A 57,671-nucleotide genomic window follows, 5' to 3' on the forward strand; every position below is an offset into this window, starting at 1 on the left:
TGACGCTATTGCAGTACATCAATTGGCAAAACGATGAACCCATTAATCGCATTAAACATGCATTGGCTGCTTAAGGTTAACCCCTAAACGCGTTATATAAGGTTTGTGAGCGTGATGTTCTGGCGTTTAGCCTGCAAGAGAACTTTGCAAAACATTCGAACACCGTTCGGAGGGAGTTGTACTCCCGCTTTATGTGCTATACAAGATCGGTGGTACAACCACCTCCCAACCAAGCATCAGGTTCTGCAAAGACCTCAGCAAGGCATTTTTCCCAGGGTAGCCTGAAATCGTTCGGTTCTCTTCCTTTCAAGGCAAATCGCCTGGCAAAGCCGAAGAGGTATAAGAAACATGGAATTTTGCTTGAAAAACACAATCGGCAATCTGACTTTTTTATCATTCCCGTATCATCTATATTTTATGCACATTTACATTGGTGAGATTTGACTATTGTCAAGATAAGATGTTTATTCAGGCTGTTTAGTATCTTATCAAACCAATCCAGATTTTTACAACAAAATATGAATACAGTCAGCAAATTTTTGGTTTTTGGTCCGGCCGGTACGTTGCACCGCATGCCTGAACAGCTTTTTAGGGAAATTGAGCCAAAATATTTGTATAAGTATGAATCTTCCGATCATGACGATGTGGTTCATGTGGCGGTTTATGAAGAATACGAAAAGCAAATCAATGCAAGTGTCACCCTCACTTGTGTTATCGAGTGCACAGGCAAGGAAAATCGGTTTGAATTAAAAAAGACCGGCGGGCGCATGGGCTTTCGCGGAAGCTCCCTGGATGAAGAAAAGCGCACTATTGACGATGAAGTGACCGATTTTATATTGGATTTCTCCAAGCGATTTGGACTCACCGTGCAAGAGGTAAAAGAGACCAAATCTGAAGAAGAATCTTAATCCACCTCTTCTATGAGTAACCCGCCCCGGGACTGGACGGTCCTTTCGATGCTTGAATGGGGCACCGACTACTTCAAGAGCAAAAGGATTCCCGATCCACGGCACAGCATTGAATGGCTGCTGGCCGAAGTACTCGATGTTAAACGGCTGGACCTGTACCTCAAATTTGACCGCCCCCTTTCGGACGGCGAACTCGATGAGTTGCGCCCCCTGGTCAAACGGCGGGCCCGGCACGAACCCCTGCAGTATATTATCGGGTATACCGACTTTATGAATGCCCGCATCAAGGTAAACCCGGAGGTCTTGATCCCCCGCATTGAAACCGAACAGCTGGTAGAAATAATACTGGATGACCAGCCTGATACCGGGGACAACAAAAAGGTCCTCGATATCGGTACCGGTTCCGGTTGCATCCCCGTTGCCCTAAAACAGGAGCGGCCCGGCTGGGAACTGTTTGCCATCGACATATCGGAGGGGGCGCTCGCGGTTGCCCGGGAGAATGCACGCGAGCAGAATGCAGATATCACCTTCTCGCAGGGCAATATCGAAGACTGGGAAGCCCTTGACCTGGCCGACCAATTCGACATTATTGTCTCCAACCCCCCGTACGTGCTCCCCGAAGAGAAAGAAGCGCTGGAAAAGCAGGTGGTGGAACATGAACCGGCGGTTGCGCTGTTCACCGATAATATGAGCCGGATCTACAACAGCATCATCCGGTATGCCGGGCAGACTCTCCCCCCGTGCGGGCACCTCTACCTTGAACTGCACGAGCTGCATGCCGAAGAGATCAAGTCGCTTTTCCCCCCCGTGCAATGGGAGGTCACTGTTGAGAGCGACTATGAAAAAAAAGCTCGTTTTATCAAGGCCAAATATACCGGCAGCTAACGGTTTCAGCCGTAATCCCTCCTGCAAAAGTGTGCAAAATTTTCATTGTTAACTTTATGTGGATAACTTGTTGAAAAGTTTTTGATCGGGTGATTCCCAGTGTTAGGTTAACGTAAAATCTGTGTTAGCGGATTATTATGAGGTGTCAAGGTTTTTTTTACAAAATCATTGGAAAAACACTAAATATATGCCTCCCAATAATTTACACTGTTTAGTTAATTGTGGATAACTTTTGGATAACACGCCTTATTTTTTTTGACATCTGTCCCTGAAATTATCATTTTCGTCTCAGTATTACAGAAGCATTTGCCCCTATTTGTGTGGATAACTGTCTTGGTAAGCTATAGTGTAGAACTCTAATTCTTTATTTCTAAGGAGGTCAAGGGAATTGAATATTAATTCCGCTGATACGGCATGGGAGAAGTGTCTTGATATTATTCAGGACAACATCAGCTATCAGAAATATACGTCGTGGTTTGAACCCATTAAACCTGTCAAGCTCGAGGATAACACCTTAACCATACAAGTTCCCAGCCAGTTCTGGTACGAGTGGCTAGAAGAACATTATTACGGGATGTTGCGCTCTACCCTGGCCAAAGTACTGGGCGATGACGGGAAACTTGAATATTCGGTGGTACTCGAAAAGTCTGAGGATGACACCGGAACACGCTCGGTACGGCTCCCCCAGCGACCGATGCCCCCCAGCAAGCAGCAACAGGATGTCGACGGATATGCTGAGTACAATCCGGGGAAAATTGAGAATCCTTTTGTAATCCCCGGAATACGGAAAACATCGATTGATCCGAACCTTAACACGAACTATGTATTTGAACGCTTTATAGAAGGAGACTGCAACCGCCTGGCTCGCTCGGCGGCCATCGCTATTTCTGAGAATCCCGGCAGCAACTCGTTTAATCCGTTTTTTGTATACGGTGGAACCGGGCTCGGCAAAACGCACCTGATCCAGAGTATCGGCAACAAGATCAAGCACGATTTCGGCAACGAGAAATCGGTTGTCTACGTATCTTCCGAAAGTTTCACCAATGAATTTGTGCAGTCGATCAGGAACAACCGCGCCAGCGAGTTTTCGATGTTCTACCGGCAGATCGAGGTGCTCATTATCGACGACATCCAGTTCTTCAGCGGCAAGGAGAAGACCCAGGAGGAGTTCTTTCATATTTTCAACGCCCTCCACCAGGATGGCAAGCAGATTATACTGAGCAGCGACCGCGCCCCGCGCGAGATCCCGGATATTGAAGAGCGGCTGATCTCCCGTTTCAGCTGGGGACTGAGTGCCGACCTGCAGATCCCGGAATATGAAACGCGCTACGCCATACTTGAAAAAAAGGCACTCGACAACGGTATTGAGCTCTCTCACGACATCCTGGAGTTCATCGCCCACAATTTCAAATCGAACGTGCGCGACCTGGAGGGGGCCATCATCAAGCTGTTGGCCCACGCTTCGCTGCAGCACGAGGACGACCTGGATCTGGCCATAGCCAAGCGGGTGCTAAAAGACATGGTAAAGGAATCGAACACACAAATCTCGATCGAGCAGATCCAGACCTATGTGTGCGAATACTTCGGCATAGATACCAACAAGGTGCGCGAAAAGACGCGAAAACAGGAGATCGTGGAAGCGCGCCAGATTGCCATGTACCTGGCCAAGCAGTTTACCGACTCCAGCCTGAAAACCATCGGACTTCACTTTGGCGGGCGCGACCATTCCACCGTTATCCACGCCATCCAGACCGTGGAGGAACGGATGCAAACCAGTCCCAAGCACAAGCGCATTGTAGAGGAGCTGCACCAGAAGATAGAGGTTGCCAGCCTGTAGGAAGTAAAATTGGACCTCAGGTATTAAGAATTGACAGGATGGGCGGCATCTCTAAGCGGGTTCCGTCCGGCGCTGAATGCTTTTGATATATTGCGACTCATGACTCACGACCCAAGACTATCCTCTTATGACAATTTGATCCTTAATTCTCTGAAGTACCGTGGCAATCACGGCTTCTACGAGAAGGAACGCCGGGAGGGCAACGACTTTGAGGTGGACCTGGCGTTCAAGCTTGACCTGAAAACGGCGGCGCGGAATGATGACCTCTCCAAAACATTGAATTACGAGGAGGCGGAAGCGGTGGTCCGCGAAGTGATGGAGGGACCTTCCCAAAAATTGATCGAAACGCTAACCCTGAATATCGGGGAAATTCTCTTTGGTCGGTTTCCCGAAGTTCAACATCTTAAGGTAAGTGTTCGAAAACTCGATCCCCCGTTGCAGGCGAAAACGAACTATTCAGAAGTAACAATGACATGGCAAAGGCAATCGTAGGCATCGGTTCCAATGTAGGGGACCGGCGCCGGCATCTCTCAAAAGCCAAATCTTTTCTTGCAGGCATTTCGGAATCTGCTGTCGCGGCCTCCTCGGTTTATGTAAGCGAGCCGGTCGGTCCCTCCGAGCGCAACTTCCTGAACGCCGTGGTGGCACTGCAAACCCGCCTCTCCCCCAAAGATTTTATCCGCCGGCTGAAGGAGTATGAAGCCGAGCACGGCCGCCCGGCCAACCATCCGCGCTGGTCGCCCCGCACCATCGATCTCGACATTATTGCGTATGACGACCTGGTGCTGAGGGAGGAATCGCTCGTCATACCGCACCCCGAGTACCGCGACCGCCTGTTTGTGCTGCTGCCGCTCAGGGAGCTGAATCCCGGGTGGATTGATCCCGAAACCAGTCAGCCCATCGACGAGCTGGTGGGAACAGCGGATTCACTCATTATCCACAAAACCGAATTATGCTGGTAACATAATGGAAAACGAGTTTGAGTTTATCGCCGTTGAAGGAGTCATCGGGGCAGGCAAGACCTCGCTGGCCAAGCTGCTCTCGGAACGCCACAACGCGCGGCTGATGCTGGAGCAGTTTGAACAGAATCCCTTTCTACCCAAATTTTACGATGATCGCGACCGCTATGCTTTTCCCACCCAGATGTCGTTCCTGGCCAGTCGATTTAAACAGCAGCAGCAGATGACCAGCAAGGACCTGTTCCACGAGCTCACCATCTCTGACTACCTGTTTGAAAAAGACCGTATTTTTGCCCGGCTGAACCTGAACGATGATGAGCTATCGCTCTACGATTCCATCTATCATATCATGACCGGCATCTCCGCCAAGCCCGACCTGGTGATCTACCTGCAGGCCTCCGTTGACCGCCTGATGGAAAATATCAGGGAGCGCGACCGCGACTACGAACGCCAGATCACCCGCGATTACCTGCAGGAACTCTGTGATGCTTATAACCATTTCTTCTATCACTACAATAAATCACCGCTCATAATCATTAATACCAGTGATATCGATTTTGTAAGTAATGAAAAACATTTAGATTATATAGACGAGCAGGTGTTCAACCAGCCGATTCGCGGCAACACTCACATTCATATTGTACCCAGCTAGCATGCTTCTACGCACGATTATTTTCTTTGTAGTCATTTACTTCCTGATTAAAATTGTCAGCCGACTATTTTTGCCCTCCTCCCAATCGCAGTCACGCCCCCGCGGGCGAACCTCGTCCGGGGCCGATTTTTTTCATTCGGTATTCAACCAGATGAATCAACAGTCCCGGCAGCAGAACCAGGGGCAGTCCGGCAACGGCAGCGTTAAACAGCGGATAGACCAGATTGAAGAGGCCGAGTATGAGGAGATCGAGGAGGAAGAAGAGGAACAAAGTACGGGCCACAAATAGCCTGCCCGCATCACTGGCCGAACCCATTCCTGCCCCCCGGCGCACAGCAACAGAAGTCAAACCACCATTCTGGCTGGTACCGGGTGGCTGCAAATTGTCATTTCCTTTTATGTGATTTAGCTGTCGAACCCTTATCTTTAGATCATTGTAAGTACAACTCCTAACAAACAGATAGTATGAGTTTCGAAGAAACACTGGAAGAAGGATTAGCATCACTGCGTGAAGGCGATTTTGACGAAGCGCTTGATATAGCCCACAGCCTGCAAAAGATGGAGCCGGAAGCGGCTGACGGATTCCACCTGGAGGCGATGACATTTCAAAAGCTGAACCAGTGGGAACCCAGTGTGGAAGCGCTTGACAAGGCGATAGCCCTGGAGCCGGAAAAGAGCGGATACTACAATCTTCGCGGGTTCGCCCAGCTGCAGATGGAACAGCTCAGCGATGCGGAAAAGGATTTCAAAAAAGCGATCGACCTTGACGACTCTCCCGCGGCGCACCGAAACCTGGTGCTCTACAAGATTATGAACGACCAGGGAAACGAGGCGATCTCCTACCTGCTGGACCGCATCCGCAACGACCCGAAGGATGTGGAAAACTGGATCCTGATGGGCGACCTCATGCAGCGGGCCGGACAGGCCGAAAAGGCGCGCTCGTACTACGAGCAGGCCAAAAAGATGGACCCGGAGAACGAGTATGTACAGGGGCAGCTGGATGAGCTCTAGAGACCAACCCTGCAATTCAAATGGCCGGAACTCAAATGCCCGCGTTTGCAGCATGTGCGGGCACGGGAGTAGCTTTTGATTCATTTGTGTATTCGTCAGGTGGGATATTGAGAATTTGGGCTTCACGCTCGATATTCTCTATCTAAAATCTAACAGCTGTTAGTCTGAGAACAGAGTGGAAGAATCACCAACAGGAGCCTGTTTTAGATTTTAATTTGGTGCTTGTCATTTGAATTGCAAAACCCCTATATTTGAAGCCTTTAAAATTTGATATACCCTCTCAGCCCTGGTGGCGGAATTGGTAGACGCGCTGTCTTGAGGGGGCAGTTCCCTTCGGGGAGTGCTGGTTCGACTCCAGTCCAGGGCACATTTAAAAACCCAATAATCGCCGTAAAATGTTGAGTAACAAAAACTTATCATTTTACGGCTTTTTTATTGGTACAACATTGGTAAAAAAACTTGCTGAATATTATGGTTTATATGCCGTGTTCAGTATTTTTTTCCTTTGTATTCAGAAATTTATCCGTTTGGTCCAATTACACAGCTATTACCTGTATTGATCCATTTCCTTTCTTCAGGATAGAGTTTCTTTAAATCGTACTTATCCATGATATCGTCCTATTGTTTACCACCTATGGAAAATATTACAATAGGAAATCAGCTCCGATTTTTTCATTATGCTCTTGTTCTTCTAATAATTTGAATGGGGTGAGTACATGAAAATGCATTTTTATGTTGCAATACTGCTGCTTGCCTTATCGCTTTCTATAGTGACAATTGCATCGGCCCAGGAGACGGAGGGGGTCCTCGACGAGCAGCTTGGCCGAGTTTCATTCGTTAATTCATGCACACCTGCCGTACAGGTAACCTTCGAACGTGCTGTTGCCCTTTTGCACTCATTCTGGTGGCAGGAAAGCGAAAAAACATTTCGAGAGATACTTGAGCGCGACCCAAATTGTGCCATCGCAACCTGGGGCATCGCGACCACTCTCATAGGGAATCCCTTTGCTACCGGTCCCACTACAACGCAGGCACAGCAGGCAAAGGAGGCGATTGGACACGGTCTCACTATCGGTGCGAAGACTGAGCGTGAACGCCTTTTCATTGAGGCGGTTGCGCAATACTATGAGAACTTTACCGAGCGCTCGCACGGTGCAAGAATCAAATCACTCTCGGATGCATTCGAGAATGTAGCAAGACGCTTCCCCGAAGACGATGAATCGCAAATCTTTTCAGCGATCTATTTGAGGGCCATGCAGGACCCGGCCGAGAAGACGTTTGCATCTGCCCTAAAGGCCGCCGCCATTCTTGAAATCCAGTTTAAGAAATATCCGGATCATCCCGGCGTCGCCCACTATCTCATCCACAGCTACGACTATCCTCCAATCGCGGGTAAAGGACTCAATGCAGCGAAGCGCTACTCCGAAATTGCACCATCAGCGCCTCATGCACTGCACATGCCTTCTCACATTTTTACACGTGTTGGTTCATGGGAGGAGTCAATTGCAAGTAATCTGCGATCTGAATCTGTCGCCAAAGCTGAAAAGGAGTTCACCGATCAGTTGCACGCCATGGATTACCTGGTGTACGCCTATTTGCAGCTCGCACGCGACAAAGATGCGCAACGCGTGGTCGGGGGTGCACCTGGGGTGCGAGGTAACGAAAAGGTTCAGATCACACCCTACGCACTCGCTGCTATACCTGCACGCTATGCAATCGAACGCAACGAATGGAAAGAAGCTGCGCAGCTTCGGGTTCAGGAGACACGCTTCCCATACACCGCCGCATTGACGCACTTTGCACGTGCCCTGGGTGCTGCGCGTAGCGGCGATGCGGTTGCAGCAGAACGTGATGTACAGGAACTTGCACGCATCGTTGAGGCGATGAAGTTAACCAATGACACATACTGGGCTGTTGAAGTGGAAGTACAGCGATTGGGTGGTGCAGCGTGGGTTGCCTTTGCACAAGGAAACCGCGAGCAGTCACTAACCCTTATGCGCGCCGCCGCCGACCTGGAAGATACAAGTGAGAAGGCTGCCGTTAGTCCCGGAAGACTTGTGCCTGCACGGGAACTCCTCGGTGACATGCTGTTCGAGAGCGACCGGCCGGGTGAGGCACTCGTTGAATACGAGCAATCACAAAGGCACGATCCCAACCGCTACCGTACCCTATACGGTGCAGGTCAGGCTGCCGCGTTGACCGGCGACCGCGTTAAGGCACGGCATTACTTTTCCAGCTTGATGGAAATGGTGAACTCAGGCGATTCCCGCCCTGAGATCGAGAAGATTCGACGCTATCTTATGGAAAATTGATATATCGTCGTAATGACACATAATCCTTCTATGTCAATCAAACGTTGTTTATTAGTGTAGCACCATGTGAAAAAGATAAGTTTGCGGCATAACATCTATAAAAAAACATTTTTTACTCCGCCGGGCGGGCATCGCACAACAGATTGATATTAACGGCATCATCTCTCGCGAGCAGTTTTTGCGTTATCTTCTCGAACTCTTTGGCCGTCTCGATCCGACTGGTCCCCAGCAGGGAGCGGTATTCGTCTTCGATGATGGTGATAGAAAAATGTTCGAGCAGAAGCCTCACCAGTTTTTCCCTGCTCAGCCCGGTCTCCCTCAAAAATGCCGGGCAGTATTCAAGGACAACAGATCCCACCTTTTGGCGGTCAATCATCCTGTCCATCCCCTCCAGGACAAAAAGCTCAGCACCCTCCACATCAATTTTTACCAGGTCTATATAAGTCTCGTCAAGGTAGAGCGACCAAAATTTATCCAATGTGATGCTGGGACACACCCATTGATCGCCGTTTAAATAGTTGTCGGTTTCGACGAGGCTGTGGCAGGAAGAGTGCGAACTCTGGTGGAACTCCGTAAAGCCGTTCTCACTGGAAACAGCTAAATTCATCGTAACAATATTATCCAGCCCGATCATATTGTTATTCAGCGCGTTGTAATTGGCATAGTCGGCCTCAAAAGCATATACCTTGCCCGAACTGTTGACCTTCCGGGCGGCCATTCGAGTAAAATAGCCCACATTGGCCCCTATATCTATGAATACAGATCCATCCTGTAAATGCTGCTCAATAATGTCGGATACTTCAGCCTCATAGGTCCCCTTCGCCATCTTTGCACCGGATGTATGGGCCATGCTCGGCGGAAATGTCCAGTTATTTTTTATCCTGAAGTAGTGAAAATCAAATGTATTCTTTGCCTTTTCCAACAGCCTCTTGTGATACATGTTGTTCTATCCCGGCTAGTGTAGTTCTCGATTAATGGGCCTCGTCGTTATTTATGCGGAACCACGTATTATTTTTCGCATTCATGCCCTGTTATGCCGCTTTTTCAGCTAAATGCATGCCGCTTGTGCCACAGGATTTAATTGGCAACATCACAAAGTTTTCTTTTGAATGATGGTTGAGTACCCATCCTGTTTCCCCCGTTCACCTGTATTATACAAATAATGGCGCCACATGATTTCCTTTTGGCGTATAACGGCAGGGAATTACGTAATTTCACGGTCACCGCGGCAGATTTCCATAAATAGGGATGAGCTACTCCAAAAGATATTGTATCTTTGCGATCTGAATTTCAGATAAATTATTGAACCGTGATACAGCGAATACAAACTCTTTTTCTGTTTCTGGCTTTTCTATTTAATGGAACCGTATTTTTCAACCCGCTCTATTCCCACGCCATGCAAGACCCCAAGCCATGGATCGGGACGGGGTTTGCCGTGGTACTGACGGTGGCGGCGCTCATGTCGCTTGGCTGCATTTTCCTCTATAAAAACCGGCCGGCCCAGATGACGTGGGTAAAACGAACCATGCTCATCCAGATTGCCAGCCTGGGCTGGGGCGCCGGCATCCTGTTTTCCCTGGGCGGATTTGGCCTGTTTTTATGGGATGAGCTGCTCGGGGTGGCGTTGCTGCTGCTGGGGCTTATCGCAGAAATTCTGGCTCTTCGCAATATCAAAAAAGATGAGGAACTGGTTCGTTCAATGGACCGGATCCGGTAGTTAGCCTGCATACTGAACCCCACATCTTGATCCCCATGCCCGACTCGTACCCGCGCCTAAAGGTCTTGACCGCACTGGGAGCCGGTTTGGTAGCGTTCGGATTTTCGCCGATCTTTGTCCGCTTCACCCCCGAAACCCCGCCCCTCGTGCTGGCTGCCTACCGCACTGTCATCGCCTCGCTCCTGCTTTTGCCTTACTGGTATATGACGCGGGACCGGGCCGTCACGCCCACAAAAGACAAGTTTTATGTATTCCTGGCGGGACTCTGCCTGGGCATTCATTTTATCTGCTGGATCGCCTCGCTCCACTATACCTCGGTGGCTTCTGCCTCCGTCCTTGTTACGATCCACCCGATCATGCTTATCCTCATAGAGCGCCTCTGGTTCAAGCGCAGCTTTGCGATCACCTCGTGGATCGGGGTCGGCATGGCCTTTTCCGGCTCGGTGCTGCTCGGAATCTCCGACAGCCAGATAGAAACCGACTTCTCCGATCCGCTGTTTGGAAATTTCCTGGCAGCCAGTGCTGCGGCCATTTTTGTGGTCTACCTGCTGATCGGACAGAAAATCCGGCAGAAACGGGAGTGGGTGGATTATGTATTCCCGGTCTACTTTTTTGCCGGTGCAACCTGTGTGATCACCGCCCTGGCCCTGGGCAACAACCTGCTGGAGATAAGCCTGATCGGGGCGGCCTCGGCTACCGGCATGGCGGTATTTCCCCAGATTATCGGTCACGGATCCATGAATTACGCGGTCAAGTATGTGTCTCCCACGCTCATCTCCACGCTCATTCTCACGGAACCCATTTTCGCTACATTCCTGGCCTATGTCCTCTTTGACGAGCTGCCGCCGATCACCTCCTTCATTGCCATGCTGATCATTATCATCGGTGTGGGCCTGACATGGAGGCGCAAGGCACGCAACAAGTAATAGTCCCCTCTTTATAGCATGATCATAGTATTTATACAAATGTACGCTCATTATACCTTCATTCGGATTTCCAATAATATCAGAATGAACGCACCCATGAAGAAGCTGTTACCAATCGCAGTCCTGCCGCTGCTGTTACTTCCCGGACTACTGCGGGGCCAACAGGTCCAGGTGGTGGATGAGAACACCCTGCAACCTGTCAACAATGTTTATCTTTACAACCAGGACCAGGATAAAACTGCCATGACCAATATGGAGGGAAAAGCCGACCTTTCAGGCTTTGACCCGGGCGACTATATCACCTTTCAGCATGCCTCCTACAAAAACCTGGTACTCTCCCTTGAACAGATCAGGGAGCTGAACTACCGGGTAACGCTGGCCGAACGGTCGGTTAATATGGAAGAAGTCTTTATCTCCGCCAGCAAGTGGGAGCAGAAACAGTCCGAAATCCCACAGAAAATCATCCAGATCAGCACCGAAGAGATCAGCTTCAGCAACCCGCAGACGACCGCTGACCTGCTTCAGCAGTCGGGGAAGGTGTTTGTGCAAAAAAGTCAGCTCGGGGGCGGAAGTCCGATGATACGGGGATTCGCCGCCAATTCGGTGCTTATTGCCGTTGACGGCATCCGTATGAACAACGCTATTTTCAGGAGTGGAAACCTCCAAAATGTGATTTCACTTGACGCCAACGCGCTCGATCAAACCGAAGTCATCTTTGGTCCCGGTTCCATCATCTACGGGAGCGATGCACTGGGCGGGGTCATGAACTTCCAGACCAAAGATCCGCAGCTCTCCTTTTCGGAGAAATCCATCACCAGTGCGGGTTCAATGGTTCGGTACTCATCGGCCAATAACGAGCGCACGATTCACGGCGATCTCAACCTGGGATACCAGCACTGGGGACTTCTGACTAGTATAACCTATAGCCATTACGACGACCTGCGTTCAGGGGGCGACTTTTATGACCGCTACCCCGATTTTGGCAAGCGAAAGCAGTACCAGGCACGCATCAACGGCGTCGACAGAATCCTTGAAAATAGTGACGTAACGCTGCAAAAATACTCGGGCTACGAACAGCTCAGCCTGATGCAAAAAGTACGCTACAAGTCCGATGGAGCCTGGAACGCAGACTATGGCTTCCACCTTTCCACGACCAGTGACATCCCCCGCTACGACCGGCTGATTGAACGTGAAAACGGAGAAAGCGGTCCCTTTGCCAACGCCGAGTGGTATTACGGTCCACAGACCTGGATGATGAATGCACTGAAAATCAGTGCCGCTGAACCGACGTCGCTGTTTAACAACATGAGCGGTACCTTCTCGCATCAGTGGTTCCAGGAGAGCCGCAATGACCGGGATTTCGGGGGAACTCACCGACGCAACAGGGAGGAGAATGTGAATGTGGTAACCGCCAATATCGATTTTGACAAACGGTGGAACGAGGACTACGAGCTCTTTTACGGGGTGGAAACCGTGTACAACTACGTGGCCTCCGAGGCTCGAACCACCGATATTGCCACCGGCCAAAGCCGACCGGAAGCGACCCGCTATCCTGACGGCGGCAGTCGCTATACCCAGTTTGCCGGTTACGGCAAATACCGGCATAACCTGTCAGACCGGGTAACCGCCATCCTTGGCGCCCGCTACAGCCATGTTGTGCTCAATTCCCGGTTCAGGGATACCCGGTTCTACGATTTTCCCTTTGACAAAATTGAGATTAATACCGGGGCGTTCAGCGGCAGCCTGGGCTTTACCTACCGGCCGCTGGACGACCTCCAGTTCAACCTGAACGGCACTTCCGGTTTCAGGGCCCCCAATGTGGACGACGCCGCCAAAGTATTCGATTCGGAGCCGGGCAGCGTGGTTGTACCCAATGAAAACATCAAGCCGGAATATTCCTACAATCTCGACTTTTCAATCATCAAGCGGTTTGAGGAAACCGCCCGTATTGAACTCAACAGCTTTTATACCCGGCTTCGCGACGCCATGGTTCGGCGCAACTATCAATTTGCAGGGCGGGATTCCATTATATATGATGGAGAACTGAGCCGGGTGGAAGCAGTGGTCAACGCCGGGAAAGCGTACATATACGGTTTTAGTGCAGACCTGAGCCTGCAACTGGTTAACCATCTCCGTTTCAATTCCAATATTACCTACACAAAGGGGAAGGATATCACCAACCAGGAGCCCCTGCGACACGTAGCACCGTTTTTTGGACAAACCGGCTTCACCTACAAGGCCGAGCAGGTCAAACTGGAGCTCTATTCCGAATTTAATGCTCGCAAAGACATCAGCGACTTTTCTCCATCCGAAAAAAGCAAAACGCATCTCTACACTGAAGACGGGTCCCCCGGCTGGGCAACCCTCAATGCCAGGGCTTCGTACCAATTCAGTGAAAGTTTCAGAATCAACGCCGGGGTCGAAAATATTATGGACAAACACTACAGGCCATATTCATCGGGAATCAGTGCACCGGGACGCAATATTATTATCGCTTTACGCGCAAATTTGTAAGAATTCACGTTTCAGGATATCTTACATACAGGAAAAAGATAAACGAAATACTGACAAATCACGTTAATAGCCTCGAAATCAGGTATATTCCCGGTTCTTAATAAACATTAGAGATGGATTAAAAGTATTGCTTTGATGTAATAATCAGTATCTTACGTGCCTGTAAAATGAGAGCACGTAAAAAAAAGAGGTTTTGACAAACCCATAGCGTTTGCAAAAGCCTCTAACATAATCAAGTACTGATTAAGGTTCGACGTCGATAACAAAGCAGTTATCGATTCAATTACCGTTAACGAATAAAACATCTATGAATGCTAAACCTCATGAATTCTCACGCAATCTTCTTATACCTGCACTGGTCGCAGTGGGCATTACTGTCTCCACTTGCACCCAGCAACAGGAGGAGATTGTCGAACAGAATATCGATCAGGGGTTGAATGTATCGGTTACCGAACCAGTAGAGCGCGACTACGAAGAGATCAAGAATAGTGGAGTGTTGCGGATGATCACCAACTACAGCTCCAATACCTATTTCTTGCATCAGGGCATTGACAGAGGATTTGAGTATGAAATGGTCCGCGAGTTTGCCAATGAGCACGACCTGGCTCTTGAAGTAGTGATTGTGGGGCCCAATCAAAATCCCTATGATCTGCTGAACAGCGGCGCGGGCGACCTTATTGCCGCAAATTATACCATCACGCCCGAGCGCAAACAGTATGTAAAATTTACCCGCCCGTACAATCTTGTAAACCAGCTCATCATTTTTTCTGATGACATAGAAAACCCACCCTCAACGCTCGAGGCGCTGGCAGAACGCAACATCCCGATAACGGTGCGGCGAAACAGTTCATATTACAGCCGTCTCCAGGAACTCCAGCAGAATGGGTACGACCTGAACATCCGGCTCACGTCCAGCGACATGGATACAGAATCGCTCCTTTTTGAAATTTCGCGGGATGAGCACCAGGCCACGGTGGCCGACAATAACATGTTCCAAGCCTCCGGAACCTACATGAACGGCCTGGTAAAGGGACCGACTATTGCCCGGAATGACACCATCGCCTGGGCAATCCGGAATAATGCCAGCGACCTGGAAACCCGGTTAAATCGCTTTTTGTACAAACATTTTCGGTTTGGAGCGCAAGAAGGCCAGCCTAAACGGTCTACCTTTTTGAATGTATTGAGGAAACGCTATTTCGGCGGGGGGCAAGCCCAGCAGGTGGCCAGTATTTACAGGCCTGTTTCCGAAATTGAAGGCACCGGCATTATCTCACCCTACGACGATCTTATTAAATCCGTGGCCGATTCCGCCGGGGTCGACTGGCTGATGATCGCTTCCATAATCGCCCAGGAAACCAAGTTTAACCCCAATTCAAAAAGCTGGGCGGGTGCTGTCGGACTGATGCAGGTGATGCCGCAGTTTTCGCAGGTTGAAAATGAACAACTGCTTTATGACGCAGAGATCAATCTCCGGGAGGGCGTTCGCATTATCACCGAGCACCTGCGACACTATTCCTACCTTGACAGTCTCAACCAGTGGGCATTGGCCCTGGCTACCTACAATGCGGGGCCGGGACATGTAGCCGACGCCCGCCGGCTCACCATCGACCACAACAAAAATCCCAACGAGTGGGAAAACGTATCAGACGCCCTGCTGAAGCTGATGCAGCGAAAATACTACAAGGATGCGCGCTTCGGGTTTTGCCGCGGCATAGAAACGGTGCGTTACGTCAAGGAGGTTATGAATCGTCACCAGACCTACGAAACTATTCTGGCCATGGCCGAACGCAAAAACCTGAATCAACAGCTCGGAATGGTGAATACTATTCAATAGACCCCCTTTGAACAGGAGCTGTATTGGCATACTTCCGGCATACAAAATATCCAGGCTGCTGGATGTATCCATTTTTTCGGGTTTAGTTATTTGTGACTGGTTATTCGTTATTTGATTTAACCAGTAACGAATTCCTAATCACCAACAACTGATATCTGCCGGTGTTTTCGGGTTATGCTGCTACAGCACTTTGAGTACGACCAGGGTGATATCGTCGTACTGAGTATCTTCTGAAAATGCATTGACCTCCTGAATAATGGCATCCTGGATCTCTTTGGCCGCCCCATCCCTGTTTTTGCGCACACACTCCAGAAGCCGCTCCTCTCCATACTCCTCGGTTTGCTCCGGGTTCATCGCTTCCGTCACCCCGTCGGTATAAAAAACCAGGATATCGCCTTCAGACAGAATGATGCGCTCCTCATGGTAGGGAGTCGTTGTTGGCATCGCCCCCAGGATCAATCCACCTTCCTCCAGCTCGCGGGACTCATTTTCTCCTTTCCTCAGCCATATCGGTGGGTTGTGCCCGGCATTTACAAACCTGAAGCTTTTGTCCTCATTATAGTACTTCCCCCAGAAAAAGGTAATAAACTTGTCCGATGGCGTATTCTCATACATGATGTCATTGATCTGATCCGTAGCCTCGGCCAGCGTTATTTCAATAGGCAGCAGTACATGCAACATCGCCTGCAGGTTGGCCATGAGAAGAGCGGCCGGTACTCCCTTGCCCGTGACATCTCCAATGGCAAACAGGTAGTTGCCATCGGGGGTTTGCGCAACATCAAAATAGTCGCCCCCGACCTGGTAGGAAGAGACATTCGTAGCGGATAGGTCGATCCCCTCAATTTCAGGGATCGGGTCCGGCAGGAGTCCCCGTTGAATCGTTTTGGCGATATTCAGCTCCTCCTCCATGCGCTCCTTCTCGATACGCTCCTCCAACAGGTAGCTTTTCTGGATGGAAAGAAGGGCCAAGTTCCCCAGTGAGCGCAGGAAGTTGTAGTCTGACCGGGTGTAATCCTCCCCGTTGGCACGGGCTCCCACTCCCACCAGCGCAATGGTATCACGCTGGAAATTAAGACCGATAACCGCTTTTATTTCATTTTTTTTGAGGAAGGGGACATCCTCCTCCACCGATTCATCTACCTCAACAAGATCCTCTTCAAAATTGAACAGCGTATCTATCTCTTCTTGGGACGGCTGGCCCTTTATACCACTTGAGGCGGCCAGCGAACGCTCTTCTTCATGCTCCAAAATGAAGAAAAACTTCCGGATGAGCATCTGCCCGAGCATCGCGAACTTGAAGATCCGCACGATCTCATCGCGGTCCACCATCATGTTAAAATCCTTGCTCAGATCAAACAGGGTGTTTAACTCATACACTTTGCGATCCAGCATCCGGTTGATGCGCCGCAGCTCGGTAAACATCCGCGAGTTGGCAATAGCCACGGAAGAGATAATAGCCAGGCTCTCGATAAACTCCTGCTCATGATCGCTTAGCGGCTGCTTGTTTCCCTTTGCACCCAGACACAAAAATCCCAGGTGGTGATTGCTGGTCTGCAGGTTGAACAGCGTGCACTGGGTCTCTCCCTCAATTATTTCGGGCAGGGCTACATCATCCAGGTCTTGCCGTATTATGGATTGCTCCTTGACCCGTTCGGGCTCGGGAAATGATATTTTTGTTCCCTCTTCGGGACAATTCCTGCCTTTCGACTTCGTGACCACGTAATTGCCCTCCGCCGGCTGGTAGATCAATACCATCGCCTTGGTGATCAACAGCTTGCCCATGGTGATAAGCAGCAGGTTGTTCAATACAAAATCCATATCGTGCGACTCGATAAGCAGGCGGGAGGTCTCGAGAAGGGTTTTTAACTCAAAACGGCTGTGTCGATCTTCCATCTGATGAGATGACTGGCTCAAAACAATTTATTTCTTTTTGGTCATACGAATTTTATTTAACGTGCCCTCTTTGGAGTACTCAACATCGTCCATCAGCCTTTTAATCAGGTATACCCCCACTCCGCCCCGCTTTTTCTGTTTAATCTTTTCACGCACGTTGGGTTTAGAATAGGAGGAAGGATCAAAGTTCTGGCCACTGTCCAGCAGCGATACCCAGAATTCGTTACTGTTATATCCCAGTTTTATATCTACCGATCTGTTTTCATCATTGTTGTATGCATGCTTGATGATATTGGTATAGGCTTCATCTACCGCGAGGCGAATATCAGCGACATCCTGCTTGTTAAAGCCAAAATCGGTGGCGTGTTTAGCCACAAAATTTCGTACCTCTGCCAGGTGCTCCGTCGAAGCTTGAACCCTCATACTGTATATTGAATTAGGCTTCGGCAATTTTTTGGCAGGTTTTAGTGTTCATTCTCAAATTTTTCAATCGCTTCCTCTTCATCATCCAGGATGTCGTAGAGCGTGGGAAACCCCAGCAGGTCAAAGACGTTGTACACCTTTGCGTTCATGTTGGTAAGCTTTATGTCGCCTCCCAGGCTGCGCACATCTTCAATATAGGCCATGAACACCCCCAACCCCGCGCTGGCGATGTAATCCAGATCACTGCAATTTACGATGATATGGTACTTATCCCGGTCGATCAGTTCACGCAAAGAGTCTTCCAGGTGTGAAGCGGTATGGGCATCCAGTTCGCCACTGAGCTCCAACACATCGAATGACTCTACTTGCCGATGGTTAATACTAAAATTTTTCATTTCGTCGCTGGTAAGGATTTAAGAAAACGCCATTAATTTTACTGACTCGTAAACATAAAAAATTTTGCGATTATCCATCGTGTCTATTTAAAGAAGTTGTACAACCCACCGAAAAAGAACTTTCTCTGGGAGGGGCATGAGATTTATACGGGGCTTTCTCAGAAAGGATTCAAAAAAATAGGACCTCACACGTATCAGGTGTGAGGTCCTGACTATTCATCAAGAGAGACGCTACTTGAGCGCACCGTAATTTAAGGAATAAAACAATAGGAACACAAATATTTTTATAGGCCTAAACACCTATGCCGCAAATTGACGTGGTTCACTCCACAAGAGGAGAAATCGGGGTTTTAAACGAAATGAGACGGATAAACCCCTCTCAAATGTTTTCCCGTTGCGTAGTCATCAACTTTTTGGCGGCGGATGCGGGTACTTCTGGACCAGTTCACGGATCTTTTTTGATAGTTCCCGGTAGGCTTCTTTTTCGCTTTTCAGTGAAAGGTCGGTGCTGCGCCTCCACACCAATTCGTCGTTCGCGGCATCCACAAAATCAAGAACCAGCCTGTTTTCTTCATATTCAGAGAATTGTTCGCCCCGGGCCAAAAAAGGGGCGGCCTTCCACCCGACCAGATAGTTCACCATGGGCGGTTCCGTACCAGTCTCTGTAACAACGTAATAAAAAATTATCAGGTCGGGCTCCGAACCGATAGAGGCGTAATCCAAGCCCGCCGAGGGTAAATGAAACTCCAGTGCTTTCTCAATCCTTGAGGAAAGCTGGGCCCACTTAAAGAGAGGGTTTTCGCTGCCAACCATCGCCCTGCTCCCGAAGCGGTAGGTTTGGTACTGCGTATAGTTTACAGTGGGAGACACCGCCTCTTGGGTGTTGCGGCACCCCATTAATGCCATCGCAGATATACCAACCAAACAGATATAGGTATATCTTAGCAGGTATCTCATAAAAACAAAGCACCGGTCAGGCAACCGGTGCTTTTCTGAAATTTATTTAACAAGCATCTAGTCAGACGCATCGGGGGTAGTCCCTTCTCCCTGCACTTCTGCAACCCAGTACTTTTCATCATATTCTTCCTGCAGTTGCTTGCCAATCTTGTCGGCCATCTCTGCAGTGGAAACTCTGCCCAGCCGCACCCGGAACCAGATATCACCGGTTTCTTCATTTCCATGCTTTACGACATATGCATCCGGGAAGCCGCGCTCCTGCCATTTTGAAACCTGGCCCGCCGCCTTATCACGGGAGCGCCACGCTTCTACCTGTACGGCCAGCGGACCATTGGGGTCGAATTCAATTCGCTGTGCCTCTTCCTCTTTTTTCCTGGCGGCTTCGAGGCTGTCAGCGCGCGCCTGCTCGGCCCGGGCGATACTGTCCTGGCGTGCCTGCTCAAGTTTTTGCTGACGCACTTGTTCAAGCGAATCCTGACGGGCCTGTTCACGCTGCTGCTGCTCTTCCTGGCTTGGTCCACATGCACTTAGCATTACAACCAACGTAATCGTAGTTAACAGGTAGACTGAAAATGATTTCATGGCAAAAAAATTAAGTTGCAGAGTTATTTAACTCCCGATGCAAATTATTTATCACACTCTCATCCGATAAATAATTGTGCTATGAGTTTTAAGGATATTAAAGCATAATATAACCATAAAGATATTATATATTTCTAAAAATATTTTTATTCCACAGACTCTTCTCAAGCATCTTACCACCGGGCGGTTAACAGGGTACCCACTCCACATCGGATCTTCACTTTAAAGTTGCGTAGAAACGCCTATCTATTTAGATTTGGTCTAAATTTTCAGCTGGTATAGAAAAGCTCCTTGCCATTGATGTTAACACTGTTAACGCCTGTTGAATCACGCAGACTGTTCGCGACTCAACTGCTTTTTCAAATTCAATTTACCTGTAGGTAATCGATTCTGGGAATAAAACTACATAAAAAAAATACGCTTCCCTGGTACCTCCTTGTACCCGTTCTCCTTATTTCCATAGGCGTGTTGCTGCCGCTGTTCTACCTTTTGATCAGGGCTTTCGGGGCCTCGGCAGAAACTCTGAACGATGTGGTATTGCGGGTACGCAATTTGCGGCTGCTCGCCAATACCCTCCTGCTTACAGGGGGTGTACTTGTGCTGGATACCATGATGGCACTGCCACTGGCTTATCTTTCCGCGCGCTGTAATATTCGGGCGCGCAAACTGATTACCCTGCTCGGGGTTATTCCCCTGGCGATGCCGGGCTATGTAATGGCTTATGCTTTTATGGGACTGGGGGGCTATAACGGTACTTTTTCCCATTGGTTCGGGGTTATAGTTCCACGTCCCAGTGGATTTTGGGGCTCGCTGCTGGTGCTCAGCATCTGCACTTTTCCCTATCTCTACCTGAATCTTCGAACAGCTCTGCTGGGGATGGATCCCTCGATAGAGGAGGCCTCCCGTTCGCTGGGTCACGATGCCAAGTCCACTTTTTTTCGTGTCATTCTCCCCCAGCTGAAACCGGCGTTTCTGGCAGGTTTTCTTTTGGTCAGCCTTCACGTATTCGGAGATTTCGGTACCGTTTCACTGATGCGGTTCGAGACCTTCAGTTATGCTCTCTACCTTCAGTACGTAGCGGCGTACGACCGCATTTACGCCGCCTGGCTCGCCCTGATGCTGCTCGCCCTGACCACCGCAGCCCTGGTCCTTGAGTACCGTCTGCTGCGCAAAGCCATTTTTTACCGGCTCGGACGCGGGGCCAGCCGGGAACGAAAATACCTGGAGCTCGGGAGCTGGAAATTCCCCGCCTATGCCTTTGTCGTTCTATTCTCCCTGGTGGCCATTCTGCTTCCACTTTCATCCATCGGCTACTGGCTGAATGAGGTCCCTTTCTCTGAGCTTTCCGATGACCTGCTGTCTTCATTTTGGAATTCGGTGGCCGCTTCGGCGCCCGCGGCGCTGCTTACCACCCTTATGGCCCTGCCCATCGCCTACGTGGGCGTGCGCTTCAAAAGCAATTTGACCAACCTGCTGGAGCGGGTGGCGTACCTGGGGTATGCGACGCCCCCTCTAGCCTTTGCCCTGGCATTTGTATTCTTTTCGCTCTATGTAACTCCATTTTTGTACCAAACGCTCCTGCTGCTGGTAATTGCTTATTCGCTCCACTTTCTGGCGGAGGGGATCGGTCCTATACGCAGTTCGCTGTACCAGGCGCCACCCCAGCTGGAAGATGCGGCAAAATCGCTGGGATACTCCTCGTTCAAATCATTTGTAAAAGTTACACTTCCGCTGCTTACCGGTGGAATTATTGCATCGGCATCTTTGGTTTTCTTATCCGCCATGAAAGAATTATCGATAACTTTCTTACTTTCTCCAATAGGATTCAATACGCTTGCGTTAAACGTATGGTCCTATACCGGCGAAGCGATGTTTGCGGAAGCCGCACCTTTTGCATTTACAATCTTAATATTTTCGACGCTTTTTGTCGGTCTTTTATTTTCGCGTGAATGGAACAAAATATGAAACAACTACTCAGGGTAGACCATTTGACCAAGGCCTTTGATGACAACGGGCCGGTGGTAGATTCGGTGACTTTCGAAGTCAGGGAAAATGAAATTTTTGCGCTGCTGGGCCCCAGTGGTTGTGGCAAAACCACCTGCCTGCGGCTTATTTCCGGGTTCGAACACGCCGACGAGGGGAAAGTTTATGTAGAAGAAGAACTGCTCGAGTCCCCCGACCGGCACGTAGCCCCCCAGGACCGGGGCATTGGATTCGTATTCCAGGACTACGCCCTGTTCCCCCACCTTTCCGTGATCGACAATGTCGCATTCGGTCTTACCGATATTCCTAAACATAAACGGCATGTCTACGCTGAAGAGGTGCTTTGCCGGACAGGCATGGGCGACTATAAAGACCGAAACCCAAGCGAACTTTCGGGTGGGCAGCAGCAGCGGGTGGCTCTGGCCCGCGCCATCGCTCCCAAGCCCAAACTTGTATTGCTCGATGAACCATTTTCAAACCTCGATGCGGTTTTGAGGGAATCTACCCGCAAGGAGGTACGCAGCATCCTGAAAAAAGCCGGCATGAGTGCGCTGCTGGTTACCCACGACCAGGAGGAGGCCCTCTCCTTTGCCGACCGCATTGCAGTGATGAACGATGGGCGGATCGAACAAGTCGGCACCCCGGAAGAGGTCTACTACAAGCCGAAAACCAAGTTTGTAGCCCAGTTTTTGGGGCGCACCAACCTGTTCCGTGTGGAGGCCGCGGGAGAGGAAGAAGTGATGACTGAACTTGGCAAACTGCATCTCAACTGCTGTGCCCGGGGGCGCGTGCTCTGCTCAATACGTCCCGAACACCTTACGCTGGAAAAGCCAAACGGCGCTGAACTCGATTCAGGCGTGGGCACGGTCGTCAACCGGGAATTCAAGGGCCACGACATCACCTACCATGTCATGTTGAACGGGGAGCGATACCTGGTTCACACCGATAACCGGCTGCTGTTCGATCCCGAAGACAAGGTTGTCATCAAGCCCCTGGAATCAGCGGTGGTATTACAGGAAGATCAGTGAGTGGCATCGCGCTGTTTTAGCGGCGGTTCTTTAAACCGGGACAGCCATTCCCCTGAAAATTGCGTGGAATTCCAATTTACGGAAATACAACAAACAGCATATTATGACTTTTTCCGGCTTTCTCATTCTACTGGTAATCGCCGCTATCTGCGGGGCTCTAGGTCAAAGTATAGCCGGTTATTCAATGGGAGGCTGCCTGGTATCTGCAGCAGTGGGTTTTATCGGGGCCCTAATCGGCAAATGGATGGCTGCCGAGCTCGGACTAACGTACCTCCTTCCCATAAATATCGACGGGGAAACCTTTCCCATCGTTTGGTCCATACTTGGCTCTGCTCTCTTCAGCGTAGTCATCGGCTTGTTGAGCCGCGGTCGAAAACGATGACATCACCAGCAACCGCCGGATTCAGTTTCAGTCGATGTTACCCTTTCATCCCTTGGAATGGGAGGGCACCATAGCCGGACAAGCTTTTCCGGATCCGGTGTTGAATTAACATTACCCGGAAAGCATCGATATATTCAAGCCGAAAGCTAACGAAAACACTGCATGGACCGGCCAGAACTTACGTTGTGGAACATTATCAGGAGCCTGTTCGGGATTACCGTTTTCTTCCTTGTCTTTCTCATGGCAACGCCGGTTATTGCCCTCTTGCTGATCGTTTCTGTCGGGAAACTCACCAATTTTCTGATGGAAAAAATTGGACCCCTGATGATGAAACCGGTATTTGCCGCCTCCGGCATCCGGTTCAATATTCAACAGCATGGAGAGCCGGTTAACAGGCCTGTTGTTTACCTGGTAAACCACAGCTCCACGGTAGACCTGCTGACGATTATTGCACTGGGACTTCCCCGTATTCGGTTTGTGGCCAAATGGGAGCTGCAGTACAATCCACTTTTCTTTATCGTGGGGCGACTGACCGGACAAGTATTTATCAAGCGGCAGGACCGTAAACAGGCGATATCCACCCTGCAAAAATCCTATCGGAGAATCAGGGAACAACGGCTCTCCATATTACTGGCCCCAGAAGGCTCCAGAAAACATCCCGGGATTATCGGTCCTTTTAAAAAAGGGCCCTTTCATATGGCGGTAGACCTGGGCTACCCGATTGTACCAATCTATTTTGAAGGAAACCGGGAACTCAGTGCCGGCAGCTCACTGCTTACCAGGCCTGGAGAGGCCACCGCTCATATTCATCCCGCCATTGATACAACCGATTGGGAAAAAGAGACCCTGGAACAGCACATCATCGAGATACGCCGGAAATACCTGGCGTGGGCAGGGGTGGAGACAGACGAAGTGGACCCGGTCGCATGAGCACAGTCAGAACCCACATGCAAATTATTTTTTATGGATATCCTGAATGTTGAAATAAAAGCGCGGTGCCGCAATCCCGACCGCATACGGTCGCTCCTTGAGGAACGGGGAGCCGATTTCAAGGGAACGGACCACCAGGTCGACACCTACTTTAAAGTCCCCGGCGGGCGGTTAAAGCTTCGGGAGGGGACCATCGAAAATAACCTCATTTTCTACGCGCGGGCGGATACCCCGGATCCAACGTCTTCAACCATCAAACTGGTGCCCTTTGAACACTCTGAAGAGATAAAATCCCTGTTGACGGCAGCCCTCGACCTGAAGGTAATCGTCTACAAACAGCGTGAAATCTACTTTGTCGACAACGTAAAATTTCATATTGACAAGGTTCGCGGGTTGGGTACCTTTGTAGAGATTGAAGCGATCGACCGAAATGGAAATATCGGGGAACTGACGCTTCGCCAACAATGTAACTTTTACCGTAAGCTGTTCAATATTTCGGACGATGACCTGGTGAGTACCTCCTATTCTGACATGCTGACAGAATAGCGGGTGGAGGGCGAGAGCATATAGCCCGCTAAATATTTTTTAACGCGCATTTCACGATTATTTATACAATAATACTTTCACTGCATGTATCACAATAGTTTGCAGAGGGCTTTGCAATTTTGTGATCCACATTAATCAACAGCGTGTGCAAGACTGCAATATTGTCCCGCCTGCTTCGCCAAAGGGCAAACCAATTTTTCCGTAAAAAAGCAGGCTAACGGCATTTTTATAATTACATCTATTTATTTAATGTAAAGTGGACAAAAACCCGGTATATGGAATGAATCCACATTCCTCACACAAGCATGGTTGTACCATTGAAAGAATGGAGTTCGTCATGAACGACGCGCCGGGCAGGTGGGCACCCAAAAAATTTTAGGTCCGGGACCATTCCGGGAAAAAGAGACTGGAAGCCAGAGACAAGTGAACAAAAACAGAAGTTTTAATAAACCAGGGAACATGAGTAACCAACAATACATACTTGCATTCGACCAGGGAACCACCAGCTCACGCGCTATCCTATTTGACAACAAGGGCCGTATTGTATCGGTAGCCCAAAAAGAATTTGAACAATATTTTCCCCACCCGGGATGGGTCGAACACGATCCCAACGAAATCTGGTCCTCACAGGTATCGGTAGCTGCCGAAGTTCTATCAAAAGCTGGCGTCAAGGCCCGCGACATCGCGGCCATCGGCATTACAAACCAGCGGGAGACGACCGTCGTATGGGATCGAAAAACCGGGGAACCGGCCTACAACGCGATCGTCTGGCAAGACCGGCGCACCGCATCCCTGACCGACCAGCTCGAGGAGGAGGGACTCGGCGACCTGTTCCAGCGAAAAACGGGTCTCGTACTCGATCCCTACTTTTCGGGCACCAAAATAAAGTGGATACTGGATCACGCAGAAGACGCCCGCCGGAAAGCGGAGAAGGGAGACCTGTTGTTCGGGACCATCGACTCCTGGCTGATATGGAACATGACCAACGGAAAGACGCACATCACGGATGTTACCAATGCCAGCCGTACGCTGCTATACAACATTCATGAGCTGGAATGGGATGCTGAGCTGCTGAAAATTCTTGACATCCCGGAAAGCATGCTCCCCGATGTAGCCTCGAGCAGCGAAGTGTATGCAAAAACAGCAGACGACATGTTTGCCACCGAAATTCCCATAGCCGGTATTGCCGGAGATCAGCAGGCCGCCCTTTTCGGTCAAATTTGTACCCAAAAAGGCATGGCCAAAAACACCTACGGGACCGGCTGCTTTATGCTTATGAATACCGGTTCCGAACCGATACGGTCGGAGAACAACTTATTGACCACCATAGCCTGGCAGCAAAATGGCAAGGTGGAATACGCCCTGGAAGGCAGCGTGTTCATCGGCGGGGCGGTGGTGCAGTGGCTCCGCGACGGCTTGAACCTGATAAAATCCTCCTCTGAGGTAGAATCCCTGGCCGCCCAGGTCAAAAGTACCGATGGAGTCTACCTGGTGCCGGCTTTTTCCGGGCTGGGAGCCCCCCACTGGGATCCCCACGCCCGGGGTACCATGACCGGGATTACCCGCGGAACCACTGCTGCTCATATAGCGCGCGCCGCCCTCGAGTCGATCGCGTATCAGTCCACCGACCTGCTCAAAGCCATGGAGTCCGATTCGGGGATCAACCTGAAAGAGTTGCGCGTGGATGGGGGCGCCTCGGTCAACAATCTGCTTATGCAGTTCCAGGCTGACCTGCTGCGGGTGCCCGTAATTCGTCCCGAAGTAACCGAAACCACCGCGCTCGGGGCGGCATACCTTGCCGGGCTCGCAGTCGGCTTCTGGGAAAGCCGGGAGGAAATTTCTCAACAATGGAAAATCCAACGGCGATACGAGCCCAGGATGGAGCGTTCCAAAGTTGATGAGATGTACGCCGGGTGGCACCAGGCCGTAGAACGGGCCAAGGGATGGAAAAAAGACTAACATGGATTTGATGTCATTTTTTGTACATCCATTCTCACGAATTTTAAAATTTTAACTCATTATGGACAGAAATAAACTGGTAGATCAGTTAAAAGAGGATCCCGACATATGGGATTTCATTATAATCGGCGGAGGCGCAACCGGCCTGGGGACGGCGGTGGAGGCGGCCTCACGCGGGTACCGAACACTGCTGCTGGAACAGCACGATTTTGCCAAGGGCACCTCCAGCCGAAGCACAAAATTGGTCCACGGCGGGGTACGCTATCTCCGGCAGGGCAATGTGGCACTGGTCCTGGAAGCCCTCCGGGAACGCGGCTTACTTCGCAAAAATGCGCCGCACCTGGTCAAAAACCAGTCGTTCATTGTACCCAATTACGACTGGTGGGAAGGCCCATTTTATGGAATAGGCCTCAAAATTTATGACAAGCTGGCCGGCGACCTGGGGCTGGGTCCCTCGAAACACCTCTCCAAAGAAGAGACACTGAAATACATTCCCACGCTGGAACCGGAAGATCTGAACGGCGGGGTTATCTACCATGATGCCCAGTTTGACGATTCCAGGCTGGCGATAAATCTTGTTCAGACCCTTTTTGACCATGATGGCGTAGGCATCAACTATATGAAAGTTACCGGCCTGCTCAAGGCCAATGACCTAGTAACGGGCGTAAAAGTGGAGGACCAGGAGGAAGACCACGAATTTGAGATCCAGGGACGGGTAGTCGTCAACGCCACGGGTATTTTCACCGACAGCATCCGTAAAATGGACAATCCCGACAACAATCGGATTATCCAGCCCAGCCAGGGTGTCCACATTGTGCTGGACAAATCGTTCCAACCCGGCGAAAGTGCCATAATGGTTCCCAAAACCGATGACGGGCGCGTTCTTTTTGCGGTGCCGTGGCACAATCGCATTATTGTGGGAACCACCGATACCCCTATCGATGAACCGTCGTTGGAACCGCGGGCCCAGGAGGAGGAGATCAATTTCCTCCTCACCCATGCGGCCCGCTATCTTACCAAAGACCCGGAACCGGAAGATGTGCTCAGCGTTTTTGCGGGTCTGCGACCGCTGGTTTCGCGGGGCGGGAGCAAAGATACGTCCTCGATATCCCGGGATCACACACTGCTGATCGACCCCTCAGGGCTGGTAACCATCACGGGAGGAAAGTGGACAACCTACCGCAAGATGGCCGAAGATACCGTAGATGAGGCAGCCCTGGTGGCGGGACTTGATGAGCGGAAATCCAATACGGAGAACCTTCGTCTGCACGGATGGCTTAAAAATTCCGAGGCCGCCGAGCCCTTTGAAATGTACGGTTCTGATGCCCTTTCACTCAAAAAAATTGCACAGGACCATCCCGGCTGGGGCGAGCCGATCCATCCCAACCTGCCCTATACCCCCGCCGAGGTGGTCTGGGCAGTACGCAGCGAAATGGCACGAACAGTAGAGGATGTACTGGCCCGCCGCACCCGGGCCCTGCTGCTGGACGCCCGCGCCAGTATAGAAATGGCCGAAACGGTAGCCACCCTGATGGCGGATGAGCTCCAGACCGGTGAAGAGTGGAAACGGCAGCAGGTGCAGGAATATACTGAACTGGCAAACGGGTATCTTCTTTAGCAGATTTATCAGGACCCCCTGGAAAGACGACTCAAAAAACCGGTTTTTTTCCACTATTATTCATCTTCTTTCCCAACTTCCCCGGGTGAACGCGCTGCGAACTCCCGCCGGGCAACAACATCACATTTGACAATCACGGGTGCGGTGCACATTGAGAACACAGGCACCTCTTATGTAATAACAAGAAAACACGGCCAATGGCAAACAAACAGATAGAAAATCTGCAGGTAGCGGAGGATGCTCCCCGATATCCAGATGTGGCAACACGGCTCAGGCCCGGTACCATCGTTTCAGTTCAGCAGGATGAGCATACAGTAACACTGACATCTGACAACAATATTGAGCTCAACATTACCATAGTGACTCCGGACATCCTTCAGCTGACCTATACCACGGAAGGGGACAGCCGGAACGACTTTTCTTACGCCCTTGATCCCCGATTTGATCCCCCGCCGGGGGAATATACGCTGCAGAACCAAGCGGACCATATTGAAATAAGCACCTCTGCCGTCACCTGCCGGGTGTCCAAAGAGCAGATGCTGGTCCGTTTTTACAATGCAGAGGAGCATCTCCTCTGTGCGGATAACCGGGGCTACTACAAGCGCGAAACCCTGATGAAGGGCACTACTGAAGTTTCCATTTCGCAGGAAGCCCCGGCGGGTGCCCGGTATTTCGGGCTGGGCGACAAGGCGATTAAACAGAATCTGCGGGGACGTTCATATGAAAACTGGAATACCGATGCCTATGGTTTTGAACGGGGGGATGACCCACTCTACCGATCCGTGCCCTTCTATATGGCGCTGCATGATGGTCGGGCTTACGGCATATTCCTGGACAATACCTACCGGTCGATCTTTGATTTTGACTCGCGCAAGGACCGTACCCTCACTTTTGCTTCGGAAGGCGGAAAGATGAACTATTACTTCATCAACGGACCGGAACTGCGGTCTGTAGCCGAGCGCTATGCCCGGCTGACCGGAACCCCGGAACTGCCGCCCTTGTGGGGACTTGGTTACCACCAGTGCAGGTGGAGTTACTATCCCGAAAAAAAAGTGCGGGAGATTGCACGCACCTTTCGCGATCTTGAGATACCCTGCGATGCGATCTACCTGGATATCGACTATATGGATGAATACAAGGTATTTACCTGGAACAAAAATTATTTTCCCAATCCCAAACAGCTGATCGCAGACCTGGGAGAGGAAGGATTCCAGACCATCGTGATGGTGGATCCCGGCATACGGGCAGAAAAGGGATATGAAGTGTACGAGGATGGGCGGACGAATGACGTATTTTGCAGGCGTCCCGACGGAGAACTGATGATCGGTCCTGTGTGGCCGCCCAAAACGGTATTCCCCGACTTCACCCACCCGAAAGTACGCGAATGGTGGGGCGACCTGTATGATGATTTTATCAAAAAACTGAACATCAGCGGAATCTGGAACGACATGAATGAGCCGGCCGTCTTTGAGGTACGGCGCAAAACGTTTCCGGACGATATCCGGCACCATTTTGACGGGCACCCGTGCAGCCACCGAAAGGCTCACAACATTTATGGCATGCAGATGGCCCGGGCCTCGCTGCAGGGCATAAAAAAACATGCACCTGAGAAACGGCCCTTCCTGCTGACGCGTGCCAACTTTGCGGGGGGGCAGCGCTATGCCGCACTATGGACCGGAGACAACATCGCCAGCTGGGATCACCTGCGGCTGGGGCACGAGCAGTGCCTCAGGCTGAGTGTCTCCGGCTATTCATTTTGCGGAACCGATATCGGGGGCTTTGTGGATCGGCCAAGTCCCGAGCTTTACACCCGCTGGCTGCAACTGGGCATCTTTCATCCGCTGTTCCGCACCCACAGCATGGGGTACCACCTTGAAGGAGCCGCCGCGGTTAACGAGGAGGAGGTGGAAGAAAAGAAAACCAAGGAAACGCTCGACCAGGAACCGTGGTCATTTGACGAGAAAACCACCACTATTGCCCGGGAAATCATCGGCCTTCGGTATCGATTACTCTCCTACCTTTATACCGCTTTCCGCCAGTACGTTAAAAATGGGACGCCCATACTGCGTCCCCTGGCATTTCACGATCAGTCAGATCCCCATACCCTGGATGCGGCGGATGAATTTATGTTTGGGGACCAGATCCTGGTGAGCCCGGTTCTTGAAAAAAACCGGAAAACCAAGAGAATTTATCTCCCCGAGGGAGACTGGTACCACTTCTGGGATGATACGCGGTTGGCGGGACGACAAAAACACGACATCAACACGCCCCTGTCGAACATTCCCTTTTTTATCAAAGCGGGAACCGTCTTGCCGATGCGGGAATTAATGCAGTACACCGGGGAAAAAGACCCCGAAAAGCTGGGATTACTGGTATACCACGGGGATCAGCCGGCAGAGAGCCCGCTCTATGAAGATACCGGCCAGGGTTACGGGTATAAAAAGGGAGAATACCGCCACACGATATTTCGATTTGAGCCCAACAGCCAGGGCATCCGGCTGTCGACAGGCAGTGAGGGTGCCTACAATCCATTGTACAATCATATCGAGGTGACCTTTATCGGGCTGCCGTTTAAGCCCGGCCATTGCAAAGCTGACGGAAAAGAGGTCGCGCTACGTGCTGTGAAACGGCACGGGAAAAGCGCATATACCGTAGTATTAGACCCGGGCTTCGAGAAGTTGCAACTGTTCGCCGAATAGACTGGATATTAAAAAGCCTCATGACGTGTTGCCATGAGGCTGAAATACAAACAATAATAATACCGAATCAGGCTACTTTTACGTTCACTTTTCGGCCTTTCACGCTGTTTTTATTCATTCCCTGGATAACCTGGCCCACATAGTTTCCGGGGATATCCACGAATGAGTGGCTTCGGCGAATATCGATATTGCCGATAACATTCCCGGGAATTCCGGTTTCACCCGCAATAGCCCCCACAATGTCTCCGGGATAAACCTTGTTCTGTTTACCAACGCTGAAGAAAAGTTTCACCATTGAGTCATCATTGTAGTCAACCTTGTTATTTTTGAACGGCTGAGTGTTTTTCTTTTCCTCCAATTCGCCCGTTTTCAACTTGAGCAGAGCGGCGGCTATTTCAATGGTCGTGAACCGTTCATCCGTATCCGTAAATGATTCTATCTGATCGATCCAGTCGCCCAGGCCTCCTTTTTCCAGGCTTTCGACAACCTCGTCCATATGGCTCGACAAGCGCGATTCCCGAACCTCCGCACTGCTCGGCATATCCAGATAATCCAGCTTGTTTTTTATCTGCCGCTCTATCGTCTTCAGTTGCTTGTTCTTGCGGCGCGATGTAAACGTAATTGCCTTGCCGGAGCGTCCTGCACGCCCGGTGCGGCCGATACGGTGCACGTAATATTCCGGGTCCTGCGGCACATCATAATTAAAGACCACATCCACATCTTCTACATCGATACCGCGGGCGGCCACATCGGTGGCAACAAGAATATCGATCTGCTTTTTGCGAAACTTGTCCATAACGCGGTCGCGCTGGTTCTGGCTCAGGTCGCCATTAATAAAGTCGCTGCCGTACCCGCGGGAAATCAGCTCATTGGTAAGCGACTCCGTCTTCCGCTTGGTATTGCAAAACACCAGGGCCAGCGTGAAGTCATTGGTGTCCATAAATCGGCAAATCGCATCGGTACGTACAGAATCGCGTACCTCCACCAGGTACTGTTCAATATTGGGTGCCGTAATCGCTTCCCGCTCAATGGTCACCGTCTGGGGTTTATCCATATAGCGATTCATGATATCGCGGATCGCCCGCGGAACCGTAGCAGAAAACATCACGGTTTGAATGGGACCGTTCGTATACGACAGTATCTTTTCCATGTCGTTGCGGAAGCCCATATTGAGCATTTCATCCGCTTCGTCAAAGACAATCATGTTCAGGTTGTCGATCTTCATGGTACCCCGCTGAAGGTGATCGATCGTACGGCCCGGAGTACCAACCACAATTTGCGCACCCCGTTTTATCGCTTTTATCTGCTGGCCAATTGACTGTCCGCCGTAGACGGGAACAACTTTCAAGCCCCCCACAAACTTGCCCAGCTTGATGAGCTCGCCTGTAACCTGGATCGCCAGCTCTCGCGTGGGACACTGTATTAACGCCTGCACATTTTTGCTGCCGGTATCGATTTTTTGCACCATCGGGATTCCGAATGCGGCCGTCTTGCCGGTTCCCGTCTGGGCTTGTCCCACGAGATCAGAACCCTCAAGTATTTTGGGAATACACTGTTCCTGTATCGCGGTAGGCTCTTCAAAGCCCATTTCAGTAATTGCACGTAACAGCTCGTCGCTGAGCTGGAGTTCGTTAAATGTTGATTCGTTCATCAAAAAAGTATTGAGTTTGAAACCCGGCTAAACGATCTCTCGGTAACTCCGCCACTCCCATCGGAACGGCTTGTTAACTCCAGGGTATCGTTGGTTCTATACCATTCACCCATGAGAAGCGTAAAGCTCCCCTCTGCTATCGCTGTAGGGCGATACGGCGGGTGTTGTCCAGGGAAAGACCCTGTTCAGGATGTTAGTTGGGAAATCTGTCTAATCAGGTTGTTGAATTAAAAAATGAATAAGTACCTGTTGCTACGTTAACACGCCAACCCGGCGTGTGCCTGATCCCACTTAACGCTTGTAACCAACGGGCACCGACAGACTTCAATAAAGAAGGGATGTAAGGAACCAGTAAACCAAACACCTAAAAGCGGGAATGGTGTAACTTCAGAACGAGCATAAGGTACAAAGAATAGTTCAGAAACCTATATTTATTTTTACCACATACGCAAAACCCCGATTTAACCGGCGGGCGGTACTATTTTCTGTAATATTTATTTGGAATATTCCTGAGCTATCCCTTTATTATCAATGTTATTTTTAATTCCCACCTGCGATTGGTGTTCTGATATTAAGTGACGCGATAACGCAATTCTTGCATTAGTTCATTCTACGTATGGTGGCCAAACACTACTATATTTATTATGCAACAAGGTACAGTAAAATGGTTTGATACGGAAAAAGGTTTCGGATTTATCAAACCTAACGAAGGTGGCAAAGATATTTTTGTACACCGAAACAACGTCGAAAATCTTGGCTACAACCAAGGACTTGAAGATGGAGAGAATGTAGAATTTGAAGTTGAAGAAACACCCAAGGGATTGAGTGCGATCAACGTTCAAAGTTTGGATTATGAATAAGCACTAATCCACTGCACTGTCATCACACAGCCTGCTTTCCAATGGGAAGCAGGTTTTTTATTTATTGCCGGTATGCCAAGCAGCAGTGCTGAGACGCGACTAAGTCAACGGGTTATCAAATAATTGACAAGACAGGTACATCGATTTTTTTCAGGCCTTCCTTTTCGAGATGTTGGCATAGAAAGGGCAATTCGTGCGGCTTATATTATAACAAGGAATGTAATTTATAACCCTAATCCCTGAGTTATGCTTCAAATGCAAAGTAACATGCTTGGGTTTTTGTTGCTCGTGGCCGGCATCCTGATCGGCGTGCTGATTGCATGGGTGATCAACAAAGGCAATGAAGAGCAGTAATTTTACAGTATGGTTCATCGATAATAAGAAACCTGCCGGGCTTTGAAAATCCGGCAGGTTTTTTTATTACACGGCGAAAGTCTCATCATACCTTTCTGAACACCACAATTCCGTTGTGTCCTCCAAACCCGAAGGTATTGCTCATCACCACATCCACGTTGGTTTCAACCGCTTCGTTGAGAACAATATTCAGGGTATCGGGAATCTGCTCATCCATCTCTTCGGTATTGATTGTCGGCGGGATGATCCCTTCCCGTATCGCTTTGACAGAAGCGACCGCTTCAGCGGCACCGGCAGCCCCAAGCAGGTGACCCGTCATTGATTTTGTGGCGCTGATGTGCAGGCTCCTGGGCTCTTCTCCAAAGAGAGAGACCGTCGCCTTTATCTCGCTCAGGTCGCCTACGGGGGTGGAAGTGGCATGGCAATTCAGATAGTCCACCTCTTCGGGGGCTATCTGCGCTTCGTCCAGGGCCCGCCGCATCGCCTCTTTAGCCCCTTTCCCTTCCGGGTGGGTAGCCGTCATGTGGTAGGCATCGGCCGTCATGGAAGCGCCGACGACTTCGGCATAGATCGGGGCCCCGCGCTTTTTGGCATGCTCATATTCCTCGAGCACCAGGGCCGCAGCTCCTTCACCCATCACAAACCCGTCGCGGTCCACATCAAACGGCCGGCACGCACGCTGGGGATCTTCGTTGTGGGTAGACATCGCCCGCATCGCGGAAAACCCGCCCACGCACGCTTCCGTAATGCCGGCTTCCGACCCCCCGGTAACGATGACATCTGCCTGGCCCCAACGAATATAGTTCAGCGCATCCATAATCGCCGTATTGGAAGTGGCACATGCTGAAACGGCTGTATAGTTGATTCCCATCATTCCGTGCTGCATCGAAATCATCCCGGATGCCATGTTGACAATCAGCTTGGGGACAAAAAACGGGCTAAAACGGGGACTGTAGTCATTCTCCGCGTAGTTTCGCACCTCTTCCTCGAAAATCTCCATGCCGCCCTGGCCGCTTCCCCATATAACTCCTACATCGAACGGATCCATATTCTCCATCTCGAGACCGGAGTCTTCGATAGCCTCGTCCGCAGCAATCAGGGCATACTGCGTAAATGGATCGGTTCGCCGTATTGTATTGTGTTCCAGGTAGTCGCCGGCGTCAAAATCCTTGAGTTCACAGGCCACCTGTGTTCGGAATTCCGAGGGATCGAATTTTGAAATTCTCGTTGCTCCGGGGGTACCCGCTTTCAGAGCATTCCAGTAGTCATTTACATTGTGCCCGAGCGGCGTAAGTGCGCCCATGCCGGTTACTACAACCCGTCGTTGATCTGCCATAATGTATCGTATCTGTATTTATGAAAAAATATCTGTCGTTTTCGGATTTGATTAATCGGACTCAAACATAAGACTTTTTCCGTGAACAGTGAACTATAAACGTCAGTCCAGTTAGGAAAACACCAGTGTCCTGCCAACCATAGCCATTCGGATTTGCTGGATACTGGAACACAGGTAACACTATTGCTGCTGATTTACCGCTAAATAGATATTCCAACAGCCCGTTTAAAAATGATCTACCTGTGTAGATCAGCCTGACCGGTGGTATCCGCGTTCTGTCGTTAACAGCTGAAATCCAGGATTTGACCCGACACCGGCCTGGATTTCTCGCCAGGAAATTTGTTCTTCAGCAAGGCAAAGAGGAAATGGCCGTGCTGAAGTACCGTTGTACGTTGAGCAGGTGATGTTCCCTTTAACGCAGCTGAAGAACAAATCTCCCACCGCTTTACACCCTGTCAACTAAAAAGGTCGGTAACATATGATGTAAGATACTGCCTGCCTCTAGGGTACATGATTTGTGCATACATTATCGTGAGAAATACGGGCTAGTATCCGTTCGTTCTGATCAAAGCGGATGTGCATAGATTAACTACATTCACTACGGATTCGAATCAGAAAAACCGTCCCGGTTTCACCCTGTAAACCGACAGGAAAAGCCGGTGACCTTCAGGAATTCCAAACCATCCTACTCTTCCGGTTTGAAGACCTGGTTGTAGGGATTCTTTTCCATTCCCGAGGTCACATTGATAAATTCATGTCCCGTGGCGTTGTGGCAGGTATTGCAGGAGTTGACAAGATTATCCAGATCTTCTTCAATTAATTTCCAGTTTCTGGTACTCAGTGAAGTGCGAAGCGTATCAACCGCCGGATCAAACATCAACTCCGTAAAATACGCGATATCGTATCCCTCGTAGCCGGGCACATCCTGCTTTACCGCCAGGGCAGAAGCCTGAAGTTCGTGCATGTAAAAGTCGGCCAGATCGCTGTTCCGTTCCTTTATCGACAGGCTCAGCTTATGTGTATACCGGCGGATATGCTGCATATATTCCGCCAGTTCGGGCGTTTCCTCCTGGTTGACCTTGGCAAATTGCCGGCGCTCTGCTTCCTGCCCTCCCTCTCCCTGATCACAACCGGTCACAAAAAATATCCCAGCCAACAATGTTAAGGAAAACGTCAGTGCGATAGTACTGTAAGATTGCATAAATAATGACTTTGAACTTCTTGTTTAGAACGAGTCTAAAGTAATAAAGAATTTTGGGAAAGTGAATAAAAAGGTTGCTGAATATTATACTCAAATTTTTTGGTCGGATCGGCTCACCCAAAAATTGACTTGGTATGAGGGAGCAAGGGGATAAGCAGGACTTTCTTCCCCAGACAAATACCAAATCATGATCTACCAATTCATAACCGGTGATTGAGGTGCTCATTTTTGAAAACAACGATCAGGGAAAGCCGATTAGAAAGTCCCATCAAAGAAAAAGAAGTTTATTCTGATGAAAGAGGTGTTTCTTTTGGCTTGATCCAAAAGGTACATAAAAGATCAAGACGGTGAATGGGGCGCCCGCTCCAGCCCCAGCAGGCGTGAGAGCTCGTTGAGAAGCGACAAGTCGCGTCTGTACTGGATCTTGCTTCGGCTTTTCAAAGCCCCCGCAGGCATTCTAACTGGACGACGGGTTTTCCGCTTGTCCAGGTTCGACCTCGTGTTCTTCACGAGACTTGTACTTTTCGCGGAGTCGTGATATCAAGCTGCCCTCAGACTCTTTATCGCGGGTAAGCGGGGCTACCAGCACGTCCAGCACCTCCTCCGGCAGCTTGGTATACTGTTCCACCACCTGTTCTGCAGCGATATCAAAATGCCACTCCACCCGCTTGGCAAAAATCTCCTCCAGGTCATTAATGGCCTCTTCCCCTTCTTTATTTTCAGGACTGATTTTTCGGATAGTACTGATAATCTCCTGCTGACCCAGCAGCAGCGCCTCCATGAGAGACTTGTTTGTGATCACGATATTGAGGAGTACTTTAAGAATCTGCTGGTTGAGCAATATTTTTTGAAGTGGATGGTCAGGTGATTCCATCTCTGCCTTTTCAACACGTTCCGGCAAGTCGTAGACACCGCGATGCACCCGTACCAGCAGGTCCATTTTTGTCATTTCGGAGAGAGCACTGCGCGCATTATTGTATTCCAACCCAGTTCTGTCAACAATTTCACGAATCTGTAACGCCTCTCCGGCTTCTTCCAGTGCCTCAATTATTTTTCCCCTTCGGGGCGATACAGAATTGCGTTTTTTACTCATAATTGCGTACCTGAATGACGATTTTTCACCGGTTTATCAAACATCAATGTACATAATTTACATTTAACTATACATTCGGCACCTACTCAATAGCGCCACTACAGAAAAAACCATCCCCGGAATATTATCCTCCTCAGCCTTGAACCTGTGTACAGGCATCCACAACACCCGATTCTTGAGATAGCACTGCCACCGATTTTGGGATTTTACCCGCATAGGTAGTATCAGTTTCTGTGGGCCTGTATCGCCTCTAAAACCGGAGACCACAACTCTGTGGTGGGGCGGCGGGCGATCTCGCGGTGACCATAGCCCTCCAGCGGAATGAACTGACCCTCCCCGGCCGCTGCTACCTCGCGACCCATCTCGATGGGAACGATGCGATCCTCGGTTCCATGTACAACCAGCAGTGGGATCTCCATATTCCTGGCATTTTTGGCCGCTTCCACGTTGTTCCATACATCGGGGAGAAGATAGTATATCTCTTCAGGAGCCATCCCCAGGTGAATAACGGCGGAGCGGGCGGTAGACCACGGGGCGCTGAGAACCACCAGGGAGGGAGAGGGATTCAGCTGGTCTACCCCGCTCATAAGGATACCGGTACCCAGGGAGTGGCCCAGCGCTATTTTGGGTTGGCCGCTGCGGGCTACATGCTCAACAAAATACTGCCAGGCGGCGATGCCATCGTTATGCAAATTTTCGATACTTGGCTCGCCGCTGCTGTTGCCGAAGCCGGAATAGTCGAACACCATTGACGTAATCCCGTGTTGATACAAAAGCGCCTGAACTTCGGCCCAGCGCGAAATCGTTTCGCGCCGGCCGTGATAAAGCAAAACAGCCGGCGTGGTGCTGTCTGCCTCTTCGGCGTGCACCACGGAAGCGTGCAGGGGCCGTCCGTGACTTTCGAATACAAACTGCTCAGAAGGAGCACCAAACTGTTCGGGGGTCTCGGATCCGTTGGGCCGCGTGGCGATCGCCTCTTCCTCAAGGGTGTAGTAAAGGAATGAACGCCCCCCGAAAAATATGGCACTCAGTATTACCAGTATGTATGCGGAATAGCGAAATGATTTCTTTCTCATAACCTTCTTCTTTTAAGAGGGTGTTTAGCAAAGATTACATCCATATTCCCACCTGGGCATATTCGCAGCCGAAATTTATATCTGCTGAATAAGAATTTCGAATGCAAAGATATACCCAGATTGGCAACACAACCGTTGGTATAAAACCTGGGTTTACCTCTCTGAAATTCACGTTGAATTAAAAAAACGCGCCGGACCTGTTGAATCCGGCACGTTTTTACAAAGGTGCAGTTTCCGGCTGGAGTCCTGCCGCGTTTAACACCCGAATTAATTATTGAGCCGCAGCAGCATACGCTCTTTAACGGGGTACCGTAACAGAACCGGAATACTTGTGAAAATGCAGGTCAGGCCGCCAGTACTTTTGAAACTTCATCAGCCGCTTCCCTGAGCAGTACTGCAGAAATCACATTAAGATCAGAGTTATCGATAATCTTCTTCGCTTCTTCAGCGTTGGTGCCCTGCAACCGCACGATAATAGGGACATCTTCCACCTTTTGGGCGATCTCTTCATCCTTAATCGCTTCAATAATGCCGTTGGCTACACGATCACAACGTACTATACCGCCAAAAATATTGATCAGGATAGCCTCTACGTTCGGATCTTCCAGTATAATTCGGAAGCCGTTTTTTACCGTATCCACGTTGGCGCTTCCGCCGACATCCAGGAAGTTGGCGGGATCACCGCCGGAAAGTTTAATGATATCCATGGTCGCCATCGCAAGCCCGGCGCCATTAACCATGCAGCCGACGTTGCCATCCAGCTTGATGTAGTTAAGTCCGAATTCAGCCGCCTCCAGCTCAATGGGATTTTCCTCTGACTCATCACGCAGTTCCTCAATATCCTTGTGGCGAAACAGGGCGTTGTCATCAAAAGTCATTTTGGCATCGAGCGCAATCACATCCCCGCCGGGGGTAAGTACCAGCGGATTGATTTCCACGAGGCTGGCATCGGTTTGCTGGTAGCACTCATAAAGAGCCATAATGAACTTGACCGCTTTTTTGAATGCGTCGCCCTCAAGCCCCAGTGCAAAAGCGAGGTGCCGGGCCTGGTTATGCTGAAGCTCCATCCCGGGCTCCACCCACTCCTTTACAATTTTTTCGGGTGTTTCCTCTGCCACTTTTTCGATCTCTACTCCTCCTTCGGTGGAGACCATAATCACGTTCTTACTTTTGGCGCGGTCCAGCAAAATACCGAGGTAGAACTCCTGTTCAATATCCACCCCGTCCGTAATGTAGATGCGCTGGACTTTCTGGCCCTCTTCCCCGGTTTGTACAGTAACCAGCGTGTCCCCCAGCAACCCTTCGGCCGCTTCTTTAACCTCATCGACGGAATCGCACAGGATAACGCCCTTTGAATTGCTGTTTTTGGTCCGTCCTTTACCTCGACCACCGGCATGGATCTGCGCTTTTACCACAAAAAGCGTAGCCCCGTTGTCTTTCAATTTTTCAGCGGCCTCAACCGCATCATCTACACTGGTGGCGGCAATGCCATCCGGGACCGCTACGCCATAATCTTTCAGAATTTCTTTCGCCTGGTATTCATGGATCTTCATAATGCAAGCACGTCAATTGGTTACAGTTTTTTAATGTCCGATGCAAAGGTAGCAAGTATAGGAGGTAAATAAAAGGAGAGTTTCAACACCCGTCTTTAAAAACCGGCACGGAGTTCAGAGCGGTAAGGCTGCGGTACCCTGCGGTCAAAAACACAGCCCATCACCGTCTACAGCAAAATATCGGCTACTTCATTCCAGTTCCGGCACACATGATCCGGCTCTGCCTTCTTTTCCGCATCCATGTCATCCTCCTCATTATAGGTATAGGTGCCATCGGAATATCCCGTAAAAAGGATCGCTTTCATTCCCAGACCTTTTGCCCCGCGGATATCCGTTTTTACCAGGTCCCCGACGTGCCAGGAGTGCTCGGCCCTGCTGCCGCTCTTGTCCAGGAGCTGCCGAAATGCGTCGGGATGGGGTTTGCTGTAGCCGGTTTCATCACTAAATACAAACCCGGAGAAATAGTTGATAAGGCCGTGGTTTTCCAGGTACTTGCGCAGCACCCGTCCCGGCGAATACATGGTATCTGAAATCAGCCCCACCGGATAGCGCTTGGCCAGCTCGGCAATAACCTCTCCGGCGTTGTCCGCCAGCCGGGGTGGCCCCTCCCACAGCGATTCCTCGAACTCCTCCACCAGGGAAGTTCTTTCGGCTTTTGTAGCGGGCAACTCCAGGTGAGCAAGTATGTTATCCACCAGCTCGGACGTTGTAGGCGTGCGATGCTCGTTGAGCCAGATCTTGTCAAACTCTTTTGACGCCTTGCGTTTCGCCTCATCTATCTTTTCCGGCGGAAGGGTCTGCTGGTACTTCCGGGCCACCCGGCGAAGGGCCCGGAGCCGAACCTCACGCCGGTCGCTACCGCCCGTTTCCGCCTGAACCAGCGTGTTCCAAAAATCGATTGTAATCATGGTTTGGGATTCAGGCATCATCTGATAGTGTCTACCACCTGTTTAATGTTGTCAAAAGTTCGGATGCTGTGTTTCTCCAGCCATGATTTATCCTGGCTGGGTTCGTGCCGTGACCGGATGAAGAACGGCGTTATTCCCAGCTCAACAGCTGGCCTCAGATCGCTTATTTTGTCGCCGGCCATGTATGAACGGGCAAAATCGACCTGGTGCTTCTGTGCCGCCTTTCGAAACATGCCGGTACCGGGCTTGCGGTCGGCCGGTTCGTAGGTATAAGGTTTTTGGTCATGTTCAGGGTGCCAGGGAGCGATATACCAGTCATCGATCGCCAGGTCCTTTTTTGCCAGCTCTTCATCCACCCACCGATGTAACGCGTGTACCTGCCCTTCGGTATACCGCCCCCGGGCAATGCCCGACTGGTTGGTAACCACGATTATTTTAAAGTCGTTCTGCTTCATCCACCGGATCGCCTCAACGGCTCCCTCGCACCAGGTCCATTCTTCGGGAGTGTGTACGAAATTGTAATCCACGTTGAGGGTTCCGTCACGATCCAGAAAAAAAGCTTTGTCCATCGGTAGCTGTTACTTTTTAAATTTTATTCCATGTGGCCTGCTCGCTTCAAAGATACGATTCAGGCTAATAATTTTTCCAGAAAGCCAAAAAAAAGTTCAAATTCACCTGCCTGGAGCGGGTCAATCACCACAAGAAGATCAACTACCAAAGCTTGCCTGCCCGCAGGCTCAGTCCCACACCGCCGAACGGCTGCTCGGTATTCACATTGGCGAAACTGTACAGGTCAACCGCCAAATACCGGAGCGGCTGCCAGGAGATCTGCCCCTCCAGGGGAAATCCGATCATCGTCTGCATCTGCTCTCCCCGACCTCCGCCAAACAGCCGGGGATACCGGGTTCCACCGATAACCGATGCCCCCAGTCCCGCTGAAACATAAAATGAACGAATACGGGTGCCCCTGCCATATAAAAAAGCTATATCCCAGGTTTCTCCCCCGAACGCCGGGTCTGTGCTTGTAGTTCGCAGCGAAAACAGGTGGTGCTGATGATCAAATGTAATACCGCCGTGTATCCCCGCGCCCAGCGTTGTTATGGCCTGCCCCAAATAGGCCGAAAAATTATTCGTGCGGGGTTCCGGTTGTTGGGCAACACTCAGGCGGGAACAACACAGGATTAAAAGTACGGGCAGGAGCAGGGACAAATTCAAGAGCTTTCCCGAGAACGAAAAACAACGATTCCAAAAAGTGCGATCAAGCATAAATTAAAACCTGGTATTTACGACATTAGCGAAATCGGATCCAAACGTGTAGGATAACGAGATAGAGCCATACAACGAAAAATCAGTGGCCAGTTCGCGCTGGCGCAGCAGCACATCCTCCAGCGAGGTATCCCCGAGTGGGAGAGAGAGCTGATCCTGGATCATCTCAAACTGGCTGCTGAAATTAAGCGAAAGTCCCTCTGCCAGGCGCACCGAGATACTGCCAAACACTTCAGCCCGGCGATGTGCAAAATCGTGAAAATAGTGGGATCCCTCTACGCCGCCCTCAATCTCACCCCAGGGCTGCAGGATCTGAACCGCGGCCGAAAGTTCCTGGTTTACCAGGCCTTCCCTGGTTTTGTTGAAAATGGTTTCCTCATAATAATCTACATGAGAATATCCCAGCTGGTACCGAAAGGTAATTGATTTTCGCGTAGCCTGCTGGTATGGAAAGATGTTATACTCAACCCCCGGAGTCAGGCGGAAGCGGTGCCGAAGATTTCGGTCGGTTCGGGTGATGTAATCTCCAAACAGGCCGGCCGACCAGTGATCGCCCAGGCTCTTGATGGCATAACTGTCGAACCCGTGGCGGTGCAGTCGGCTGATGACCGGTTCCTCCCCCTCCTCCTGGTTTATTTCGACATATTCATAATTAAAATAGGGGCGCAACCGGATTTTCCACTCCTCGGTTACGCGGTCCGCATAAAATCCCCAGCGAGAGTCAAACTCCTCCTGGTTGGATTCCAGGTCGAGCTGCAAGCTGCCCGCATATATTTCGAAGACCCAGTAGTTCCAGGGGTCCTGGACCTCCGTTACCGCATCCAGCTCACTGTCGGAAGCCTCAAACTGCAGGCTAAACCGGGAGGTGTCGTAGACCTGCATGGTATAGGGAGCCAGTCCGATTTCAAGCACCCGGTTCAGGGACTCCCGGGTTTCATCAATGGTGGCATTACGGTTCATTGTCCGGGTTATCGTGTATTCCATGCCGTTGAACTTTTCGCGGCCAATAAAGGTAATTTCATACTCGCGTCCACCATCGCCGGTCCCTTCATCTGTAATAAATACATGCACGTTGGCCAGGTCCGGATCGCGCACATAGTTTACAAGCGTAATTTCACGGCGGATATGGTCATAGGCACACCTTTCGCAGTCGATATATACCAGTGGTATCGCTGAAGGCTGGGCAGACGAACGTTCTTTTTCAGGGGTATCGACGTTTTCAGCCTGTGCGAACAGCGGTTCAGTGCTTGCTAACAGAAGGAGAAACAAAGGCAGGACTCCAGCAGTAAAGAAACACAAATATTTTTCTCCTTTAAAGTTGAGTTTCATTCCGCATATACAGCTTATCGCTTGCTTGAACATTGAGTTTCGGTAACGACTTCTTTTTCAGTTAAAAAAAGATCACAGGTAAAATGCAATCGATTGTTGCCAAACCATTTGTCCACGTATCGATATTTTCGCACATGTTAAATCCTGGTTTGCCGGCGGTAAACGCGACGTCGGGTTCAACCAGAATGTCATCACGGCCAAAGCCGGCTGTTCAACACTTCAACAAACGGATGAAAATCACATTATGCTTTCAAAATGGATACATACTATAAATGATTTGCATTCAATAACAAAATATGAGGGAATTAAGTATTTAAATCTGGAGAAAATTGAGTTACTTTACGCCATTCACTAATTTCATGCAGTTTTAAAAGAAAGGGGCAGCTTCGTTTGAACAGAGCTAAAATCATGTCGGCCGACGATCTGGATCGCACGTACCTGCGATTTGCTCATCAGTTTCTAGAACCGTATGACGACCCTTCCCCCCTGGCTATTATCGGCATGCAGACCCGGGGCGTGCATATAGGCAAACGGGTTCGCAATATCATAGCGGAAAAATTCGACGTAACGCTGGACTTCGGAACGCTGGATGTCACCTTCTACCGCGACGATTTCCGGCGGAAATTAAAAATGCCCGACGTCAAGGTCACCGAAATCAATTTTGACCTTTATGAGCGCGATGTCGTTTTGGTGGACGACGTGCTCTATACCGGCCGTACGGTCCGCTCTGCGATGGACGCCTTGATGGACTACGGTCGCCCGCGAAGCATTCGCTTCTGCTGCATGGTCGACAGGGGGCACCGCGAGCTGCCGATTTCCGCCGATTATGTAGGTATCAAAGTGCCTACGCACGTGCAGGAGGAGGTCCGGGTCAAAGTGAAAGAGCTGGACGGCGAAGATGCTATTTATGTGGTCAAAAATCCGAATGAAGAGTAATCAGTATGCCTGAGGAGATCGAGGAGATACAGGAACCCACAGCACATGATTTCAACCAGAAACACCTGTTGGGGCTGGCCCACTATTCCAAAGAAGATATTTTATACGTGTTGGACCAGGCCAGATATTTCAGGGAGATTCTGGAGCGGCCCGTTCCCAAAGTACCCACGCTGCGCGACAAGACGATAGTCAACCTGTTCTATGAAAGCAGCACACGCACCCGGCTCTCCTTTGAACTGGCCCAGAAGCGGATGGGGGCGGATGTGGTGAATTTTTCTGCAAAGGCTTCCAGCGTATCGAAAGGGGAATCACTAAAGGATACCATCCGCAATATCAGTTCCATGAAGATCGACATGGTGGTCGTTCGGCACGAGAGTCCCGGTGTACCCCATTTTTTGACCCGCTGCGTGGATGCGGCCATCATCAATGCGGGTGACGGCGCCCACGAGCACCCCACGCAGGCGCTGCTCGACATGTACTCCATGCGCGACATTCATCCCGACCTGCAGGACAAAAATATCGCCATCATCGGTGATATCGCCCATAGCCGCGTGGTGCGTTCCAATATTATCGGGCTTACTAAAATCGGGGCCAATGTTACCGTTTGCGGGCCCAAAACCCTCATGCCGGTCTATGTAGAAGAGCTGGGAGCGACGGTATCCTACAACCTGGAGGAGACCCTGGCGTGGTGCGATGTGGCGATGGCCCTGCGTATTCAGCTGGAACGACAGGAAAACGGAACAGAACTGTTTCCCAGCATCCGGGAATATCATCAAAAGTTCGGGATTACGATGAAGCATCTTGAAAAATATCCCGACTTCACAATCATGCACCCCGGGCCTGTCAACCGGGGAGTGGAGATGGAGAGCGAAGTAGCCGACAGCAAACGCTCCATCATCCTTAGCCAAGTTACCAACGGCGTGGCCGTGCGGATGGCGATTCTCTACCTGCTGAGTGGCAGAAGCCGGGTCTAACTCGTCAAATTTGGGAAATTAGAACGAAAAGGTTTCAGTTTGAGACTGATTTCGAGGCTTCTGGCTTTGTTCTCCTCTTCTTCCATCTTGCCAGTACAATACCTCCCACCACCAGGCTCGAGCCCAGGTACTGCTCGAATGCCAGCTGTTCGTTTAGCAGGATCACGCCAAACATCAATCCCAGAACCGGCACCAAGTTCTGGTAGGTGGCGGTATGTACGGCTCCCACCTCCTGGATGGCATAGTTCCAAATAATGTAGGCGACCCCGATGGAGAGAATCCCGCTGTATGCAACGGCCCCGTAGGCCCCGTACGAGACCTGGCTCCAGTCAATTACAGTCATGCCGGGGAGTCCGACGAGAAAAAGCATCACGGCCCCAATGGTTGTTGTGACGGTAGAAAATTGCAGCGGCGTATATCGCTTTAAAAAATTGCGAGACAACACCGTATACGCACCCCAAACCAGCGTGGCGCAAATGGTCAGGATATCCCCGATAAAGGTATCGGAGCTGAAATCAAGCTCCTCACTGCCACCCAGCATTATAAAGACCACCCCGCCAAACGCCAGGGCGACGCCTGTTGATTTGAGGAGATCCAGCTTTTCGTCGCTGAACAGGTGCGCAATCAGGGCTACCCAGATGGGAATGGTGCCCATGATAACTGCTACATTCGCTGCATAGGTATAGTCTATACCGATGATAAACAGTCCCTGGTAAACCAGGTTTGCCAGCACGCCCATGCCCACCAGCGGCCACCAGTCCCTGCGCGGCACGTTGATAGACTGCCCCCGCCAGAGCAGGGCGCCCCAGATAATAACGGCGGCAAACAGGAACCGGAGCCCGTTGAAACTGAGGGGATCGATCTCGTCGAGATTGCCCTTGATAACGGAAAAATTAAGGGCCCAGATTACGGTGACCGTCATCAGGGCGATTTCTATAAGCGTACGTCTGTTCAAAACCGGAGGCGTATTGTGTGAATGATGTTTCCAGAAACGAACCGGGCAAAGGTACAACATATTTCGCTACTCTACGACGAGCAATATTAAGCGAATGTTAAATTCGGAAAATGTGCAACAAAAATGTTTGGTTTTCGTAACACCGTAGATTAACTTTGGTCACTTATTGACCGAAAGTCATTTCAACCAATTTATCATGGGCACAGAAGAACGAAAAGCGCGAGAAAAAGAACGACGTCGAAACACCATAATCGATGCAGCTGAACAGGTGATTTTTTCGAAGGGGCTGGAGCAGGCCACGATGGAGGAGATCGCTGAAAAAGCGGAACTGAGCAAGGGAACGCTTTACCTGTATTTCAAAAACAAGAATGATCTCTATATCGCTATTTGCGAACGCGGGTCCAACCTGCTCAACAACCGGTTTTCCAAAATTATTACCAGCAACCACACCGGTATTGAACTCATCCGGCTGATGGGCGAATCCTACCTCGATTTTGTCCGAACATATCCCAATTACTTCAACGCCTTCATGTATTATGAATCTATCAAGGACACCGAAGAGCTTGAAAACAGCGAAGCGGCCCAAACCTGTGAAGAAAACCGGCGCGAGGCGATGACCTACATGGTGCGCGCCCTGCAGATAGGAATGCAGGATGGCACCGTCAACGATTCGTACGACCCGAAGGAGCTTGCGGTGGTTCTCTGGTCCTGCACCCGGGGCATCACCAGTACAAACCACATGCGGCAAACCGGCCACCATTTTAAAATGCTTGATGAGATGGAAATAGAGACCGGTTCACTGTTCGAAAACTTCCTGAACCTGGTGGGAAAGGGAATTGCAACAGAAAAGGGACAAAATATTAAAATGACTAACGGTCATTTTACTGAAACCTAGGCCCGGATGCTCCGTATAGAATCATCTTGTTGACGAACATTTAAACACAAATTCAAATCATATCCGACGACACGGTATGGCACACATGCCCATCAAATCAATAGATATTTCCCCGATGGAAAAACGGAACTTGTATAATGTACTGCTTCCGCTGCTGGCGTTGCTGCTTGCCGGCGCGCTTTCGGCGTCGGCCCAGGATACTGCTTCCAACATCTCGGCAGAAGAGGTACGCGAACAGTCCAACCCCGTAACGCTTACCCAGGCGATCCAGATTGCGATGGCCAACAACAATGATATCAAAAGAGCACTCCTGAACCTGAAAACCGCCGATCAGCAAGTTCGTATTGCTTGGAGCGAAGTTTTGCCGGATGTCTCGAGTTCAGCTACCTACACACGGAATCTCGAGATTCCCGTCAACTTTGTACCGGCTCAGTTCTTTGACCCGAATGCCCCTACCGACGAGCTGGTACCGCTGCAGTTCGGTACCGATAACAACTGGCAGGGCGGATTGTCGGTAAACCAGACCCTTTTCAGGGGAGAAGCCATCATCGGTATCAGCAGTTCAAAACTGTACAAGGCGGCCCAGGCCGAAAACCTGCGCGCCACCACCCAGCAGATCGTTACACAGACACGCCTGGCCTACTACAACGTGCTGGTTGCAGAAGAACAGCTTCGCCTTCAGCGGGAAACCGTAGAACGACTCAGGGAGAACCTGCGGGAAAACAGGTCGCGCCAGGAGGCCGGGCTTATCGACGAATACCAGGTTATGCAGGTTGAGGTTCAGCTGCGAAACCAGGAGCCACAGCTCACGCAAGCACGATACGCAGTTCAGCAGGCCTACCGTGAGCTGAATATAGTGCTGGGACTCCCGGTAGAGCTGGAATTGACGGTCCAGGGTGACCTGAGCCGTTTCAATATACTGGCCCGCGAGGTCACCGATTCCATCAACAGCAATATCAAGCAGGTAGACCAGATAACCCCGTATTCCTACGAAGAAAACAAGCAGCTGGTCGGTATTGCCACAGACATGCGGGGCGACATACGCATTCTCGACAAGCAGGAGGATCTAAAGCAGCGAGAGATCAAGGCGATACAGAGCCGATTTCTGCCAACGCTTTCCGCGAATTACAACCTTAACTGGTCGGCAGCCCAGGCCGGATCTCCCAACTTTTTTGGAACCGAAGACACGCGGGCACGCTCCCAGACCATCGCCCTGACCTTCAGCCTGCCGATATTCCAGGGATTTGAACGCAGTTCCAATCTTCAGATCGCAAAAATTGAACAGCGAGACCTGGAGCTGCAGCGCGAACAGACCATACGTTCCGCCAAAAACGAAATTCAATCGGCCCGCGAGGCCCTGAACCAGGCGATAGAAACAGCTCCCGCCCGTGAAGAAGCGCTGAACCAGGCCCGGGAGGGATACCAGCGGGCCCAGGCACGGCTTGAAAATGGGCTGGGATCGCAGCTCGACGTTATTGAAGCGGAATTTCAGCTGCGCCAGGCCGAGGTAAATTACGCGCAGATGGTATACAACTACCTTTCAGCAAAAGCCCGGTACGACCAGGCGATCGGCATGGTGCCCTTTGTAGATGAATCAAAACCGGAATTAGACTAAAATCAAAGCGATAATCAATAAATCATGGAAAATTCCATCTCAACATTCTTTGTATTCCTTTCAATGGCGGTACTGATCACCGCATGTTCGCAGGAAGAGCAGGCTGTACCCCAGGACGAGCTGGTAAAATCGGTTAATGTGGAGACGCTTACGGTGGAATCCCAGCTCTTTCAACGCTTTCTCCGCCTGGTGGGCACGGTGGAGTCGGCCAATGACGTGCTTATCTCTTCGGAGGTGAGCGGCCGCATCGAGCAGTATTTCGTGGAAAAGGGGCGTAACGTTCAGCAGGGCGACCCGATTCTGAAGATCGACGATGCCAAACTTCAGCAGGAGAAAGCGCGGCTCGAGGCGCAGGTCGAACAGGCCAAAGAGCAGTATGATCGGCTCAGACGGGTCTTTGAGCAAGACAGCATAGGCTCCGAGATCGACCTTATCAATGCCCGTACAGCATACCAGCAGAGTCAGTCGACCCTGGAGTCGATCAAGGTGGATATCGAAAATACGACCGTGCGTGCCCCGTTTGATGCGATACTGGAAGAACGAATGCTCGAGGTCGGCGAAATGGCCAGCCCGGGATCACCATTGGTCCGTTTAATCGGTGCCAAGAACTTAAAGATTGTTGCCGGGGTGCCTTCCCGCTACGCCGATGTGGTAAACACCGGGGACCAGGCACAAATATGGTTCGACTTTCAAAACACCGACACGCTGGAGCTGGACATCAATTACGTTGGCCAGAGTATCGATCCCCAGGCCCGCACCTTCCGGGTGGAGTTGTTCCTTCCGCGAAACTCGCAACACTACAAGGTTGATATGATCGCCAATGCACGCCTCAAAACATACGAGCAACAAAACGCTATCGTCATCGGTGAGGAATTTATCTACCAAAAGGAGGCCGGCAATGTGGTCTATACGGTCGCAGAAAACCGGCAGGGCGATACGATAGCCAGTGAACAGGTGGTCAGGCTGGGTCCCTCCTACCAAAACAGGGTAATTATCGAACAAGGGTTGGAGCCCGGTGATGAACTGATCACTGTGGGATCTTCATTCCTGCAGGACAGCATGCGGATCAATATAGTCGGCAGCACAAACAGCCAGGAATTTGCACAACGCAATCAGTAACGGAATTAACCAATGAGTGACAACAATAATAAAGACAACGGACTTGTAACCACGGACGGGCAGAAGCCGGTGGACAAACGGAAGGAATTCGGCATCACCTCCTTCTCCATCGACAACCGCATCAGCGTGCTGGTTATCATAGTGCTGGTGGCACTGTTTGGAATACAGTCGTACCTGTCGATACCCAAGGAGTCGGCCCCCGATATCACCATCCCGAATATCATGGTCATTACCACCTATCCCGGGGTATCCCCGGAGGATATGGAGAGCCTGATCACCCGCCCGCTGGAGGATGAGCTGGCCGGCATTTCTGACGTCAAGGAGATGACCTCGACCTCCGCGGAAGGATACTCAAACATCAACCTGGAGTTTGAAACCGATGTAGTCATCGAAGATGCGCTTCAGAAAGTTCGTGAAAAGGTGGACCTGGCCAAACCCGACCTGCCGGAGGCCGCCGAAGACCCCGTCATACAGGAGATCAACGCTTCCGAATTCCCCATTATGCAGGTCAATGTGTCGGGGCAATACGGGCTGGTGCAGTTGAAGGAGGTCGCAGAAAACCTGCAGGACCTGCTTGAAGCAGTGCCCTCCATACTGGAGGTAAACCTGGCGGGTGGACTGGAACGGGAAGTCAAGGTGGATGTAAACCTGCCCAAACTCAAATATTACGGGCTGACTTTCGGTGATCTTATTGCGGCCATCCAGCAGGAAAATGTGACGGTGCCCGGCGGCAATATCGATGTCGGCAATAAAAAATTCCTCCTCCGGGTGCCCGGGGAGTACGAAACGGTGCAGCCGATTGAAGATATAGTGATTGATGCGCCCGACGACAAGCCGATCTACATCCGGGATGTGGCCGAGGTCACATTTGGTTTCAAGGATCGCGAAACCTATGCCGAGCTGGACAACGACCCGGTCATCAGCCTCTCCATTGTAAAACGGAGCGGTACCAACATCCTGGAGACGGCCGCCCAGGTTAAAAGCATTCTCGATGAGGAGCTTCCCACGCTGCCGCCAACCACAAATTTTGAGATCACCTCCGACCAGAGCGAAAACATCAACATGATGGTCAGCAGCCTGGAGAACAACATCATCGCCGGGCTGCTGCTGGTGATTGGTGTGCTGCTGTTCTTCCTGGGCGTTCGCAACGCCTCGTTTGTGGGCATCGCCATTCCGTTGTCCATGTTCGTATCGTTCATTGTGATGAGCATGGTAGGCATAACAATGAACATGATTGTCCTTTTTTCCCTGATCCTGGCGCTGGGTATGCTGGTCGACAACGCCATAGTGGTGGTTGAAAACATCTACCGCTACCTGGAGGAGGGCTACGACAACATCCAGGCCGCTAAAAAGGGAACCGGCGAAGTGGCCCTGCCGATCATTTCCGGTACGATGACCACCCTCGCCGCCTTCCTTCCGCTTATTTTTTGGCCGGGCGTGACGGGCGAATTTATGTCGTACCTGCCGATTACCCTGATTATCACGCTGTCCAGCTCGCTGTTTGTGGCGCTTGTGATCAATCCGGTAATTTGTGCGCTCTACATGAAACTCGATTATGCCGACAACAGCAACCGGCCAAAAATGACGCGCAAGGGCCGCATTACCCTGAGTGTAATTTTCGGGCTTTTCCTGATTGGAGCACTGCTCAACAACACCCTGACCTGGACCATGCTAATCGTGCTCGGTGCCATCCTCTGGATTACCAACCGCTACGTGCTCAATCCGGTGGGCAGATGGTGGCAGGCCGAGGGACTGCAGAAAGCACTCGTACAATATGAACGTACCCTGCGTTGGGCGCTCAACCACGGGTGGACAGTGATCGCAATCTCCTTCTTCGTTTTGATATCCAGCTTCCTGATTTTCGGAGCGTTCAACAACGGGGTGGAATATTTCCCGGAGGGTATCCCGCCGCAACGGGCCTATGTACAGGTGGAAGCCCCGGTGGGCACCAATGTGGAATTCACAAAGTCGGTTATTGACGAGCTGGAACGAAAAGTTCCGGACATCCCGAACAACCAGGACATACAAACCGTACTGAGCACCTCGGGGTCTGCCATTACCGCGGGTCCCATCAGCACCGGGGGCAACTCTTCACACCGGGGAACAATGGTGCTCAATTTCGTCGACTACCAGCGGCAGGAAGGCAGCGCATTCGAAGCGATCGAATATGCGCGCAGCAACTTTGCCGAGGGCATCGCCGGGGCCAATATCACGGTGGAAGAGGAGCAGCAGGGCCCACCCTCCGGTCCGCCGATCAACCTGGAGATTTCCGGGAAAGATATGGCTATCCTCGAAAAACTCTCGAACGACATCCTGCGGATTATCGAAAACGACCCGGTGTACAGCAAACTCGACGGACTGGAAACCGACCTGCCGGAAGCCCGCCCCGAGGTACGTATCAATGTAGACCGTGAAAAAGCTGCGGTATATGGACTTTCCACGCAGATGATCGGAAACACGATCCGCCAGGCGATCAATGGAGTGGAGGCCTCGCAATACCGCGATGGCAAAGATGAGTATGACATTACCGTACGGCTGGCCGAACAGTTTCGGCAGGATATGAGTATCCTCCAGGACTTGACGGTGATGGAAGAAGGACGGCAGATTCCCCTCTCCAGCGTAGCAACGTGGGAGGTCACCGAAGGACTGGGCGGAATAAAACACAAAGAGCAGGAACGAATGATAACGGTGATGGCCGATGTCCGGTCCGACTATAATGCCAATGCGGTGCTCCAGGAGGTCCAGGAAGTGGTGGCCCCCTATCTTCAAAACGAGGTCCCCTCCGGATATGATTACGGATGGACGGGTCAGCAGGAGGATCAACAGGAGGCGGTGGACTTTCTCTCAATGGCGTTCCTGGTGGCACTTTTCCTGATCACGTTCATCCTGATCTCGCAGTTCAACTCCCTGTTCAAGCCGTTTATAGTCATGACCTCGGTACTGATGTCCACCTCCGGCGTTTTACTGGGACTGGTCGTCTTCCAGATGCCGTTTGTTATCGTTATGACCGGTATCGGCATCATATCACTGGCAGGCGTGGTTGTCAACAATGCGATCGTGCTGATCGACTATATCGATATACTCCGCACCCGCGACAAGATGGGCCTGTTCGAGGCCCTGGTAGAAGGCGGAAAAATCCGTTTCCGGCCGGTTATCCTCACGGCAATTACCACCACGCTGGGACTCGTTCCGCTGGCTATCGGCTTTAACCTGGACTTCATCACGCTGGTCAACAACCCGGCGCTCTTCTTCACCAATATCGGTGAATATCTCTACTGGGGCGGGCCCCAGGCGGCATGGTGGGCCCCGATGGCGATCGCCGTTATCGTGGGCTTGATCTTTGCCACCGCGCTGACGTTGATTCTGGTGCCGGTGCTCTACTACATGTTTGAAAACGGGCGGCGCAACGTAAATCGCTTCTTCTTCGACACGGCCAACCCCGGTTTGCTTATCGATCACGAGTTTGGAAACGGGAAGGGAGATCCGTCGGAACTTAAAGAGCCGGAAGTCGTTAAAAATACCTGATCCTTATCATCTCCCCCACAATCCCCGGGGTGCGGTCTGGCATAGGCCGGGCCGCACCCCTTTTTTATTTTTACAGGCAGGTTATGCTTCCGACTTCTCCAGCAGCTCCTCGCGAATGGACTGGTAGTATTCTTCGTACCGCGTGATAATGCCGGCCATCTCATATTTCTCAGCGCGTTTTCGCGCGTTTTTAGACAATTTTTTGTGAAGCTTTTTATCTCCCAGGATGTTAACTGCGTATTTTGCCATGCAGTCCACATCATCCAGGTCGCAGAGGTATCCGGTTTCCCCGTGAACGTTAACCTCCGGCAGTCCCCCAATATTGGAACTGATGACAGGCACACTGCAGCTCATCGCTTCAAGGGCCGCCAGGCCAAAGGTTTCCGACCCCGAGGGAATCAGAAACAGGTCGGCAATGGACAGGATCTCCTCCACGTTCTCCTGTTTCCCCAGGAAGCGAACTTCGTTGCAAATGCCGAGGTCGCGGCACCGGCGCTCCGCCTTTTGTCGATCGGGGCCGTCCCCGACCAGCAGCAGCTTTGCCTTGATGCCATTTTCAAGAATCCGGGCAAAAACGCTGACCACCTCGGGCACCCGTTTTACTTCCCGGAAGTTGGAGACGTGAACGATTACCTTTTCGTCATTGGGACAGATCGCCTTCTTGAAATGCAGTTTGTCCGATTTTTTAAACCGATCAAGATCAATGAAATTGGGAATTACCTTGATATCCTTGCGAATGTCGAACCGCCGGTAGGTCTCCTCTTTGAGATAGTTGGAGACCGCAGTGACGCCGTCACTCTGATTAATGGAAAAATCAACTACCTCTTTAAAGCTGGGATCACTTCCCACAATTGTAATGTCGGTGCCGTGGAGTGTTGTTATAATCGGAATATGCGCAGCTTTTTCACCCATAATCTGCTTGGCCAGAAAAGCGCTGGTCGCATGGGGAACCGCATAATGCACGTGAAGTACATCGATGTTTTCATATTCGATCAGACTCACCATCTGGTTGGCCAGGGCCAGGTCGTAGGGAGGAAATTCAAACAGGGGATAGGTCGTCAGGTTTACCTCGTGATATGAAATATTGGTGCTAAACGTATCCAGCCGGGCCGGTCGTGCATAACTTAAAATGTGTACGTTGTGATCTCGCTGAGCCAGCCCTTTTGCCAACTCGGTTGCTACTACTCCGCTCCCACCAAAGGTGGGATAGCAAACAATACCTATATTCATATTTGTTCCTTAATCAAATTGATGGTGAAATACGCTATTCAAACAGTCTCCTCTCGGTTGTGATTCCCGTTGAAGCGAAAAATTTATGACGGAACCCTCCTCTTTCGCTGCCGGATTCCCCTCCCGGAGACACCGCGCCGATTCATGAACAGCAGGTTGAAAATACCTCAAAAAACCGGATACTCCCCAAAATACACTGAACCCGGGAAACCCGGCCGTGTTGGCAAAGGTTCGCTCATCATCATTCATTCCGGTAGTGTAACGCACCAGATCTTCAATATTTTGATATAATCTCAAATTAGCTGCAAAGGGTCTTAACTGTTATATTATACCTCTTTGCGAGAGTGCATAAAAATGGATTTATACGAATTTACAACATTGAATAAAAACAGTACCGGCTATGGCAGGTCATTCCAAATGGGCTAACATAAAGCATAAAAAAGCCAAAGAAGATAAAAAACGTGCCAAAATATTCAACAAGCACCTGCGGGAAATATCCGTGGCTGCACGCGAAGGGGGCGGCGATCCGGATATGAATCCCCGGCTGGACACCGCCATCAACAACGCCAAAAGCGACAACGTACCCAAGGACAATATCGAACGCGCCATCAAAAAGGGTACCGGGGAGCTGGATGAAGGCGAAGGGCGTTACGAAGATGCCACCTATGAGGGGTACGGACCCGGCGGTGTGGCCTACTTTATTGAAGTGACCACCAACAACTACAACCGCACCGTCGGCGAAATTCGACACATCTTTTCCAAGCACGGCGGCAACCTGGGTACCGACGGGTCGGTCGCATATATGTTCGACCAAAAAGGGATGATTCGCATCAAGGATGTAGGGTTTGACGAAGATGAATTTATGCTTGAAGCGATCGATGCCGGTGCCGAAGAGATCGAAAAAGATGACGAGTTCTATGCCGTCACCACCGCCCGGGAAGAGATGTACGAGGTTAACGACAAGCTGGAACAGGCGGGCTACGACATTGAATCGGCTGAATTGATCCGGATTCCCCAGACCGAGGTAAAGGTTGACGAAGATACCGCTGTTTCAAACTTCAAGCTGATCGAAAAATTTGAAGACAATGACGACGTATCCAACGTATTCACCAACATGAAAATGGATGAGGAGACGCTGGCGATAGCGGAGGAGATGGAGTAATTGTTCGTTGTATCCGTTACATCATGCCGGTTCTCGCAATGACCATTAAATATAATCTGATTAACAGCCCCGATAACTTTACAGGGACCTTTGCAGAACCTGCTATTTTGTTGGGAGGGGGGTTGTACCATCGCCCTTGGTGACCTTTTAAACGGAAGCACAATCCCTCAGAACGAGGAAGTGAGAATTTTGCAAAGCCCTCTTACAGACTTGCAATTTTGTGAGTCGGAATTTCGTTAGGAAAACGAATTGAATCTTTAAAACGCAGTGTGATGAAGAACACGCTCTTACTTATCGTATCGGTCCTGTTCCTGGCCGGGGCCTCCCTGAACGATGCCCGAGAGGCCAATGAAGCCTACAACAACGGTAATTATGCAGAGGCCGAACAGCTGTATAAAAAAGCGATCGAAGCTGATCCCGAAAATGCCAAACTGTATTTTAACCTGGGGAATGCGCTTGCCAGCCAGGGAAAGCATGAAGAGGCCCTGCGCGTGTTTGAGCAGTACAAGACCATGACCGACGATCCCCGGCAGCAGGCTCTTGCCGACTACAACATCGGAAATATTTATACGGAGACCCAACAATGGGAGAAGGCACTCAATTCATTTAAGGATGCACTGCGGTATCGCGAAGCTGACGACGATGCCAAGCATAACTTTGAGCTGGCCAAACTCAAAAAAGAACAGCAGGATCAGCAACAGCAGAACCAGCAAAACAACCAGGATCAAAACCAGGACCAGCAAGATCAACAAGATCAGCAGCAACAAAATCAGCAAAACCAGGACAATCAGAATCAAAATCAGCAGCAAAATCAAAATCAGTCGCAACAAGACAGCCGGGGAGACCAGCAACAAAACCAGCAGCAACAGCAGCGACCCAACCAGATAAGCCAGGGACAGGCGGAAAAGATTCTGCAGGCCCTCGAACAGAAGGAGAAAGAACTGCTGAAAGAATTCAAGAAAAAGAAAACGGAGTCGAGCAATTCTGAAAATGAAAAAGACTGGTAGCCTATTTCTGGGGTCACTTTTATTTTTACTGCTGTTTCCTGGCTTGACAGGGCGGGCCGCTGCACAAGACCTGCAGGTTGAGGCGACCGTCTCGGAAACAACGATCTTCACCGGCGAACGCCTCACCCTTTCTGTCGAGATCTCCGGCAGTTTTAACAACGTATCCCGCCCCGTGCTGCCCGATTTCGACGGGTTTCGGCTTTTGAGCAATACCCCGTCCACCTCACGCAGCTTTTCCTATATAAACGGCGAAACCAGCACCACCTACTCCTACCAGTACGCTCTTATCGCACAGGATGCGGGCGACTACCAAATTCCGTCGATCGCCATCGAAATTGACGGGACCGAATACCGCACCGACCCGATCTCCGTTTCCATTGTAGATCGCAACACTTCGGCCTCTGATCCGTCGGCTTCCTCCCGGCCCGATATATTCCTCCGGCTCGAGGTCTCTGATGAAACGCCGGTAACCGGTCAGCAGCTTATCACCGACGTCGTTCTCTTTTTTAAAAGCGGACTTGAGGTCAACTCATATCAACCGGTGCCCGGCTGGAAAGCAGAAGGGTTTTGGAAAGAGGAACTGGAAAGCGGGCAGCGCCCCCGCGCCGAATCTGTCATTATTGACGGCGTGCGGTACCGCAAGGCCCGGCTGCTCCAGTTTTCGCTGTTCCCGACC

Annotated in this window: 49 protein-coding genes and 1 tRNA gene (1 of these 50 running past the window's edge); 32 read left to right on the plus strand and 18 right to left on the minus strand. The window is 50.7% G+C overall.

Annotated features, from left to right (window positions below; all coding sequences use genetic code 11):
• Positions 1-518: 518 nt before the first annotated feature.
• The 10 genes from ACG2E4_RS08660 to ACG2E4_RS08705 all read left to right on the plus strand — a co-directional run bounded on the left by ACG2E4_RS08660 (position 519) and on the right by ACG2E4_RS08705 (position 8,564).
• Entirely contained in the window at positions 519-908 is a 390-nt protein-coding gene (locus tag ACG2E4_RS08660; protein ID WP_395259634.1) for a hypothetical protein, read from the plus strand.
• Positions 909-920: 12 nt separating this feature from the next.
• Complete coding sequence (gene prmC / locus ACG2E4_RS08665; RefSeq protein ID WP_395276282.1) at positions 921-1,793, plus strand: peptide chain release factor N(5)-glutamine methyltransferase; 873 nt, start codon at positions 921-923, stop codon at positions 1,791-1,793.
• A 394-nt stretch (positions 1,794-2,187) separates the two neighbouring features.
• A complete protein-coding gene (dnaA, locus tag ACG2E4_RS08670) occupies positions 2,188-3,630 on the plus strand; it encodes a chromosomal replication initiator protein DnaA (protein ID WP_395259698.1) in 1,443 nt (480 codons plus the stop codon).
• 135 nt (positions 3,631-3,765) lie between these two features.
• On the plus strand, positions 3,766-4,122 hold the full coding sequence (gene folB, locus ACG2E4_RS08675) for a dihydroneopterin aldolase (protein WP_395259636.1): 357 nt from the start codon (positions 3,766-3,768) through the stop codon (positions 4,120-4,122).
• Complete coding sequence (folK, locus tag ACG2E4_RS08680) at positions 4,104-4,592, plus strand: 2-amino-4-hydroxy-6-hydroxymethyldihydropteridine diphosphokinase (protein WP_395259637.1); 489 nt, start codon at positions 4,104-4,106, stop codon at positions 4,590-4,592. Before folB ends, folK begins: the two co-directional genes overlap by 19 nt.
• A 4-nt stretch (positions 4,593-4,596) precedes the next feature.
• Positions 4,597-5,241: a deoxynucleoside kinase gene (locus ACG2E4_RS08685; RefSeq protein ID WP_395259638.1), complete on the plus strand. Its 645-nt coding sequence runs from the start codon at positions 4,597-4,599 to the stop codon at positions 5,239-5,241.
• Position 5,242: 1 nt separating this feature from the next.
• Positions 5,243-5,530: a hypothetical protein gene (locus ACG2E4_RS08690; protein ID WP_395259639.1), complete on the plus strand. Its 288-nt coding sequence runs from the start codon at positions 5,243-5,245 to the stop codon at positions 5,528-5,530.
• Positions 5,531-5,706: 176 nt separating this feature from the next.
• A complete protein-coding gene (locus ACG2E4_RS08695) occupies positions 5,707-6,252 on the plus strand; it encodes a tetratricopeptide repeat protein (protein WP_395276283.1) in 546 nt (181 codons plus the stop codon).
• Between the two features lie 283 nt (positions 6,253-6,535).
• Positions 6,536-6,619, plus strand: a tRNA-Leu gene (locus ACG2E4_RS08700).
• A 349-nt stretch (positions 6,620-6,968) separates the two neighbouring features.
• Positions 6,969-8,564: a hypothetical protein gene (locus tag ACG2E4_RS08705; RefSeq protein WP_395276284.1), complete on the plus strand. Its 1,596-nt coding sequence runs from the start codon at positions 6,969-6,971 to the stop codon at positions 8,562-8,564.
• A 112-nt stretch (positions 8,565-8,676) separates the two neighbouring features.
• Here ACG2E4_RS08705 and ACG2E4_RS08710 read toward each other — a convergent pair whose 3' ends face one another.
• Positions 8,677-9,504, minus strand: a complete 828-nt coding sequence (locus tag ACG2E4_RS08710; RefSeq protein WP_395276285.1) for an FkbM family methyltransferase — start codon at positions 9,502-9,504, stop codon at positions 8,677-8,679.
• A gap of 369 nt (positions 9,505-9,873) precedes the next feature.
• On the opposite strand from ACG2E4_RS08710, the gene ACG2E4_RS08715 reads away from it, so the two are divergent.
• From ACG2E4_RS08715 to ACG2E4_RS08730, 4 genes are all read left to right on the plus strand, one after another.
• A complete protein-coding gene (locus tag ACG2E4_RS08715) occupies positions 9,874-10,281 on the plus strand; it encodes a DUF4293 family protein (RefSeq protein ID WP_395276286.1) in 408 nt (135 codons plus the stop codon).
• A 35-nt stretch (positions 10,282-10,316) separates the two neighbouring features.
• A complete protein-coding gene (locus ACG2E4_RS08720; RefSeq protein ID WP_395259644.1) occupies positions 10,317-11,207 on the plus strand; it encodes a DMT family transporter in 891 nt (296 codons plus the stop codon).
• Positions 11,208-11,303: 96 nt separating this feature from the next.
• Positions 11,304-13,721, plus strand: a complete 2,418-nt coding sequence (locus ACG2E4_RS08725) for a TonB-dependent receptor domain-containing protein (protein WP_395276287.1) — start codon at positions 11,304-11,306, stop codon at positions 13,719-13,721.
• Between the two features lie 307 nt (positions 13,722-14,028).
• Positions 14,029-15,555: a transglycosylase SLT domain-containing protein gene (locus ACG2E4_RS08730; RefSeq protein WP_395276288.1), complete on the plus strand. Its 1,527-nt coding sequence runs from the start codon at positions 14,029-14,031 to the stop codon at positions 15,553-15,555.
• 180 nt (positions 15,556-15,735) lie between these two features.
• On the opposite strand, the gene ACG2E4_RS08735 is transcribed toward ACG2E4_RS08730, so the two are convergent.
• The 5 genes from ACG2E4_RS08735 to ACG2E4_RS08755 all read right to left on the minus strand — a co-directional run bounded on the left by ACG2E4_RS08735 (position 15,736) and on the right by ACG2E4_RS08755 (position 19,805).
• Positions 15,736-17,448, minus strand: coding sequence for a SpoIIE family protein phosphatase (locus ACG2E4_RS08735; RefSeq protein ID WP_395276289.1), 1,713 nt, complete (start codon positions 17,446-17,448; stop codon positions 15,736-15,738).
• Between the two features lie 27 nt (positions 17,449-17,475).
• Complete coding sequence (locus ACG2E4_RS08740) at positions 17,476-17,871, minus strand: ATP-binding protein (protein WP_395259648.1); 396 nt, start codon at positions 17,869-17,871, stop codon at positions 17,476-17,478.
• Positions 17,872-17,912: 41 nt separating this feature from the next.
• A complete protein-coding gene (locus ACG2E4_RS08745) occupies positions 17,913-18,266 on the minus strand; it encodes an STAS domain-containing protein (RefSeq protein ID WP_395259649.1) in 354 nt (117 codons plus the stop codon).
• Between the two features lie 405 nt (positions 18,267-18,671).
• On the minus strand, positions 18,672-19,190 hold the full coding sequence (locus ACG2E4_RS08750) for a DUF4136 domain-containing protein (protein ID WP_395276290.1): 519 nt from the start codon (positions 19,188-19,190) through the stop codon (positions 18,672-18,674).
• A 90-nt stretch (positions 19,191-19,280) separates the two neighbouring features.
• A complete protein-coding gene (locus ACG2E4_RS08755; protein WP_395276291.1) occupies positions 19,281-19,805 on the minus strand; it encodes an SPOR domain-containing protein in 525 nt (174 codons plus the stop codon).
• 465 nt (positions 19,806-20,270) lie between these two features.
• Here ACG2E4_RS08755 and ACG2E4_RS08760 point away from each other — a divergent pair, with 465 nt between their 5' ends.
• The 8 genes from ACG2E4_RS08760 (at position 20,271) to ACG2E4_RS08795 (ending at position 30,950) form a co-directional block, all read left to right on the plus strand.
• The gene (locus ACG2E4_RS08760) at positions 20,271-21,770 is read left to right on the plus strand and encodes an ABC transporter permease (protein WP_395276292.1); all 1,500 of its coding nucleotides are present in this window, start codon (positions 20,271-20,273) and stop codon (positions 21,768-21,770) included.
• Complete coding sequence (locus tag ACG2E4_RS08765) at positions 21,767-22,816, plus strand: ABC transporter ATP-binding protein (protein ID WP_395276293.1); 1,050 nt, start codon at positions 21,767-21,769, stop codon at positions 22,814-22,816. Before ACG2E4_RS08760 ends, ACG2E4_RS08765 begins: the two co-directional genes overlap by 4 nt.
• A gap of 103 nt (positions 22,817-22,919) precedes the next feature.
• On the plus strand, positions 22,920-23,198 hold the full coding sequence (locus ACG2E4_RS08770; RefSeq protein WP_395259654.1) for a hypothetical protein: 279 nt from the start codon (positions 22,920-22,922) through the stop codon (positions 23,196-23,198).
• Between the two features lie 162 nt (positions 23,199-23,360).
• Positions 23,361-24,128, plus strand: a complete 768-nt coding sequence (locus tag ACG2E4_RS08775; RefSeq protein ID WP_395276294.1) for a lysophospholipid acyltransferase family protein — start codon at positions 23,361-23,363, stop codon at positions 24,126-24,128.
• A 33-nt stretch (positions 24,129-24,161) separates the two neighbouring features.
• A complete protein-coding gene (locus ACG2E4_RS08780) occupies positions 24,162-24,674 on the plus strand; it encodes a class IV adenylate cyclase (RefSeq protein ID WP_395259656.1) in 513 nt (170 codons plus the stop codon).
• A gap of 459 nt (positions 24,675-25,133) precedes the next feature.
• The gene (gene glpK, locus ACG2E4_RS08785; protein WP_395276295.1) at positions 25,134-26,633 is read left to right on the plus strand and encodes a glycerol kinase GlpK; all 1,500 of its coding nucleotides are present in this window, start codon (positions 25,134-25,136) and stop codon (positions 26,631-26,633) included.
• Positions 26,634-26,694: 61 nt separating this feature from the next.
• Positions 26,695-28,251, plus strand: a complete 1,557-nt coding sequence (locus tag ACG2E4_RS08790) for a glycerol-3-phosphate dehydrogenase/oxidase (RefSeq protein WP_395276296.1) — start codon at positions 26,695-26,697, stop codon at positions 28,249-28,251.
• 197 nt (positions 28,252-28,448) lie between these two features.
• A complete protein-coding gene (locus ACG2E4_RS08795) occupies positions 28,449-30,950 on the plus strand; it encodes a glycoside hydrolase family 31 protein (RefSeq protein WP_395276297.1) in 2,502 nt (833 codons plus the stop codon).
• Between the two features lie 67 nt (positions 30,951-31,017).
• On the opposite strand, the gene ACG2E4_RS08800 is transcribed toward ACG2E4_RS08795, so the two are convergent.
• Positions 31,018-32,601, minus strand: a complete 1,584-nt coding sequence (locus ACG2E4_RS08800) for a DEAD/DEAH box helicase (RefSeq protein WP_395276298.1) — start codon at positions 32,599-32,601, stop codon at positions 31,018-31,020.
• Positions 32,602-33,245: 644 nt separating this feature from the next.
• Between ACG2E4_RS08800 and ACG2E4_RS08805 the strand changes: the two genes are divergently transcribed.
• Complete coding sequence (locus ACG2E4_RS08805; protein WP_310684212.1) at positions 33,246-33,461, plus strand: cold shock domain-containing protein; 216 nt, start codon at positions 33,246-33,248, stop codon at positions 33,459-33,461.
• 439 nt (positions 33,462-33,900) lie between these two features.
• Here ACG2E4_RS08805 and fabF read toward each other — a convergent pair whose 3' ends face one another.
• From fabF to ACG2E4_RS08850, 9 genes are all read right to left on the minus strand, one after another.
• Complete coding sequence (gene fabF, locus ACG2E4_RS08810; RefSeq protein WP_395276299.1) at positions 33,901-35,151, minus strand: beta-ketoacyl-ACP synthase II; 1,251 nt, start codon at positions 35,149-35,151, stop codon at positions 33,901-33,903.
• A 685-nt stretch (positions 35,152-35,836) separates the two neighbouring features.
• Entirely contained in the window at positions 35,837-36,307 is a 471-nt protein-coding gene (locus ACG2E4_RS08815; RefSeq protein ID WP_395276300.1) for a hypothetical protein, read from the minus strand.
• A gap of 502 nt (positions 36,308-36,809) precedes the next feature.
• Positions 36,810-37,445 carry a hypothetical protein gene (locus ACG2E4_RS08820; RefSeq protein ID WP_395259663.1) on the minus strand — a complete coding sequence of 212 codons (636 nt, stop codon included), beginning with the start codon at positions 37,443-37,445 and terminating at the stop codon, positions 36,810-36,812.
• Between the two features lie 224 nt (positions 37,446-37,669).
• Complete coding sequence (locus ACG2E4_RS08825; RefSeq protein WP_395276301.1) at positions 37,670-38,521, minus strand: alpha/beta hydrolase; 852 nt, start codon at positions 38,519-38,521, stop codon at positions 37,670-37,672.
• Positions 38,522-38,865: 344 nt separating this feature from the next.
• Positions 38,866-40,074 (minus strand): ADP-forming succinate--CoA ligase subunit beta, encoded by a 1,209-nt coding sequence (gene sucC, locus ACG2E4_RS08830; RefSeq protein ID WP_395276302.1) that lies wholly within the window; start codon positions 40,072-40,074, stop codon positions 38,866-38,868.
• 167 nt (positions 40,075-40,241) lie between these two features.
• Positions 40,242-41,000 carry an HAD family hydrolase gene (locus ACG2E4_RS08835; protein ID WP_395276303.1) on the minus strand — a complete coding sequence of 253 codons (759 nt, stop codon included), beginning with the start codon at positions 40,998-41,000 and terminating at the stop codon, positions 40,242-40,244.
• Positions 41,000-41,551 (minus strand): D-glycero-alpha-D-manno-heptose-1,7-bisphosphate 7-phosphatase, encoded by a 552-nt coding sequence (locus tag ACG2E4_RS08840; protein WP_395259667.1) that lies wholly within the window; start codon positions 41,549-41,551, stop codon positions 41,000-41,002. The genes ACG2E4_RS08835 and ACG2E4_RS08840 overlap by 1 nt, the downstream gene beginning before the upstream one ends.
• Positions 41,552-41,693: 142 nt before the next feature.
• Positions 41,694-42,191: a hypothetical protein gene (locus tag ACG2E4_RS08845; protein ID WP_395276304.1), complete on the minus strand. Its 498-nt coding sequence runs from the start codon at positions 42,189-42,191 to the stop codon at positions 41,694-41,696.
• A 60-nt stretch (positions 42,192-42,251) separates the two neighbouring features.
• Positions 42,252-43,517, minus strand: a complete 1,266-nt coding sequence (locus tag ACG2E4_RS08850; RefSeq protein WP_395276305.1) for a hypothetical protein — start codon at positions 43,515-43,517, stop codon at positions 42,252-42,254.
• A gap of 450 nt (positions 43,518-43,967) precedes the next feature.
• On the opposite strand from ACG2E4_RS08850, the gene pyrR reads away from it, so the two are divergent.
• Together pyrR and ACG2E4_RS08860 are read left to right on the plus strand one after the other, a co-directional pair.
• Positions 43,968-44,513 (plus strand): bifunctional pyr operon transcriptional regulator/uracil phosphoribosyltransferase PyrR, encoded by a 546-nt coding sequence (gene pyrR, locus ACG2E4_RS08855; protein WP_395259671.1) that lies wholly within the window; start codon positions 43,968-43,970, stop codon positions 44,511-44,513.
• A 5-nt stretch (positions 44,514-44,518) separates the two neighbouring features.
• The gene (locus tag ACG2E4_RS08860) at positions 44,519-45,487 is read left to right on the plus strand and encodes an aspartate carbamoyltransferase catalytic subunit (RefSeq protein WP_395276306.1); all 969 of its coding nucleotides are present in this window, start codon (positions 44,519-44,521) and stop codon (positions 45,485-45,487) included.
• A gap of 34 nt (positions 45,488-45,521) precedes the next feature.
• Here ACG2E4_RS08860 and ACG2E4_RS08865 read toward each other — a convergent pair whose 3' ends face one another.
• On the minus strand, positions 45,522-46,442 hold the full coding sequence (locus ACG2E4_RS08865) for a DMT family transporter (protein WP_395276307.1): 921 nt from the start codon (positions 46,440-46,442) through the stop codon (positions 45,522-45,524).
• A gap of 196 nt (positions 46,443-46,638) precedes the next feature.
• On the opposite strand from ACG2E4_RS08865, the gene ACG2E4_RS08870 reads away from it, so the two are divergent.
• The 4 genes from ACG2E4_RS08870 (at position 46,639) to ACG2E4_RS08885 (ending at position 53,596) form a co-directional block, all read left to right on the plus strand.
• The gene (locus ACG2E4_RS08870) at positions 46,639-47,337 is read left to right on the plus strand and encodes a TetR/AcrR family transcriptional regulator (RefSeq protein ID WP_395276308.1); all 699 of its coding nucleotides are present in this window, start codon (positions 46,639-46,641) and stop codon (positions 47,335-47,337) included.
• 85 nt (positions 47,338-47,422) lie between these two features.
• A complete protein-coding gene (locus ACG2E4_RS08875; protein ID WP_395276309.1) occupies positions 47,423-48,952 on the plus strand; it encodes a TolC family protein in 1,530 nt (509 codons plus the stop codon).
• A gap of 24 nt (positions 48,953-48,976) precedes the next feature.
• Positions 48,977-50,071: an efflux RND transporter periplasmic adaptor subunit gene (locus tag ACG2E4_RS08880; protein WP_395276310.1), complete on the plus strand. Its 1,095-nt coding sequence runs from the start codon at positions 48,977-48,979 to the stop codon at positions 50,069-50,071.
• A 12-nt stretch (positions 50,072-50,083) separates the two neighbouring features.
• Positions 50,084-53,596, plus strand: coding sequence for an efflux RND transporter permease subunit (locus ACG2E4_RS08885; RefSeq protein WP_395276311.1), 3,513 nt, complete (start codon positions 50,084-50,086; stop codon positions 53,594-53,596).
• 81 nt (positions 53,597-53,677) lie between these two features.
• Here the strand turns inward: ACG2E4_RS08885 and bshA are convergent, their stop codons facing one another.
• Positions 53,678-54,826 carry an N-acetyl-alpha-D-glucosaminyl L-malate synthase BshA gene (gene bshA / locus ACG2E4_RS08890; RefSeq protein WP_395259678.1) on the minus strand — a complete coding sequence of 383 codons (1,149 nt, stop codon included), beginning with the start codon at positions 54,824-54,826 and terminating at the stop codon, positions 53,678-53,680.
• A 400-nt stretch (positions 54,827-55,226) separates the two neighbouring features.
• On the opposite strand from bshA, the gene ACG2E4_RS08895 reads away from it, so the two are divergent.
• The 3 genes from ACG2E4_RS08895 to ACG2E4_RS08905 form a co-directional block, all read left to right on the plus strand.
• Complete coding sequence (locus ACG2E4_RS08895; RefSeq protein ID WP_395276312.1) at positions 55,227-55,988, plus strand: YebC/PmpR family DNA-binding transcriptional regulator; 762 nt, start codon at positions 55,227-55,229, stop codon at positions 55,986-55,988.
• A gap of 272 nt (positions 55,989-56,260) precedes the next feature.
• Entirely contained in the window at positions 56,261-56,995 is a 735-nt protein-coding gene (locus ACG2E4_RS08900; protein WP_395276313.1) for a tetratricopeptide repeat protein, read from the plus strand.
• On the plus strand, positions 56,979-57,671 hold the beginning of the coding sequence (locus ACG2E4_RS08905) for a BatD family protein (protein ID WP_395276314.1). It continues 1,092 nt past the right edge of the window; 693 of the gene's 1,785 nt are visible here — the first part of the coding sequence; the start codon lies at positions 56,979-56,981; the stop codon falls past the right edge of the window. Before ACG2E4_RS08900 ends, ACG2E4_RS08905 begins: the two co-directional genes overlap by 17 nt.

The organism is Halalkalibaculum sp. DA384 (genome assembly GCF_043951955.1).
Lineage (GTDB): Bacteria > Bacteroidota > Rhodothermia > Balneolales > Balneolaceae > JAMQKA01.

What these genes read in the sequence shown, in the direction of transcription:
- ACG2E4_RS08660 (WP_395259634.1), top strand. Translation starts at nt 519, where the DNA reads ATGAATACAGTCAGCAAATTTTTGGTTTTTGGTCCGGCCGGTACGTTG.
- prmC (WP_395276282.1), top strand. Translation starts at nt 921, where the DNA reads ATGAGTAACCCGCCCCGGGACTGGACGGTCCTTTCGATGCTTGAATGG.
- folK (WP_395259637.1), top strand. Translation starts at nt 4,104, where the DNA reads ATGGCAAAGGCAATCGTAGGCATCGGTTCCAATGTAGGGGACCGGCGC.
- ACG2E4_RS08685 (WP_395259638.1), top strand. Translation starts at nt 4,597, where the DNA reads ATGGAAAACGAGTTTGAGTTTATCGCCGTTGAAGGAGTCATCGGGGCA.
- ACG2E4_RS08690 (WP_395259639.1), top strand. Translation starts at nt 5,243, where the DNA reads ATGCTTCTACGCACGATTATTTTCTTTGTAGTCATTTACTTCCTGATT.
- ACG2E4_RS08695 (WP_395276283.1), top strand. Translation starts at nt 5,707, where the DNA reads ATGAGTTTCGAAGAAACACTGGAAGAAGGATTAGCATCACTGCGTGAA.
- ACG2E4_RS08705 (WP_395276284.1), top strand. Translation starts at nt 6,969, where the DNA reads ATGAAAATGCATTTTTATGTTGCAATACTGCTGCTTGCCTTATCGCTT.
- ACG2E4_RS08710 (WP_395276285.1), bottom strand. Translation starts at nt 9,504, where the DNA reads ATGTATCACAAGAGGCTGTTGGAAAAGGCAAAGAATACATTTGATTTT.
- ACG2E4_RS08720 (WP_395259644.1), top strand. Translation starts at nt 10,317, where the DNA reads ATGCCCGACTCGTACCCGCGCCTAAAGGTCTTGACCGCACTGGGAGCC.
- ACG2E4_RS08725 (WP_395276287.1), top strand. Translation starts at nt 11,304, where the DNA reads ATGAAGAAGCTGTTACCAATCGCAGTCCTGCCGCTGCTGTTACTTCCC.
- ACG2E4_RS08730 (WP_395276288.1), top strand. Translation starts at nt 14,029, where the DNA reads ATGAATGCTAAACCTCATGAATTCTCACGCAATCTTCTTATACCTGCA.
- ACG2E4_RS08735 (WP_395276289.1), bottom strand. Translation starts at nt 17,448, where the DNA reads ATGGAAGATCGACACAGCCGTTTTGAGTTAAAAACCCTTCTCGAGACC.
- ACG2E4_RS08740 (WP_395259648.1), bottom strand. Translation starts at nt 17,871, where the DNA reads ATGAGGGTTCAAGCTTCGACGGAGCACCTGGCAGAGGTACGAAATTTT.
- ACG2E4_RS08745 (WP_395259649.1), bottom strand. Translation starts at nt 18,266, where the DNA reads ATGAAAAATTTTAGTATTAACCATCGGCAAGTAGAGTCATTCGATGTG.
- ACG2E4_RS08755 (WP_395276291.1), bottom strand. Translation starts at nt 19,805, where the DNA reads ATGAAATCATTTTCAGTCTACCTGTTAACTACGATTACGTTGGTTGTA.
- ACG2E4_RS08765 (WP_395276293.1), top strand. Translation starts at nt 21,767, where the DNA reads ATGAAACAACTACTCAGGGTAGACCATTTGACCAAGGCCTTTGATGAC.
- ACG2E4_RS08770 (WP_395259654.1), top strand. Translation starts at nt 22,920, where the DNA reads ATGACTTTTTCCGGCTTTCTCATTCTACTGGTAATCGCCGCTATCTGC.
- ACG2E4_RS08775 (WP_395276294.1), top strand. Translation starts at nt 23,361, where the DNA reads ATGGACCGGCCAGAACTTACGTTGTGGAACATTATCAGGAGCCTGTTC.
- ACG2E4_RS08780 (WP_395259656.1), top strand. Translation starts at nt 24,162, where the DNA reads ATGGATATCCTGAATGTTGAAATAAAAGCGCGGTGCCGCAATCCCGAC.
- glpK (WP_395276295.1), top strand. Translation starts at nt 25,134, where the DNA reads ATGAGTAACCAACAATACATACTTGCATTCGACCAGGGAACCACCAGC.
- ACG2E4_RS08790 (WP_395276296.1), top strand. Translation starts at nt 26,695, where the DNA reads ATGGACAGAAATAAACTGGTAGATCAGTTAAAAGAGGATCCCGACATA.
- ACG2E4_RS08795 (WP_395276297.1), top strand. Translation starts at nt 28,449, where the DNA reads ATGGCAAACAAACAGATAGAAAATCTGCAGGTAGCGGAGGATGCTCCC.
- ACG2E4_RS08800 (WP_395276298.1), bottom strand. Translation starts at nt 32,601, where the DNA reads ATGAACGAATCAACATTTAACGAACTCCAGCTCAGCGACGAGCTGTTA.
- ACG2E4_RS08805 (WP_310684212.1), top strand. Translation starts at nt 33,246, where the DNA reads ATGCAACAAGGTACAGTAAAATGGTTTGATACGGAAAAAGGTTTCGGA.
- fabF (WP_395276299.1), bottom strand. Translation starts at nt 35,151, where the DNA reads ATGGCAGATCAACGACGGGTTGTAGTAACCGGCATGGGCGCACTTACG.
- ACG2E4_RS08820 (WP_395259663.1), bottom strand. Translation starts at nt 37,445, where the DNA reads ATGAGTAAAAAACGCAATTCTGTATCGCCCCGAAGGGGAAAAATAATT.
- ACG2E4_RS08825 (WP_395276301.1), bottom strand. Translation starts at nt 38,521, where the DNA reads ATGAGAAAGAAATCATTTCGCTATTCCGCATACATACTGGTAATACTG.
- sucC (WP_395276302.1), bottom strand. Translation starts at nt 40,074, where the DNA reads ATGAAGATCCATGAATACCAGGCGAAAGAAATTCTGAAAGATTATGGC.
- ACG2E4_RS08835 (WP_395276303.1), bottom strand. Translation starts at nt 41,000, where the DNA reads ATGCCTGAATCCCAAACCATGATTACAATCGATTTTTGGAACACGCTG.
- ACG2E4_RS08840 (WP_395259667.1), bottom strand. Translation starts at nt 41,551, where the DNA reads ATGGACAAAGCTTTTTTTCTGGATCGTGACGGAACCCTCAACGTGGAT.
- ACG2E4_RS08860 (WP_395276306.1), top strand. Translation starts at nt 44,519, where the DNA reads ATGCCTGAGGAGATCGAGGAGATACAGGAACCCACAGCACATGATTTC.
- ACG2E4_RS08870 (WP_395276308.1), top strand. Translation starts at nt 46,639, where the DNA reads ATGGGCACAGAAGAACGAAAAGCGCGAGAAAAAGAACGACGTCGAAAC.
- ACG2E4_RS08875 (WP_395276309.1), top strand. Translation starts at nt 47,423, where the DNA reads ATGCCCATCAAATCAATAGATATTTCCCCGATGGAAAAACGGAACTTG.
- ACG2E4_RS08880 (WP_395276310.1), top strand. Translation starts at nt 48,977, where the DNA reads ATGGAAAATTCCATCTCAACATTCTTTGTATTCCTTTCAATGGCGGTA.
- ACG2E4_RS08885 (WP_395276311.1), top strand. Translation starts at nt 50,084, where the DNA reads ATGAGTGACAACAATAATAAAGACAACGGACTTGTAACCACGGACGGG.
- bshA (WP_395259678.1), bottom strand. Translation starts at nt 54,826, where the DNA reads ATGAATATAGGTATTGTTTGCTATCCCACCTTTGGTGGGAGCGGAGTA.
- ACG2E4_RS08895 (WP_395276312.1), top strand. Translation starts at nt 55,227, where the DNA reads ATGGCAGGTCATTCCAAATGGGCTAACATAAAGCATAAAAAAGCCAAA.
- ACG2E4_RS08900 (WP_395276313.1), top strand. Translation starts at nt 56,261, where the DNA reads ATGAAGAACACGCTCTTACTTATCGTATCGGTCCTGTTCCTGGCCGGG.